The organism is Streptomyces sp. NPDC029956, assembly GCF_055574655.1.
The window spans coordinates 1-52,058 of record NZ_JBVHZJ010000063.1; the positions used below are offsets into that span (position 1 = coordinate 1).

At 71.4% G+C, this 52,058-nt stretch carries 55 protein-coding genes and 1 pseudogene; 28 read left to right on the plus strand and 28 right to left on the minus strand.

The annotated features are described in order from the left end of the window. Nucleotides 1–96: 96 nt before the first annotated feature. Both ACZ4XX_RS33900 and ACZ4XX_RS33905 read right to left on the minus strand, forming a co-directional pair. Nucleotides 97–738, minus strand: coding sequence for a TetR/AcrR family transcriptional regulator (locus tag ACZ4XX_RS33900; RefSeq protein WP_468511696.1), 642 nt, complete (start codon nucleotides 736–738; stop codon nucleotides 97–99). Further along, on the minus strand, nucleotides 735–1,535 hold the full coding sequence (locus tag ACZ4XX_RS33905) for a TetR/AcrR family transcriptional regulator (RefSeq protein WP_468511697.1): 801 nt from the start codon (nucleotides 1,533–1,535) through the stop codon (nucleotides 735–737). Before ACZ4XX_RS33905 ends, ACZ4XX_RS33900 begins: the two co-directional genes overlap by 4 nt. A gap of 126 nt (nucleotides 1,536–1,661) precedes the next feature. Here ACZ4XX_RS33905 and ACZ4XX_RS33910 point away from each other — a divergent pair, with 126 nt between their 5' ends. Together ACZ4XX_RS33910 and ACZ4XX_RS33915 are read left to right on the plus strand one after the other, a co-directional pair. Continuing rightward, complete coding sequence (locus tag ACZ4XX_RS33910; protein WP_468511698.1) at nucleotides 1,662–2,621, plus strand: ABC transporter ATP-binding protein; 960 nt, start codon at nucleotides 1,662–1,664, stop codon at nucleotides 2,619–2,621. A 64-nt stretch (nucleotides 2,622–2,685) separates the two neighbouring features. Continuing rightward, nucleotides 2,686–3,441 carry an ABC transporter permease gene (locus ACZ4XX_RS33915; protein ID WP_468511735.1) on the plus strand — a complete coding sequence of 252 codons (756 nt, stop codon included), beginning with the start codon at nucleotides 2,686–2,688 and terminating at the stop codon, nucleotides 3,439–3,441. A gap of 22 nt (nucleotides 3,442–3,463) precedes the next feature. Here the strand turns inward: ACZ4XX_RS33915 and ACZ4XX_RS33920 are convergent, their stop codons facing one another. Further along, the gene (locus tag ACZ4XX_RS33920; RefSeq protein WP_468511699.1) at nucleotides 3,464–4,708 is read right to left on the minus strand and encodes a GNAT family N-acetyltransferase; all 1,245 of its coding nucleotides are present in this window, start codon (nucleotides 4,706–4,708) and stop codon (nucleotides 3,464–3,466) included. Between the two features lie 185 nt (nucleotides 4,709–4,893). Then, nucleotides 4,894–5,514, minus strand: a complete 621-nt coding sequence (locus ACZ4XX_RS33925; RefSeq protein ID WP_468511700.1) for an RsiG family protein — start codon at nucleotides 5,512–5,514, stop codon at nucleotides 4,894–4,896. 139 nt (nucleotides 5,515–5,653) lie between these two features. On the opposite strand from ACZ4XX_RS33925, the gene dtd reads away from it, so the two are divergent. After that, complete coding sequence (gene dtd / locus ACZ4XX_RS33930) at nucleotides 5,654–6,079, plus strand: D-aminoacyl-tRNA deacylase (RefSeq protein ID WP_468511701.1); 426 nt, start codon at nucleotides 5,654–5,656, stop codon at nucleotides 6,077–6,079. A gap of 19 nt (nucleotides 6,080–6,098) precedes the next feature. Here the strand turns inward: dtd and ygfZ are convergent, their stop codons facing one another. From ygfZ to ACZ4XX_RS33960, 6 genes are all read right to left on the minus strand, one after another. Next, nucleotides 6,099–7,079: a CAF17-like 4Fe-4S cluster assembly/insertion protein YgfZ gene (gene ygfZ, locus ACZ4XX_RS33935; RefSeq protein WP_468511702.1), complete on the minus strand. Its 981-nt coding sequence runs from the start codon at nucleotides 7,077–7,079 to the stop codon at nucleotides 6,099–6,101. 9 nt (nucleotides 7,080–7,088) lie between these two features. Then, complete coding sequence (locus tag ACZ4XX_RS33940; protein WP_055600541.1) at nucleotides 7,089–7,526, minus strand: Fur family transcriptional regulator; 438 nt, start codon at nucleotides 7,524–7,526, stop codon at nucleotides 7,089–7,091. A 50-nt stretch (nucleotides 7,527–7,576) separates the two neighbouring features. Further along, on the minus strand, nucleotides 7,577–8,149 hold the full coding sequence (locus ACZ4XX_RS33945; RefSeq protein WP_055600545.1) for a heme-binding beta-barrel domain-containing protein: 573 nt from the start codon (nucleotides 8,147–8,149) through the stop codon (nucleotides 7,577–7,579). A gap of 279 nt (nucleotides 8,150–8,428) precedes the next feature. Further along, entirely contained in the window at nucleotides 8,429–9,340 is a 912-nt protein-coding gene (locus ACZ4XX_RS33950; protein WP_468511703.1) for a hypothetical protein, read from the minus strand. Further along, entirely contained in the window at nucleotides 9,337–10,203 is an 867-nt protein-coding gene (locus ACZ4XX_RS33955; protein ID WP_468511704.1) for a hypothetical protein, read from the minus strand. The genes ACZ4XX_RS33950 and ACZ4XX_RS33955 overlap by 4 nt, the downstream gene beginning before the upstream one ends. A 17-nt stretch (nucleotides 10,204–10,220) precedes the next feature. Next, nucleotides 10,221–11,084, minus strand: coding sequence for a hypothetical protein (locus ACZ4XX_RS33960; RefSeq protein WP_468511705.1), 864 nt, complete (start codon nucleotides 11,082–11,084; stop codon nucleotides 10,221–10,223). 211 nt (nucleotides 11,085–11,295) lie between these two features. Here ACZ4XX_RS33960 and ACZ4XX_RS33965 point away from each other — a divergent pair, with 211 nt between their 5' ends. After that, on the plus strand, nucleotides 11,296–11,661 hold the full coding sequence (locus ACZ4XX_RS33965) for a DsrE family protein (protein ID WP_468511706.1): 366 nt from the start codon (nucleotides 11,296–11,298) through the stop codon (nucleotides 11,659–11,661). Nucleotides 11,662–11,672: 11 nt separating this feature from the next. On the opposite strand, the gene ACZ4XX_RS33970 is transcribed toward ACZ4XX_RS33965, so the two are convergent. The 8 genes from ACZ4XX_RS33970 to ACZ4XX_RS34005 form a co-directional block, all read right to left on the minus strand. Continuing rightward, entirely contained in the window at nucleotides 11,673–11,936 is a 264-nt protein-coding gene (locus ACZ4XX_RS33970; protein WP_468511707.1) for a DUF3099 domain-containing protein, read from the minus strand. A 97-nt stretch (nucleotides 11,937–12,033) separates the two neighbouring features. Beyond that, nucleotides 12,034–12,321 (minus strand): DUF1416 domain-containing protein, encoded by a 288-nt coding sequence (locus ACZ4XX_RS33975; protein WP_015035121.1) that lies wholly within the window; start codon nucleotides 12,319–12,321, stop codon nucleotides 12,034–12,036. 53 nt (nucleotides 12,322–12,374) lie between these two features. Continuing rightward, nucleotides 12,375–13,220 carry a sulfurtransferase gene (locus ACZ4XX_RS33980; RefSeq protein ID WP_468511708.1) on the minus strand — a complete coding sequence of 282 codons (846 nt, stop codon included), beginning with the start codon at nucleotides 13,218–13,220 and terminating at the stop codon, nucleotides 12,375–12,377. 205 nt (nucleotides 13,221–13,425) lie between these two features. Continuing rightward, complete coding sequence (locus ACZ4XX_RS33985; protein ID WP_350497993.1) at nucleotides 13,426–13,506, minus strand: putative leader peptide; 81 nt, start codon at nucleotides 13,504–13,506, stop codon at nucleotides 13,426–13,428. Between the two features lie 261 nt (nucleotides 13,507–13,767). After that, nucleotides 13,768–14,454, minus strand: a complete 687-nt coding sequence (locus ACZ4XX_RS33990; RefSeq protein ID WP_468511709.1) for an LmeA family phospholipid-binding protein — start codon at nucleotides 14,452–14,454, stop codon at nucleotides 13,768–13,770. Between the two features lie 140 nt (nucleotides 14,455–14,594). Further along, nucleotides 14,595–15,854, minus strand: coding sequence for a hypothetical protein (locus tag ACZ4XX_RS33995; protein WP_468511710.1), 1,260 nt, complete (start codon nucleotides 15,852–15,854; stop codon nucleotides 14,595–14,597). Nucleotides 15,855–15,865: 11 nt separating this feature from the next. Next, on the minus strand, nucleotides 15,866–16,120 hold the full coding sequence (locus tag ACZ4XX_RS34000) for a MoaD/ThiS family protein (protein ID WP_189834445.1): 255 nt from the start codon (nucleotides 16,118–16,120) through the stop codon (nucleotides 15,866–15,868). A gap of 45 nt (nucleotides 16,121–16,165) precedes the next feature. Then, nucleotides 16,166–16,972, minus strand: a complete 807-nt coding sequence (locus tag ACZ4XX_RS34005) for an alpha/beta hydrolase (RefSeq protein ID WP_468511711.1) — start codon at nucleotides 16,970–16,972, stop codon at nucleotides 16,166–16,168. Nucleotides 16,973–17,198: 226 nt separating this feature from the next. Between ACZ4XX_RS34005 and ACZ4XX_RS34010 the strand changes: the two genes are divergently transcribed. The 5 genes from ACZ4XX_RS34010 (at nucleotide 17,199) to ACZ4XX_RS34030 (ending at nucleotide 22,555) form a co-directional block, all read left to right on the plus strand. Then, complete coding sequence (locus ACZ4XX_RS34010) at nucleotides 17,199–18,029, plus strand: response regulator transcription factor (RefSeq protein ID WP_468511712.1); 831 nt, start codon at nucleotides 17,199–17,201, stop codon at nucleotides 18,027–18,029. A gap of 24 nt (nucleotides 18,030–18,053) precedes the next feature. Further along, the gene (locus ACZ4XX_RS34015) at nucleotides 18,054–19,082 is read left to right on the plus strand and encodes a LacI family DNA-binding transcriptional regulator (protein WP_383862138.1); all 1,029 of its coding nucleotides are present in this window, start codon (nucleotides 18,054–18,056) and stop codon (nucleotides 19,080–19,082) included. A 124-nt stretch (nucleotides 19,083–19,206) separates the two neighbouring features. Further along, nucleotides 19,207–20,379, plus strand: coding sequence for a S1C family serine protease (locus ACZ4XX_RS34020; protein WP_468511713.1), 1,173 nt, complete (start codon nucleotides 19,207–19,209; stop codon nucleotides 20,377–20,379). 32 nt (nucleotides 20,380–20,411) lie between these two features. Next, nucleotides 20,412–21,140, plus strand: coding sequence for a response regulator transcription factor (locus ACZ4XX_RS34025; RefSeq protein WP_468511714.1), 729 nt, complete (start codon nucleotides 20,412–20,414; stop codon nucleotides 21,138–21,140). Continuing rightward, on the plus strand, nucleotides 21,137–22,555 hold the full coding sequence (locus ACZ4XX_RS34030) for a sensor histidine kinase (protein ID WP_468511715.1): 1,419 nt from the start codon (nucleotides 21,137–21,139) through the stop codon (nucleotides 22,553–22,555). The genes ACZ4XX_RS34025 and ACZ4XX_RS34030 overlap by 4 nt, the downstream gene beginning before the upstream one ends. On the opposite strand, the gene ACZ4XX_RS34035 is transcribed toward ACZ4XX_RS34030, so the two are convergent. Together ACZ4XX_RS34035 and ACZ4XX_RS34040 are read right to left on the minus strand one after the other, a co-directional pair. Beyond that, nucleotides 22,520–23,371 carry a phosphatidylinositol-specific phospholipase C gene (locus ACZ4XX_RS34035; protein ID WP_468511716.1) on the minus strand — a complete coding sequence of 284 codons (852 nt, stop codon included), beginning with the start codon at nucleotides 23,369–23,371 and terminating at the stop codon, nucleotides 22,520–22,522. The two genes, ACZ4XX_RS34030 and ACZ4XX_RS34035, sit on opposite strands and share 36 nt — an antisense overlap. A 205-nt stretch (nucleotides 23,372–23,576) precedes the next feature. Beyond that, the gene (locus tag ACZ4XX_RS34040) at nucleotides 23,577–25,376 is read right to left on the minus strand and encodes a bifunctional metallophosphatase/5'-nucleotidase (protein ID WP_468511717.1); all 1,800 of its coding nucleotides are present in this window, start codon (nucleotides 25,374–25,376) and stop codon (nucleotides 23,577–23,579) included. Nucleotides 25,377–25,538: 162 nt separating this feature from the next. On the opposite strand from ACZ4XX_RS34040, the gene mshD reads away from it, so the two are divergent. The 11 genes from mshD to pstB all read left to right on the plus strand — a co-directional run bounded on the left by mshD (nucleotide 25,539) and on the right by pstB (nucleotide 37,241). After that, nucleotides 25,539–26,465: a mycothiol synthase gene (mshD, locus tag ACZ4XX_RS34045; RefSeq protein WP_468511718.1), complete on the plus strand. Its 927-nt coding sequence runs from the start codon at nucleotides 25,539–25,541 to the stop codon at nucleotides 26,463–26,465. A 201-nt stretch (nucleotides 26,466–26,666) separates the two neighbouring features. Further along, a complete protein-coding gene (locus ACZ4XX_RS34050) occupies nucleotides 26,667–27,053 on the plus strand; it encodes a GntR family transcriptional regulator (RefSeq protein WP_468511736.1) in 387 nt (128 codons plus the stop codon). Next, nucleotides 27,050–27,892 carry an ABC transporter ATP-binding protein gene (locus ACZ4XX_RS34055; RefSeq protein WP_468511719.1) on the plus strand — a complete coding sequence of 281 codons (843 nt, stop codon included), beginning with the start codon at nucleotides 27,050–27,052 and terminating at the stop codon, nucleotides 27,890–27,892. The genes ACZ4XX_RS34050 and ACZ4XX_RS34055 overlap by 4 nt, the downstream gene beginning before the upstream one ends. Further along, a complete protein-coding gene (locus ACZ4XX_RS34060; protein WP_468511720.1) occupies nucleotides 27,889–28,872 on the plus strand; it encodes an ABC transporter permease in 984 nt (327 codons plus the stop codon). The genes ACZ4XX_RS34055 and ACZ4XX_RS34060 overlap by 4 nt, the downstream gene beginning before the upstream one ends. Before the next feature lie 221 nt (nucleotides 28,873–29,093). Further along, the gene (locus ACZ4XX_RS34065) at nucleotides 29,094–31,349 is read left to right on the plus strand and encodes an RNA degradosome polyphosphate kinase (protein WP_468511721.1); all 2,256 of its coding nucleotides are present in this window, start codon (nucleotides 29,094–29,096) and stop codon (nucleotides 31,347–31,349) included. After that, nucleotides 31,336–32,346: a CHAD domain-containing protein gene (locus tag ACZ4XX_RS34070; RefSeq protein ID WP_468511722.1), complete on the plus strand. Its 1,011-nt coding sequence runs from the start codon at nucleotides 31,336–31,338 to the stop codon at nucleotides 32,344–32,346. The genes ACZ4XX_RS34065 and ACZ4XX_RS34070 overlap by 14 nt, the downstream gene beginning before the upstream one ends. Continuing rightward, entirely contained in the window at nucleotides 32,343–32,765 is a 423-nt protein-coding gene (locus tag ACZ4XX_RS34075) for an NUDIX hydrolase (protein WP_468511723.1), read from the plus strand. The genes ACZ4XX_RS34070 and ACZ4XX_RS34075 overlap by 4 nt, the downstream gene beginning before the upstream one ends. Before the next feature lie 379 nt (nucleotides 32,766–33,144). Next, the gene (gene pstS, locus ACZ4XX_RS34080) at nucleotides 33,145–34,287 is read left to right on the plus strand and encodes a phosphate ABC transporter substrate-binding protein PstS (RefSeq protein WP_468511724.1); all 1,143 of its coding nucleotides are present in this window, start codon (nucleotides 33,145–33,147) and stop codon (nucleotides 34,285–34,287) included. Between the two features lie 107 nt (nucleotides 34,288–34,394). Next, a complete protein-coding gene (pstC, locus tag ACZ4XX_RS34085) occupies nucleotides 34,395–35,369 on the plus strand; it encodes a phosphate ABC transporter permease subunit PstC (protein WP_329281174.1) in 975 nt (324 codons plus the stop codon). Beyond that, entirely contained in the window at nucleotides 35,366–36,439 is a 1,074-nt protein-coding gene (gene pstA, locus ACZ4XX_RS34090; RefSeq protein ID WP_468511725.1) for a phosphate ABC transporter permease PstA, read from the plus strand. The genes pstC and pstA overlap by 4 nt, the downstream gene beginning before the upstream one ends. A gap of 25 nt (nucleotides 36,440–36,464) precedes the next feature. Further along, nucleotides 36,465–37,241: a phosphate ABC transporter ATP-binding protein PstB gene (pstB, locus tag ACZ4XX_RS34095; protein ID WP_121830846.1), complete on the plus strand. Its 777-nt coding sequence runs from the start codon at nucleotides 36,465–36,467 to the stop codon at nucleotides 37,239–37,241. 242 nt (nucleotides 37,242–37,483) lie between these two features. Here the strand turns inward: pstB and ACZ4XX_RS34100 are convergent, their stop codons facing one another. Together ACZ4XX_RS34100 and ACZ4XX_RS34105 are read right to left on the minus strand one after the other, a co-directional pair. After that, nucleotides 37,484–38,482: an inorganic phosphate transporter gene (locus ACZ4XX_RS34100; RefSeq protein WP_402083925.1), complete on the minus strand. Its 999-nt coding sequence runs from the start codon at nucleotides 38,480–38,482 to the stop codon at nucleotides 37,484–37,486. A 6-nt stretch (nucleotides 38,483–38,488) separates the two neighbouring features. Beyond that, nucleotides 38,489–39,109, minus strand: coding sequence for a DUF47 domain-containing protein (locus ACZ4XX_RS34105; RefSeq protein WP_015035093.1), 621 nt, complete (start codon nucleotides 39,107–39,109; stop codon nucleotides 38,489–38,491). A 192-nt stretch (nucleotides 39,110–39,301) separates the two neighbouring features. Here ACZ4XX_RS34105 and ACZ4XX_RS34110 point away from each other — a divergent pair, with 192 nt between their 5' ends. Continuing rightward, on the plus strand, nucleotides 39,302–39,658 hold the full coding sequence (locus ACZ4XX_RS34110; RefSeq protein ID WP_389041577.1) for a metal-sensitive transcriptional regulator: 357 nt from the start codon (nucleotides 39,302–39,304) through the stop codon (nucleotides 39,656–39,658). A gap of 70 nt (nucleotides 39,659–39,728) precedes the next feature. Here ACZ4XX_RS34110 and ACZ4XX_RS34115 read toward each other — a convergent pair whose 3' ends face one another. The 4 genes from ACZ4XX_RS34115 to ACZ4XX_RS34130 all read right to left on the minus strand — a co-directional run bounded on the left by ACZ4XX_RS34115 (nucleotide 39,729) and on the right by ACZ4XX_RS34130 (nucleotide 43,247). Then, entirely contained in the window at nucleotides 39,729–39,914 is a 186-nt protein-coding gene (locus ACZ4XX_RS34115; RefSeq protein ID WP_030323327.1) for a hypothetical protein, read from the minus strand. 127 nt (nucleotides 39,915–40,041) lie between these two features. Beyond that, entirely contained in the window at nucleotides 40,042–40,890 is an 849-nt protein-coding gene (locus ACZ4XX_RS34120; protein ID WP_468511726.1) for an SCO4651 family lipoprotein, read from the minus strand. A gap of 374 nt (nucleotides 40,891–41,264) precedes the next feature. Further along, nucleotides 41,265–41,987, minus strand: a complete 723-nt coding sequence (locus ACZ4XX_RS34125; RefSeq protein ID WP_468511727.1) for a phosphatase PAP2 family protein — start codon at nucleotides 41,985–41,987, stop codon at nucleotides 41,265–41,267. A 231-nt stretch (nucleotides 41,988–42,218) separates the two neighbouring features. Continuing rightward, a complete protein-coding gene (locus ACZ4XX_RS34130) occupies nucleotides 42,219–43,247 on the minus strand; it encodes a C40 family peptidase (protein ID WP_468511737.1) in 1,029 nt (342 codons plus the stop codon). 324 nt (nucleotides 43,248–43,571) lie between these two features. Between ACZ4XX_RS34130 and ACZ4XX_RS34135 the strand changes: the two genes are divergently transcribed. The 6 genes from ACZ4XX_RS34135 to ACZ4XX_RS34160 all read left to right on the plus strand — a co-directional run bounded on the left by ACZ4XX_RS34135 (nucleotide 43,572) and on the right by ACZ4XX_RS34160 (nucleotide 50,725). Continuing rightward, the gene (locus ACZ4XX_RS34135) at nucleotides 43,572–43,880 is read left to right on the plus strand and encodes a hypothetical protein (RefSeq protein WP_017242359.1); all 309 of its coding nucleotides are present in this window, start codon (nucleotides 43,572–43,574) and stop codon (nucleotides 43,878–43,880) included. A gap of 96 nt (nucleotides 43,881–43,976) precedes the next feature. Further along, entirely contained in the window at nucleotides 43,977–44,813 is an 837-nt protein-coding gene (locus ACZ4XX_RS34140; protein WP_468511728.1) for a DUF8175 domain-containg protein, read from the plus strand. Continuing rightward, a complete protein-coding gene (locus tag ACZ4XX_RS34145) occupies nucleotides 44,803–46,125 on the plus strand; it encodes a hypothetical protein (RefSeq protein WP_468511729.1) in 1,323 nt (440 codons plus the stop codon). The genes ACZ4XX_RS34140 and ACZ4XX_RS34145 overlap by 11 nt, the downstream gene beginning before the upstream one ends. After that, the gene (locus ACZ4XX_RS34150; protein ID WP_468511730.1) at nucleotides 46,122–47,675 is read left to right on the plus strand and encodes an SCO6880 family protein; all 1,554 of its coding nucleotides are present in this window, start codon (nucleotides 46,122–46,124) and stop codon (nucleotides 47,673–47,675) included. Before ACZ4XX_RS34145 ends, ACZ4XX_RS34150 begins: the two co-directional genes overlap by 4 nt. Nucleotides 47,676–47,695: 20 nt before the next feature. Beyond that, nucleotides 47,696–49,096: an ATP-binding protein gene (locus ACZ4XX_RS34155; protein ID WP_468511731.1), complete on the plus strand. Its 1,401-nt coding sequence runs from the start codon at nucleotides 47,696–47,698 to the stop codon at nucleotides 49,094–49,096. Next, entirely contained in the window at nucleotides 49,097–50,725 is a 1,629-nt protein-coding gene (locus ACZ4XX_RS34160) for a type VI secretion protein (RefSeq protein ID WP_468511732.1), read from the plus strand. A gap of 109 nt (nucleotides 50,726–50,834) precedes the next feature. On the opposite strand, the gene ACZ4XX_RS34165 is transcribed toward ACZ4XX_RS34160, so the two are convergent. Continuing rightward, entirely contained in the window at nucleotides 50,835–51,314 is a 480-nt protein-coding gene (locus ACZ4XX_RS34165; RefSeq protein ID WP_468511733.1) for a MarR family transcriptional regulator, read from the minus strand. Between the two features lie 97 nt (nucleotides 51,315–51,411). Here ACZ4XX_RS34165 and ACZ4XX_RS34170 point away from each other — a divergent pair, with 97 nt between their 5' ends. Beyond that, nucleotides 51,412–51,768 carry an HGxxPAAW family protein gene (locus ACZ4XX_RS34170; RefSeq protein ID WP_468511734.1) on the plus strand — a complete coding sequence of 119 codons (357 nt, stop codon included), beginning with the start codon at nucleotides 51,412–51,414 and terminating at the stop codon, nucleotides 51,766–51,768. Between the two features lie 102 nt (nucleotides 51,769–51,870). Here the strand turns inward: ACZ4XX_RS34170 and ACZ4XX_RS34175 are convergent. Next, nucleotides 51,871–52,058 (minus strand): annotated as a pseudogene (locus ACZ4XX_RS34175) (IS630 family transposase); the annotation flags it as partial.

A 52,058-nucleotide genomic window follows, 5' to 3' on the forward strand; every position in this document is an offset into this window, starting at 1 on the left:
GCAGTGGCTGCACACCTACAATCACCACCGCGGACACACCGCACTCGCAGGCAAACCACCCGCCAGCCGCGTCCACAACCTCACTGGGCAATACAACTAGTACGGAAGCCCCTCCCGCAGCGCCCCGAAGGCCAGACCCACCGCCGCCACCGCGTCCGCCTCCACCGCGTCGGCCGACTCCCCGGCAGCGATCCGGGCCGCGTTCTCCTCCGCGAGGACCCGGAGCACCGTCACGATCTGCCCGGCGGCGAGCCGTGCGAGGAGGGGGTCTCCCTCCGCACCGGCCGCCAGCGCGTCCGCGAGCGCCCCCTCCGACCGCACGCGGTACGCGTGGAGGCGGCCGACCAGAGCCGGCGTGCCGTACAGCAGCCGGAGGTACGCCAGGACCGAGGGGTGATCGCAGAGGCCGGTGACCGGGTCGCGCCGGGCGAGGCCGTCGAGCAGGTGCGCGGACAGTGCGTCGAGCGGGGCCGTACCGGCGCGGCGGCCCGCGGCCACCACCCGTGCCGACTCGTCCTCGTGATCGGCGAACCGATGAAGGACCAGGTCCTCCTTGGCCGGGAAGTACCGGAAGAGGGTCGGCTTGGAGACCTCGGCGGCGGCCGCCACCTCCGCGACCGAGACGGCGTCGAAGCCCCGCTCGAGAAAGAGCGCGACGGCCGCGTCCGACAGGGCCTGACGGGTCCGCTCCTTCTTCCGCTCACGCAGCCCGGGGGCCGCGACGCGATCGTCACTCACGAGGCACGCCCTTCCACCAGCACGGCGACCCCGTCCAGGATCCGGGTGAGGCCGAAGCGGAACTCGCTCTCGGGTTCGTCGGCGACGTCCATCACGCCCGAGTCGAGCATGCGCGCCACCTCCGGGTACTTCTCCGGGTCGGCGAGCCGCCGCAAGGTGCGGCCGTAGCGGGCGACGACGTCCTCCGGGGCCACGTCCCCACCGGCGATGACGGTGGCGAGGTCGGCCATCACCAGGGCGTCGCTCCGGACGAAGCCACCGAGGAGCAGGGTCACCGAGATCTTGCTGCCCGCGTCGAGGCCGGTGCCCTCCAGGGCGACGAGGGCCTTCTCCCACCAGGCCACCAGGTTCGGCGTCGCGGGCGGGCCCGAGACGGGGAGCCGCAGCAGCCAGAGGTTGCGGAGGTAGACCTCGCGGATCGCCCAGGCCCAGGCCTCCAGCGCCTCGCGCCAGTCGGTGCCGGGCGCGAAGAGCTCGGGCGGGGCGCCCGTGGCGGCCTCCTGCATGAGGACGTACAGCTCGCTCTTGGCGGAGACGTACCGGTAGAGGGACATCGTCGAGGCACCGAGCTCCTTGGCGACCCGGCCCATGGAGACGGCGCCGATCCCCTCGGCCGAGGCGAGCGAGACGGCCGCGTCGACGATGCGGTCCAGCGTCAGGCCGGGCTTGGGCCCCTTCGAGGGCCGCTCCCGCAGCCCCCAGGCCGCCTCGATGCTCGGCGGCAGGAAGGTCCCGCCGTCACCGGGCGCGCCACCGGCACCACCACCACGGCCATCGCCCTCGCCGTTCGTCGTCACAACCCGCCGCCTCCCGGCCACCTCGCACGCTTGACGTCCATCCTAGTAATGCGTAACCCTTACGCAGTAACGCGTATGGCATACGCAGTACGGCCGAGCAGTCCCACACGCCCAGGGAGCACAGCCATGCCATCCACCCCGCCTCCGGCCATCGAGGCCACCGGCCTCACCAAGACCTACGGATGCGTCCGCGTCCTCGACGCCCTCGACCTCCACGTCCCGCGCGGCACCGTCTTCGCCCTCCTCGGCCCCAACGGCGCCGGCAAGACCACGACCGTCCGCATCCTCGCCACCCTCACCGCCCCCGACGCCGGCCACGCGCGCGTGGCCGGGCACGACGTCGTCACCGCACGCCCCCGGGTCCGCCGCGCGATCAGCCTCACCGGACAGTTCGCCGCCGTCGACGAGAACCAGACCGGCGCCGAGAACCTCTGGACGGCGGCCCGGCTCTCCGGCCTCTCCCGCCCCGCCGCCGCCCGCCGCGCCACCGAACTCCTCGACCGTTTCGGACTCGCCGAGGCCGGCGGCCGCCTCACGAAGACGTACTCGGGCGGCATGCGCCGCCGCCTGGATCTCGCCGCCGGTCTCGTCCGCGACCCCGGCGCGACCCAGGTGATGTTCCTCGACGAACCCACCACCGGACTCGACCCGCGCAGCCGCCGGGAACTGTGGGAGGCGGTCCGCGAACTCTCCGACGCCGGCACGACGGTCTTCCTCACCACCCAGTACCTGGAGGAGGCGGACCGGCTCGCCGACCGGATCGCGGTCCTCGGCCGGGGCCGCACCCTCGCCGAGGGCACCCCCGCCGAGCTGAAGGCCCGGTACGCAGCCCACCGCCTCGACGTCGTGGCCTCCGACGAGGAGAGCTACGCACGGCTCACCGGACGGACGAGCCACACGGCGACCCGCGACCCCGAGACCCGCACCCTCGGCATCCCCACCGACGGCAGCGCCGCCCACGTGCGGGAGCTGCTGGACGCGCTCGACCCCGGGCGCCTGGACATCGCCCGCTTCGGACTGCACACGGCCACGCTCGACGACGTCTTCCTGACCCTCACCGCCGACAAGGAGCCCAGCCGTGCCTGACACGCTCACCGCCGACAGAAGCCCGGCCCTGTCCGGCAGCCCCACCGCCGACAGGAGCCCGGCCGTGTCCGGCGCCCTCACCGCCGCGAGCACCCTCGCCGGTCGCGGCATCCGCCTCAGCCGCCGCAACCTCGACGCCGTCATCACCTCGATGATGCTGCCGATCATGCTGATGCTGGTCTTCGTCTACTTCTTCGGCGGAGCCATCGACACCGGAACCCGGTACGTCACCTACGTCGTCCCCGGCGTGCTCGTGCTCTGCGCCGGGTTCGGCGCGGCGAGCACCGCCCTCTCCGTCAGCGAGGACATGCGCCTGGGGGTCGTCGACCGCTTCCGTACGCTCGACATCGGCGGGACGCCGTTCCTCGCGGGGCACGTCGCCGCCGCCGTCACCCGTAACGCGCTCTCCACCACGCTCGTCCTCGGCGCCGCCTTCGCCATCGGCTTCCGCCCGACCGCCTCACCGGGCGGCTGGCTCGCGGCGATCGGACTGCTGCTCGCCTACATCACCGCCGTGTCGTGGCTGTCGGCGGCGATCGGCCTCGTCACCAGAACGGCGGAGGCGGCCGGCGCGGTGACGTTCTTCATGATGTTCCTGCCCTATCCGAGCAGCGCGTTCGTGCCGATCGACACGATGCCGAGCTGGCTGCACGGCTTCGCCGAGCACCAGCCGGTGACTCCGCTGATCGAGTCGATGCGGGGCCTGCTGCTCGACCGGCCGGTCGGCGACTCGCCGTGGATCGCGCTGGGCTGGTGCGCGGGCCTGCTGGCCCTGGCGGTCGCCGCGTCAGGTCTCCTCTTCCGACTCCGTACCCGCTGACGGGCGGACGGGCGGACGGCGCTCAGAAGATGTCGGGCGAGAAGGGCCGCAGCGGCGTACGGAACAGCAGGTCGGCGCGGGCGGCCGCGCCGGCCGTCAGCTCCTCGACGCGCCCGAGCCGGGTGAGCCGTACCGCCGACTCGTCGCCGAAGGCGAGGACGCCCAACTCGGCGATGTCGAAGGCGAGATCGGCGGACTCGTCCGTACGGACACAGGAGACGCCCTCCGGGGAGGCGTCGAGCCGGTAGCGCCCGCCGGCGAACCCGTCGCCGTCCCGCAGGTCGAGCACCAGACCGTCCGCCACCGGGTACGTCCGGCTCTCCAGGACCCGGACGACGTCGAGGACCCGGACCCACAGCATGTCCGCGTACGTCAGCAGCTTCGCGGCGCGCGGGTCCGGCAGGAGCAGCGGCAGCGTGTCGTCGGGCGCCCGGTAGCCGGAGCGGACGGTGGTGATCCAGTCGACGGAGCAGAGGTAGTGCCAGAGAGCGCGCTCGGCGGCCGGGGTGACCGCGATCAGGTCCCGCACGGTCGCCGTGTTCATCGGCTGCTTGGCGTCGTCCCACTTGTCGTCCGCGGTGTACCCCACGAAGCCCTCGATCTCGCCGGACTCCGACCGGTACACCGCGTAGTACGGCTCCCGCCACGGATCGCTCTGCACACCGAGGCCGGTGCCGACCTCCCAGTCGCGTGGGGAGCGGTCGGTCACCCCGGCGCGGACGCCGGCGAGCCGGCGGTGAACCTCGGGGCCGGTCTTGCGGATCTCGTCGGCGTCGGTCAGATCGATCCGGCCGCCGTCCTCCGGGCGGCCCGAGCGGCGCGGGTCGAGCCCGGTCCTGCGGACGTCCACGCTCCACTCGCTGCACCAGCTGGCAGGGCCGAAGCCGTACCGCCCGTAGATCGGGTACTCGGCGGCGATCAGGGTGGCGATCGCGTCGCCCCGCTCCTTCGCGACGGCCAGGTCGGCGGCCATCATCCGGCTGAGCAGTCCGCGCCTGCGGTGCGTCGGGGAGACGGTGACCTGGGTGATCGCGTCGGCGGTGAGGCTGCCGCCGCCGACCGTGCTGACCTCCTGCCGGAAGGACCGGAAGGTGGCGACGAGCCGGTCCCCGTCGAAGGCCCCGAGCGTCCGCGCGAGGTCGACGTTCGCCAGCCGGTCGGCGACCTCCGCGTCGGTCACGACCGGCGGGCGGAGGAAGCCGGTGCGCAGGGCACGCTGCCAGTCGGGGAACTCGGACTCCGTCACCGCGCGTACGTCGACAGTCATCCTTCGACCCTACGCACGGCCCCGGCGCACCCGCACCCGAGTTTCCCGGCGCCCTCCGGGGCCCGGCCCGCCCAGCGGCCCGGCTGCCTCACGGCCCGGCGGCCCGGCGGCCCGCCTCCCCGATCTCCCCGACCTCCACAGACCTCCACGAACTCGTCGGCTCGCGTCGGCTCGCGTCGGCGGGCTCACGCCAGCAGGTCGTCGACCTGCGCCTCGCCCTCCCGGTAGCGGCGGGCGATCTCCGCGCTGCAGTCGTCGGCGGTCCGCTGGAGGTGCTGCCGGCGCCGGGAGATCTGCTGCTCGTACCCGGCGAGCCGCCCCATCCCCGCGTGCAGCTCGTCGTCAGTGCGGGCCGTGAGGTCCGACAGCTCGACCTCCGACAGCATCTCGGACGCGAGCCGCCGGTACTCCTCGCTGCGCGGCGTCGACAGCGTCACGTGCCGGGCCGACGTGCGGTGCCGCGAGGGCACGTCGGCGAGGATCTCGGAGAGCCGGTCGAGGACCGGGGCCTCCGGGTCGGTGCGTCGCGCCAGCTCGGCACGGAGGATGTCGATCCGGCCCTGGAGCATCCGGCGCACGTAGCTCAGGTCGGCCTCGTCGCTCTGCGCGTCCCGGCGCAGGGCGCGCAGCTCGGGCAGCCGAAGCGCACCGAGCTCGGGCTGGGTCCGGTCCGGCAGGGCGGGTTCGGCGGTCCTCTGTACGGGTGGGCGCGTGGCCGGGCCTCCGCCCGGTCCACCGCCCCCGGTTCCGGCACGGATCAGCGGTACGGGGCCGGACGGCGTCGGCCCGGTGCCAGGTGCACTCATGAGAATCGTCCCCTCGACCGGTGCGGAGCCGCACCGCCTGACACGCATCGTGCCACTCATGCATGTGCGCGTGCAGGCGCTCTGCACCCGTTCGGCCCCTCATCCGTCGGAGTGGTGGCCACTGGGTAGGTTGGGGCGCATGCGTGCAGTGGTGCAGAGGGTGGACGGCGCGAGTGTCGTCGTCGCAGGGGAGACCGTCGGTGAGATCACCGGCGAGGGCTTGTGCGTGCTGGTCGGGGTGACCCACGACGACACCCCGGAGAAGGCGGCCCAATTGGCCAGAAAGCTCTGGTCCGTCCGGGTACTGGACGACGAGAAGTCGTGCTCGGACGTGAACGCGCCGCTGCTCGTCATCTCCCAGTTCACGCTCTACGGGGACGCCCGCAAGGGCCGCCGGCCCACCTGGAACGCGGCCGCGCCCGGCCCGGTCGCGGAGCCCCTCGTGGACGAGGTCGTGGCCCGGCTGCGCGCACTGGGCGCGCACGTGGAGACGGGCCGGTTCGGAGCGGACATGCGCGTCTCGCTCACGAATCACGGCCCGTTCACGGTGCTGATCGACGTCTGAACCGCCGGCAGGCCCGGGACTACGGCTCGACGACGGTCTCCTGCGCGGCGGCGGTCGTCCCGGCGATCAGCGGGGCGTCCACCGGCACGTTCCGCTTCACCAGGGCCAGGGCGATCGGCCCCAGCTCGTGGTGGCGGACGGAGCTGGTCACGAAGCCGAGCTGGCGGCCCTCCTCGCCGTCGGCGGCGAGCCGGAGCGGGGTGCCGTGCCCGGGCAGCAGCACCTCGCTGCCGTCCAGGTGCAGGAAGACCAGACGGCGCGGCGGCTTCCCCAGGTTCTGCACCCGGGCGACGGTCTCCTGGCCCCGGTAGCAGCCCTTCTGCAGGTGGACGGCGCTGCCGATGAGGCCGACCTCGTGCGGGATGGTCCGGTGGTCGGTCTCGAAGCCGAGCCGGGGCCGGTGCGCCTCGACGCGCAGCGCCTCGTACGCGAGGATGCCGGCGGCCGGGCCGTGCGAGGCCGCGAAGGCCTCCAGGCCGGCGCGGGGCAGGAAGAGGTCACGGCCGTGCGGGGTCTCCCGCACGACGGCGCCCTCGGGCACCTCGGCGATGGAACCGGCCGGGAGGTGGACGACGGCGATGTCGTCCGTACGGTCGGCGACCTCGACCCGGTAGAAGAACTTCATCGACTCCAGGTACGCGACGAGCTCCTCGCGCGTCCCCGGCTCGACGTGCGCCCACACCGTCTCGCCGTCGTCGACGAGGTAGAGGGCGTGCTCGATGTGCCCGTTCGCGGAGAGGATCAGCGCCTCGGTGGCCTGTCCGGGCGCGAGGTCGGTCATGTGCTGGGTGACGAGCAGGTGCAGCCAGCTCAGCCGGTCGTCACCGGTGACGGCGACGACACCGCGGTGCGAGAGGTCGACGAAGCCGCGTCCGTCGGCGAGGGCACGCTGTTCGCGGAACAGGTCGCCGTAGTGCGCGGCGACACCTTCGTCGCGGCCTTCCGCGGCGACGGCGCCGGGCAGGGACAGCAGAGGGCTGGTCGTGGAATGTCGCTGCATGGGGCAAGCCTACGACTCGCTGTCCAGCGCCTTCCGCGTGCAGTCCGCGCACCGCCCGAAGATGGCGAAGTGCTTCATGTCCGTCTCGAAGCCGAAGGTCTCACGGAGCTTGCCGGTGAACTCGGCGGCCACCTCGACATCCGCCTCGATCACCTCGGAGCAGTCCCGGCAGACCAGGTGCAGATGGTGGTGCCGGTCGGCGAGGTGGTACGTCGGAGCCCCGTGCCCCAGATGGGCGTGGCTCACCAGGCCGAGCTCCTCCAGGAGCTCCAGGGTCCGGTAGACGGTGGAGATGTTCACCCCGGACGCGGTCCTGCGGACCTCGACGAGGATGTCGTCGGGCGTCGCGTGTTCGAGCGCGTCGACCGCCTCCAGGACGAGCTGACGCTGCGGCGTCAGCCGGTAGCCGCGCTGCCGCAGGTCGCTTTTCCAGTCGGTACTCACCACGCCCCCCAGTGTAGGAGGGCGCGGCGCTCCGCCCCAGGGTCCAGAGGGTTCTAGCGGAAGAAGGCGATGCCGTCGTCCGGCAGGTCACCCAGGTTGCGGGCCATGTCCGCGACCTCTTCCGGCGTCACGACCTTCTTCAGGTGCGCCGACATGTACGGCCGCAGCGGGACCTCGGGGGTCGCCTTCTCGCCCACCCACATGAGGTCGCTCTTGACGTAGCCGTAGAGCCGCTTGCCACCGGAGTACGGGCCCGAGGCCGCGGTGCGGGCGACGGCGTCCGTGGCCAGGTCGATCTGCGGCTTCTGGTCGGCGAGCTCGCCGTACCAGATCTCGACGATGCCCTGGTCGCGGACCATGACGACCTCGACCTTGCGGTCCTTGTCGATACGCCAGTAGCCGCTCTCGCTCTCCAGCGGACGGACCTTGTTGCCCTCGTTGTCCAGGACCCAGGAGTGGGACGTGTACTCGAGGAAGTCCCGGCCGTCGTGGCTGAACGTCACGGACTGCCCGAAGTTGCACTTCTCGGCGCCGGGGAAGTCGGAGACACCCGCGCCCTCCCACGTGCCGAGCAGGAACGCGAGGGGGACGAGGTCCGGGTTGAGGTCGGACGGGATCTCGATCATGAGCAGCTCTGGCGTTCTCTAGAAGTGGTTGGCGAGAAGGATCAACGCTGGCCCTGGTACAGCTTCTTCACGGCCAGACCGGCGAAGGCGATCACGCCGACGGCGACCAGGACCAGGAGGGTTTCGAAGAAGATGATCACGGGGTGCTCCTCGACTGAGCGGTGAAGGCGGAACGGGCCGGACCCCAGCTTAGTGGGCGGGGGCCCGGCCCACTCGGTGAGGTGGGTCTCGCAGGCTGTGACCGTCGCGAGGTCAGGTCCTGACGTCGACGGGACCTAGCTAGCCGAGCAGCTGCGACTGGAGTGCCACGGTCTGCTGGAACGGAACGGTCCGCACCCCGTCCTTCCGGGTCTGGGTGATCACCGCGAAGGTGTCACCGGCCTGGATGTAGGACCAGCGGGTCTGCTGCGGGCCGTACGGCTCCACCTCCTCGTAGGAGTAGACGGAGACGTACTGCACCTCGACGTCCTGGGTGGACGTGTCGATCTCCGCCGTCTCGACGCCGAGGGGCAGCCGGCTGCTCTGGGAGATCTCGCGCGTGACCTCGTCCTTGAAGGCCTCCGAGAACGCCACCGAGGAGAACCGCAGCAGGTGGATCCGGGTGGTCGTGCCGTCCGGCATGGTCCAGCCGCGGGCGGCGACGTGCCGGAGCGCCGACTCCTTCATGTACTCCTTCACCTCGCCCCGGTCCTGCTCCGCAAGGAGCGCGAGGTACGAGTCGAGACCGGTCCAGCCGCCCTTGAGCTTCGGGTCGACCGTCGCGCCCGCCGGGGCGGGCAGCAGGAGCTTCCGCAGGTCGGCGTGGTGGATCTCGGCGTCGTTGCCCTCCGTCCACGGGCGCGGAGCGTCCGCGGGAAGCGCCGGAAGGCTGAGCTTCGGGTAGTCCCAGCGGCCGTCGGACTCGGTCGCGAGCCCCGGTACGTCGGTGCGCTCCATGGCGGTGATCCCCATGGCCGTACCGGCGCCGACACCGCCGAGGACGAGCACGGCGGCGGTCCAGCGGACGATGCCCCAGAGCAGCGGCCGGCGGGACTTCTTCGGCTTCTCCGGAACGGGGGCGGGGGCCTGGTCCTGTGCCGGAACCGGCGCCTCGGGCCGGTCCTGCGCCGCGGGCACGTCCTGGGCCTCGGGCACGTCCTGCGCCTCGGGCACGTCCTGGGCCTCGGGCTGGGTCAGGGTCTGCTCGGTCATACGTACTCCCCCGGAGATGCGATGTGGTCGAGTTGCTGCGTCAGCAGCTTCGCCACGCGCGCCTTGTCGAACGGCTTGGCGCCCGCCGCCTTGACGGTGACGAAGACCTCGGAGTCGTACGCGAGGCAGTACATCTCCTGCAGTGCCGCGGCCCGCTCCTTCTTGTCCAGGGAGTCGTCCTCGGGCGCGACGTAGCAGACGGCGTTCCGGTGGTCCTTCACCTTGGGGCCCTCCGGGAACTCCAGAAGGTCCATGACCTTCTTGCGCAGCCGGTAGGTGTTCTTGATCTGCTTCTTGTCCTTCATCCGCACCAGCTCGACGGAGACGACGACGTCGTTGTTCAGGTCGGCGAAGGACCGGACTCCGGTGCCCTCGATGCCGAGCTTGTCGACGTCCTTCTCGAACGCGCGGCGCTTCTTCCCGGAGAGCCCCTCGCCCGCCTGCTTCATCAGGGCGACGGCCTCCGCGGCGCCGAGCTCGCCGTCGTTGCCGAACAGCTCCTCGTCGGGGCCGAACTCGTACCCCTCCGGCAGCGGCAGCAGGAGTTTGCTCAGCGGCGTTCCGGTCTTGCCGCGCGCCAGCGCGGCGGCCGGGTCCTCGTCACGCGCGCTCTTCTCGGGCGTGCCCCACAGTTGCGTCGGCGCGGTCCGGTCGGCGGAGGAGACGGTGAGCGCGGTGTAGGTGACGCCGCCGCCGATCAGGCCGAGGACGAGCACGGAGGGCAGGACGACCCCGAGGAGGACCCTCCGGACACCCCGCTTCGCCACGGGTGCGGTCCCGGGTTCGGCCACCGCGTCGCTCACCGCTTCGGCCACGGGCTCGGTCGCGGGCTCGGTCACCGCTTCGGCCACGGGTTCGGTCACGTCGTTCCGGTCCTCACTCACAGGCGCCCCAGCTGTCGCTCGGCCAGCGAACGGATGTCCTTCTCGGCGATCTTCTTGGTGTCGACGACGAAGATCTCCACCGCGATGTCACCGCGGTGGAAGTAGGCCCGGGCCTCGTGGAGGTCCAGGTAGCCGGCCTTCCTCTGGACGGGGAAGAGGTAGTAGCGGCCGTCGGACGAGCCCTTGAGGGCCTTGCCCTCGTTGCGGGCGAATTCCTCGTCCGGCATGTAGCTCTGCTGGTCGTCGACGAACTCCTGTGCGCCGAGGACGTCGTTCGAGCGGTACTGGACGAGCCGGATCTCGGTCACCCTGTGCTCGCCCGACGTCCAGACGGTGGCCGCGACCCGCCGGATGCCCAGGTCCAGCTGGTAGTCGAGCGCCTTGCCGGGCTTCGTGAAGTTCGACGCGAACTCGTACGCCGGCATCCAGCCGTCGGCGTCGGCGAACTCGGACTTCTTCGCTCCGGCGGGCTTCGGCAGCAGCAGCTTCCGCAGGTCGCCCTCCGCCTTCGCCCGGAGGTCCTCCGAGGCCGGGAGCGGCTTCGCCTTCTGTCCCTTGGGGAGCGGCTTCGGGTGGGCGAGGTCCGGCTGGTTCAGCGGCGGCAGCGCGGTCGGCTCGCGGTCGGCCTGGATGCCGTAGCCGACGGCGACGCCACCGACGAGGCCGAGGACGGCGGCGACGGCGATCAGCCCGACGGTACGGAGGGCACGGCGGCGCGGCCGTACGGCGACGGGCGGCGCGACCGGCTCCGTGACCTGCGGTGCGACGGCGGCCACGACCGGCTCTGCGACCGGCGGTGCCACCGCGGCCGCGACCGGCTCCGTGACGGGCTCTGCGACCGGCTCTGTGACCGGAGCCACATCCTTCGGCGCGTCCTGCGACGCGACCGGAGACGCGGTTTCCGCGCCCTGCTCCGAGTCCGGCGGCGGCGCCTTTTCCGGATTTCGGGCAGTTTCTTCGTTGCTCAAGAGTCCCCCCACGAGACCTGAAGCGCGGATTCCGTCATCCGCGCACCCACCAGACACGCGGGGGACACCGGGGGTTGCGGTGCTGCACATTACAGTTCGGCATATGCCGAAGAAGCTCGTGATCAAGGTGACCGCGGGGGCCGAGGCCCCCGAACGCTGTTCCCAGGCCTTCACGGTGGCCGCCGTGGCCGCCGCCAGCGGCGTCGAGGTCTCGCTCTGGCTGACCGGCGAGTCCTCGTGGTTCGCCCTCCCGGGCCGCGCCGCCGAGTTCGAGCTCCCGCACGCCGCGCCGCTCCCCGACCTGATCGACGGGATCGTGGCGTCCGGCGGCCGCATCACGGTCTGCACGCAGTGCGCGGCCCGCCGTGACATCGAGGAGAAGGATCTCCTGGAGGGCTTCCGCATCGCGGGCGCCCAGCTGTTCGTGCAGGAGGCGATGGCGGACGGGACGCAGGCACTCGTCTACTAGGCGGCCGGCGGTCAGGGCTCCCGGCGTTTCTTGCCGTCCAGCTCGTCCCACCACTCGTCCGACTTCGGGTCGCCCGAGGGGTCGTCCCACCAGCGATCCTCCGGGCCCCGACGGTTCGCGACCATCGCGGCGACCGGGGGGATGAGCATGGCGACCACGCACATGCCGATGGCCACCGGCATCGAGAAGAGGCGCACGACGGCCCAGGCGCCCACGAAGAGCAGCAGGCAGGCGCCCATCATCCAGAAGTAGACGTGCCGACGTCGTGCGTACACACCTTCAGGGTACGACCGAAGGGCCGTGCCTCAAGTCCTGGAAACGGCGTCCAACCCCCCAGGAGGCACGGCCCTTCGGCCGGTTCGGTGTCGCGGATCAGACCGCGATGGCGACCTCCGCGAGGCCACCGTGCTGCGCCACGACCTGACGGTCGGCGGTGCCGCCGGGGACCAGGGCGCGAACGGTCCAGGTGCCCTCGGCCGCGTAGAAACGGAACTGGCCGGTGGCGGAGGTCGGGACCTCGGCCGTGAACTCGCCGGTCGAGTCCAGGAGGCGGACGTAACCGGTGACGGGCTGGCCGTCCTTGGTCACGAAGCCCTGGATGGTGGTCTCACCGGGCTTGATCGTCGAGGCGTCGGGGCCGCCGGGCTGCGCTCCACACATGTCGTTCTGTCCTTACGGTCGAGGGGTCCGGAGGAGGGGAGGGTCCGGAGGAGTTACTTGTTGGCGCCGAGCTCGATCGGCACGCCGACGAGGGAGCCGTACTCGGTCCACGAACCGTCGTAGTTCTTGACGTTCGAGACCTCGAGCAGCTCGTGCAGCACGAACCACGTGAGCGCGGAGCGCTCACCGATGCGGCAGTAGGCGATGGTGTCCTTCGCCAGATCGACCTGCTCGTCCTCGTAGAGGGCCTTGAGCTCGTCGTCCGACTTGAACGTGCCGTCGTCGTTGGCGTTCTTCGACCACGGGATGTTGCGGGCGCTCGGCACGTGGCCGGGGCGCTGCGACTGCTCCTGCGGGAGGTGCGCCGGGGCGAGCAGCTTGCCGGAGAACTCGTCGGGCGAGCGGACGTCGACCAGGTTCTGGGCGCCGATCGCGGCCACGACGTCGTCGCGGAACGCGCGGATCGAGGAGTCCTGGGCCTTGGCCTTGTACTCGGTGGCCGGGCGGGCCGGGACCTCGGAGCCGTCGACCAGGTCGCGGGAGTCGAGCTCCCACTTCTTGCGGCCGCCGTCGAGGAGCTTCACGTCCTGGTGGCCGTAGAGCTTGAAGTACCAGTAGGCGTAGGAGGCGAACCAGTTGTTGTTGCCGCCGTAGAGGACGACCGTGGTGTCGTTCGCGATGCCCTTCGCCGAGAGGAGCTTCTCGAAGCCCTCCTGGTCGATGAAGTCGCGGCGGACCGGGTCCTGCAGGTCCTGGGTCCAGTCGATACGGATGGCGTTGCGGATGTGGTTCTTCTCGTAGGCCGAGGTGTCCTCGTCGACCTCGACGAGGGCGACCTGCGGGTTGTCGAGGTTGGCCTCGACCCAGTCCGCGTCGACCAGGACGTCGCTGCGAGCCATGCTGTTCTCCTCCGGGGCAGTGTGCGGCGGTGTGGTGCGGGTGTGCGATGTGGTGCGGTACGCCTCGTCGCGGGCGGCTCGTCGGGTGACGTGTCAGGGGACGTGTCGGGCAAGCGGACGTGCGTGACGGACGTGCGTACGGCTACACGGGGCGGCCCCGACCTCGGTCGGAGGGCCTGAGGAATACGGGAGTGGTGAGTCCCGCTCAGACGGAGCGACAGAGCATGGCGGCGACGCGGCACAGGTCTACTGCCCGCCGCTTCGTGAGATCCGCCTGTCGCTTCATGCCCTCGATCGTAGGGACGGACAGGCGGCCGTGTCACCGGTGTGTCGTATTTTGAGACGCGATCGTCCGAGATGCGAGACGAGATCACCGTACGAGAGGGCTCCGGGCGCCTCCGTGCCGGGGCGTCCGGTTCTGATTCTGCTGGTCGGACAGCGGTGTCTCAGCATGTGACCAACGGGTACACCCCGGGGCCGGCCGGGCAGCCGTCGAGGGCCGCCCGTGCGGCGTCCAGGGGCTGCCCTGGCGGCTTTCCGGGGGCCGTCAGCCCGCCAGGACGACGTCCTTGCCGCTCACGGTGACGGCCAGACCGTCCGGCCTCGGCTCGACCTTCTCCACCTTCATCCCGGCGATCACGCCGATGGGGCGCTCGAAGTCGGTCCGCGCGCGGACCAGGTCCTCGATGCCCGGGATGCCCTCGCCGGGCACCTCGTCGGCGCGGACCCGGATCGTGTCGCCGTTCACCACGGTCACCGTCGAGAGGACCGTACGGGTCAGCGTGCGGCCCATCACCTTCACGCCGCCGGTCACCTTCACCTTGCCGTTGCCGCCGTAGGCGACGGTGGCCTCCTGGTCGGAGGCGGCGGTGAGGTCCGCGTACGAGATGAGGGCGGTGCCGCTCGCGGAACCCGCCTTCGCGCCCGCCCAGTCGCCGGTCACGGTCACGTCCCGCAGCGCCACGGTCAGCTCGCCGACCCGGATGCGCTTGCTGCCCGCCTGCGCCCTGACGCCGGTCGCCTTCACGTCGACCTCGTCGAAGTGCTTGTCCGCGACCTGGGTCAGGAACGGGAAGCCCTTGATGTCGACCTCTATGGCGTCGCTGTCGACGGAGGCCAGCTTCACCCGGCCCGCCGCCTCGTCCTCGGCGTACGCCACGGCCAGCCGGTCGATCCCCACCAGGACCCCGCCCAGCACGACGGCCACGATCAACAGAATCCGCAGTGCTCGCATGGGCTGTACGTCCCCCCGATGGAAATGGATGTGTCCCGGCCCCCCCGACACGAAGATCGACGCGTCGGGGGGCCGGTTGGTTCCCGTGCCCGTGCCGGGCCCGGGCCGGACCCGGGATCCGCCCAGGGCCGCGCACGGGGTCAGACCAGAGCCCTGCCCAGCAGGTAGACGGCGGGCGCGGCGGCCGTCAGCGGCAGCGCGACACCGGCCGTCATGTGCACGAAGCGGGACGGATAGTCGTAGCTCGCCACCCGCAGGCCGATCAGCGCGCAGACCCCGGCCCCGAGGCCGAGCAGCGCACCGGAGGAGCCCAGGTCGGTGAGACCGCCGGCCGCGATCCCCGCGCCCGCCGAGGCCGCCAGGGCGGCGACCAGGGAGACGGGTCCGGGCAGCGGGAGCGCCCGGGCGAGGACGGCCGCGGCGACGGCGACCCCGCCGACGACGACCGCGTCCGGGTCGGCGCCCAGGTGTCCGGTGGCGACGACGGTGAGCGCCGCCGAGGCGATGGTGGCCATCAGGCCGTACATGCGCTCGTCCGGGTCGGCGTGGCTGCGCAGCTGGAGGACCAGGCAGAGCAGCACCCAGACGCCGAGCGTGCCGAAGATCGCGGCGGCCGTGTTCTCCCGCCCGGTGACGAGCAGGACCGCGTCGGCGGCGAGGCCGCCGGCGAAGGCGAGGGCGATGCCCTGGCGGGCGGGCCACATGCCGTTGAGCCGGAACCAGCCGGCGGCGGTGAGGCCCTGGAGCAGCACGAGCGGGACGAGGAGCCCGTACGTGCCGAGGGCGGCGCCACCGGCGAGCAGCAGTCCCAGGACGGCGGTCAGCGCGGCGGGCTGCATCCCCGGCGCGATGATCGGCGAGCGGCCCTCGGCGCGGGCGCGCTGGGCGTCGGTGATGCGGGTGTTGCCGGAGGTGGTCGGCGAGGACCAGCCGGGACCCGCCTCACCGGAGGGCGCGGGAACGGGCCCGGCCACGGGGGTGGCCGGGGTCGGCGCGGGGGCCGGTGCCGCCACGGGCTGCCGCTGGTGCGCCTGCTGCTGGTGTGCCTGCTGCGGCTCCGGCTCCGTGTAGTACGCGGCGGGGGCCCCGTACGACTCGTAGGAGGCCTGGCCCGACGGCGTGTACGTCTCGTACGGCTGCTGCTGGGGCTGGTGCGGCTGCTGCTGCGGGTGCTGGTAGGCCTGCTGAGCCTGGGCGGCCTGCGCCCGGTCGGCCTGGACCTGCTCGTACGTGACGGCGGGCTGGAACTGGGTGTCCCACGTCTGGCCCTCCCACGTCTGGGTGACGTCGGGGCCCGGCTGCTCCTGCTGCCCGTTCCCGGCCGCACTCCCGGCCCCGTTCCCGGTCCCGTTCGCGTACGGGTCGTACTGCTGCCCGCCGTAGTACTGGTCGTTGCTCATGCTTCTGGGGTTCACCCTCCTGCGAACGGGGGGAGCACCTCGACCGTGCCGCCCTCGGCAAGCCGTACCGTCTCATGGCTCCGGGTCCCGACGGGGTCTCCGTCGACCAGGAACGAGCACCGCCTGAGGACCTGGACGAGCTCGCCCGGGTGCTTCGCGCGGGCCGCGTCGAGGGCCTCGGCGAGATGCTCGGCGGTGTACGGCTCCTCCGCGACACCGGCGGCGGCCTTGGCCGCGGCCCAGTAGCGGATGGTTCCCGCTGCCATAGCGGCGCTCCCTTCGTTCGTGTGCGCGCCGCCCCCCATGATGGGCTATGCGCGTGTGAGCCAGTTCCCGAGCCGGGCGAGCAGCTCCTCGTCCGCCGCGTTCTCCGCGTGGCCCATCCCCCGCTCCAGCCACAGCTCCGCCTCGCCCGCCCCGGCCAGCATCCGCGGGTGGTCGAGCGGGAAGTACGCGTCCCGGTCGCCGTGCACGATCAGCAGCGGGGTCGGCGCGATCAGCGGCACCGCCTCCACGGGAGAGAGGGGTACCGGGTCCCAGGCGCGGCGGTCGATGCGGGTGCGGAACCCGTACCGCCCGACGAGGCGGCCCGCCGGCCGGGTGACCACCCAGTGGAGACGGCGCATCGGCGCCGTCCCCCGGTAGTACCAGCGGGCGGGCGCGGAGACGGCGGCCACCGCGTCGACGCGTCCGTCCGTCTCCCGGGCGAGGGCCGCGTGGCGCAGGACCACGGAGCCGCCCATGGAGAAGCCGACCGTCGCCACGCGCGCGTGGCCGAGGTCACGTGCCCAGCGGACGGCGGCGGCCAGGTCGAGGACCTCCCGGTCGCCGACGGTGGAGAGGCCCCCGGAGCCTCCGTGGCCGCGGAAGGAGAAGGTGATGACGGCCGCACCCCGCTCGGCGAACACACGTGCGGCACGGCGGACGGCGGGCCGGTCGGCCGACCCGGTGAACCCGTGGGCGACGACGACCGCCGTATCGGTGACATGTGCCGAAGCGGGTTCGTAAACCGCCTCGATCCGGACATCGTCATCCGTACGCAACATGGCTCGACGGGAGCCGGAAGTGATCAGGGAGACATCCACCATATGAAATCCGCCCTCTCCCTCTGAACTCATGTGGGCTATTCTCCTTGTCAGAGGATCCGGGCGACGTAGCCCCCGGGTCCTTTTGCGTTTTCCGACCGTTGTTACGGACGGATGAACAAAAGCTCTCAGGGCGCGAGAGCCGGCAGTGATCCGTACGAAGCAGTGCACGTCCTCGCAGGGACCGAGGAGGAACCGACGTTATGAGCGAGCGACCGAAGCACGACCGACCGACGGCAGGGACGGCAGGTGGTGCGCGATGAGCGCCTTGCTGCTCCTGACCAACGCTCTCCAGCCTTCCACCGAGGTGCTGCCCGCCCTCGGCCTGCTCCTGCACAACGTCCGGGTCGCCCCGGCCGAGGGCCCCGCCCTCGTGGACACCCCCGGCGCGGACGTGATCCTCGTCGACGGGCGGCGCGACCTCCCGCAGGTCCGGTCGCTCTGCCAGCTCCTCCGCTCCACCGGGCCCGGCTGTCCGCTGATCCTCGTCGTCACCGAGGGCGGTCTCGCGGCCGTCACCGCCGACTGGGGCATCGACGACGTCCTCCTCGACACCGCGGGACCCGCCGAGGTCGAGGCGCGGCTGCGGCTCGCGATGGGCCGCCAGCAGATCGTCGCGGACGACTCCCCCATGGAGATCCGCAACGGCGACCTGTCGGTCGACGAGGCGACGTACAGCGCCAAGCTCAAGGGCCGGGTCCTCGACCTGACCTTCAAGGAGTTCGAGCTCCTCAAGTACCTGGCCCAGCACCCGGGCCGCGTCTTCACCCGCGCGCAGCTCCTGCAGGAGGTGTGGGGGTACGACTACTTCGGCGGCACCCGGACGGTCGACGTCCACGTACGGCGGCTGCGGGCCAAGCTCGGCCCCGAGCACGAGTCGCTCATCGGCACCGTCCGCAACGTCGGCTACCGCTTCGTCACCCCCGAGAAGGTCGAGCGGGCGGCGGAGGAGGCGCGTGCCAAGGCCGACGAGGCCCGTGCGCAGGAGGAGGCGCGGGCGACCGCCCGCGTCAAGGAAGCCACGGGGGACGTCACCCCCCTGGCGGACAGGAACGTGGCAGATGCCACAGTGCGACCTGCCGGTAGGTAGGTCACCCCGCGTAGACTGCCGCGCGTGGCCAAGGTGACGCGGGATGACGTAGCTCGACTGGCAGGTACTTCGACCGCGGTCGTGAGCTACGTCATCAACAACGGACCCCGGCCGGTCGCCCCGGCCACGCGCGAGCGTGTCCTCGCCGCGATCAAGGAACTGGGCTACCGCCCCGACCGGGTCGCCCAGGCGATGGCGTCCCGGCGCACGGACCTCATAGGCATGATCGTGCCGGACGCGCGGCAGCCGTTCTTCGCGGAGATGGCGCACGCGGTCGAACAGGCCGCCGCCGAGCGCGGGAAAATGGTCCTGGTCGGCAACTCCGACTACCGCGACGAGCGCGAGGTCCACTACCTGCGGGCCTTCCTCGGCATGCGGGTCTCCGGACTGATCCTGGTCAGCCAGGGCATGAGCGAGCGGGCCGCGAGCGAGATCGAGGCCTGGGACGCGCGCGTGGTGCTGCTGCACGAGCGGCCCGAGGCCCTCGACGACGTGGCCGTCGTCACCGACGACATCGGCGGCGCCCAGCTCGCCACCCGGCACCTCCTGGAGCACGGCCACGCGTACGTGGCCTGCATGGGCGGCATCCCGAACACCCCGGCCGTCGGCGACCCCGTCGCCGACCACGAGGAGGGCTGGCGGCGGGCCATGCTGGAGGCGGGCCGCTCGATCGAGGGCCGGCTCTTCCAGGCCCCGTACAACCGCTACGACGCCTACCAGGTGGCCCTGAAGCTGCTCGCGGGCCCGGACAGGCCGCCGGCCATCTTCTGCTCCACCGACGACCAGGCCTTCGGTGTCCTGCGGGCGGCGCGCGAGCTGCGCATCGAGGTGCCGACGGAACTGGCGGTCGCGGGCTTCGACGACGTGAAGGAGGCGGCGCTCACCGACCCGCCGCTGACCACGATCTCCTCGGACCGGCCGGCGATGGCCCGTGCGGCCGTGGACCTGGTCCTGGACGACTCGCTGCGCGTGGCGGGCTCCCGCCGCGAGCGCGTGAAGCTCTTCCCGTCGGCCCTGGTCGTCCGCCGCTCCTGCGGCTGCGACGGCGGCTGAGCGGTTCGCCCCACCGAGAGCCCTCCCTCCCAGGAGGGTTCTTCATATCGGGCATACAGGCTTCTGTCGGGCTTCTCAGCCGGTCCTCAGACGGCTCTCATGAACAACTCCGAGAGTCATAGCCATGACGGACTTCCAGGAGCAGCAGCCGCACCAGCCCTACCCGCCGAGGCCGCCCTACGCCCCGCCGCAGCCACCGGTGGGCGCCGAGCAGACCGCCACCCGGCCGATCGACACCGAGCCGCCGTACGCGACGCAGGCGCACGCCACCCAGCCGATCGTCACCGAGCCCGGCACCACCGTCTGGCCGTCCGGCGGGTACGTACCGCCGTCGGGTCCGCCCGTCCCGCCCGTCGCCGCCATGGGCTCCACGGCCGCCGCACCCGCCGGGGGCCCCGGCTCCCGGCGCCGCGCCAAACGCGGGGTCGGCCTCATGGCCGCCGTGGCCATCGCGGCCGCCGCGATCGGCGGCGGTACGGCGACGCTGGTCCAGCAGGTCACCTCGGACACCCCCGTCGCCGCCTCCTCGAACGTGAACGGCACCAACGTCTCCGCGAGCAGCACGGGCACGGTCGCCGGCGTCGCCCAGGCCGTCTCCCCGTCCATCGTCGAGATCTCCGCGAGCTCCGGCTCCGGCAAGTCCACCGGCTCGGGCGTGATCATCACCTCCGCCGGTGAGATCGTCACCAACAACCACGTGATCTCCGGCGCGTCCGAGATCACCGTGCAACTCAGCGACGGCAAGTCCTACCGGGCCGAGGTCGTCGGCACCGACCCCGACAAGGACCTCGCCCTCATCAAGCTCCAGGGCGCCTCCGGCCTCAAGGCCGCCACCCTCGGCGACTCGTCCGCGGTGCGGGTCGGCGACCAGGTCGTCGCGATCGGCTCCCCCGAGGGCCTGACCGGAACCGTCACCAGCGGCATCGTCTCCGCGCTCGACCGGGACGTGACCGTCGCGAAGGACGACGGCGGCGACGGCCGGGACCAGCAGCAGGGGCAGCAGTACGACCCGCGGCAGGGCTGGCCGTTCGAGTTCGGCGGACAGCAGTTCAACGGCGACACCGGTTCGTCGAAGACCACGTACAAGGCGCTGCAGACCGACGCCTCGCTCAATCCGGGGAATTCCGGCGGCGCGTTGATCAATATGAACGGCGAGATCATCGGAATCAATTCCGCCATGTATTCGCCCAGTTCTTCGAACGGTTCGACGGCCGGCAGCGTCGGTCTCGGATTCGCCATCCCGGTCGACACCCTGAAGGCCGACCTGGACAGCCTGCGCGCGGGCGGTGACAGCTGACCGGCGACCGGGCGACATGCGACGCTGAGCCCATGACCGCCCAGCGAAACGAGCCCGAACGCATCCTCATCGTCGACGACGAGCCCGCCGTCCGGGAGGCCCTGCGCCGCAGCCTCGCCTTCGAGGGGTACGGGACGCAGGACGCCGTGGACGGACTCGACGCGCTCGCCCGGATGGAGTCGTACGCCCCCGATCTCGTCGTCCTCGACGTCCAGATGCCCCGCATGGACGGGCTCACGGCGGCCCGCAGGATCAGGGCGTCCGGCTCGACCGTGCCGATCCTGATGCTCACCGCGCGCGACACGGTCGGCGACCGGGTCACCGGGCTCGACGCGGGCGCCGACGACTACCTCGTGAAGCCGTTCGAGCTGGACGAGCTGTTCGCCCGGATCAGGGCGCTGCTGCGGCGCAGTTCGTACGCCGCCGCCACGGCCTCCGGCCCGGCCGACGCCGACGTGCTGTCCTTCGAGGACCTGCGGATGGACCTGGCCACCCGCGAGGTGACCCGGGGCGGGCGGACCGTGGAGCTGACGCGGACGGAGTTCACGCTCCTGGAGATGTTCCTGGCGCACCCGCGGCAGGTGCTGACCCGGGAGCAGATCCTCAAGGCCGTATGGGGCTTCGACTTCGAACCGAGCTCGAACTCACTGGACGTGTACGTGATGTACCTGCGACGCAAGACGGAGGCCGGCGGCGAGCCGCGCCTCGTGCACACGGTGCGGGGCGTGGGATACGCGCTGCGCGGAGGGGGCGGGGAGTGAGAAGTCCCCTCGCCTGGTTCCGGTCGCGGCCGCTGCGGTCGCGGCTCGCCCTCCTCACGGCGTTCGCCGTGGCCGTGGCCGTGGCCGCGGTGTCGCTCGCGTGCTGGTTCGTGACGCGGACGCAGCTGGAGAACGAGATGGACGCCTCCCTGCGCAGCACCCGGCTCGACCCGAACGGGGTGCAGAGTCTGCTCGCCCTCTGCCGGGGGGGCACCACACCGCCGCCGGTGGCCGGCTCGTACACGGTGCAGGTGATCTTCCCCGACGGCAGCGTGTGCACCTCCGGCAAGGCCGCGATCCCGGCCGTGGCCGGGGATCTCGCGGTGGCCCGGGGGCAGCTGGAGTTCGCCCTGCACACGGTGAAGGACGAGGCCGGACGGGAGATGCGGGTGTTCACCTACCCGCAGGAGGGCCGGATCGGCCTCGCCGTCTCCGTGGCCCGCCCCCTCGACGAGATCGACAACTCGATGTCCACCCTGCGCTGGGTGCTCCTCCTGGTCTCCGGGATCGGCGTCGTCGGCGCCGGCGCGGCCGGCCTGTGGGTGGCGCGGACCGGCCTGGAGCCGGTGAACCGGCTGACCGGGGCGGTCGAGCACGTGGCCGCGACCGAGGACCTGACCGTGCGGATCCCGGTCGAGGGCGAGGACGAGATCGCCCGGCTCTCGCGCTCGTTCAACGCGATGACGGCGGCGCTCGCGACGTCCCGCGACCGGCAGGCGCAGCTGATCGCGGACGCCGGGCACGAACTGCGGACGCCGCTGACCTCGCTGCGGACGAACGTCGAGCTCCTCGCGCGCAGCGAGGAGACCGGCCGGGCGATCCCGCCGGACGACCGGCGGGCCCTGATGGCCTCGGTGAAGGCGCAGATGACGGAGCTGGCGGCGCTGATCGGGGACCTCCAGGAGCTGGCCCGGCCGGACACCGCGCAGCAGGGGCCCCTCGAAGTGGTCCCGCTCCACACGATCCTGCGGGCGGCCCTGGACCGGGCGCGGCTGCGCGGCCCCGAGCTGAGCTTCGTGACCGATCTGGCGCCCTGGTACGTACGGGCGGAACCGGCCGGCCTGGAGCGGGCCCTGGTGAACGTCCTGGACAACGCGGTGAAGTTCTCGCCGCCCCGGGGCAGGGTCGAGGTGACCCTGATGCGCGGCGAACTGACCGTCCGCGACCAGGGTCCCGGCATCCCTCCGGACGAGCTCCCGCACGTCTTCGACCGGTTCTGGCGCTCCCCGTCGGCACGCAGCCTTCCTGGTTCGGGCCTCGGCCTCTCGATCGTGGCCCGCACGGTCCACCACGCGGGCGGCACGATCGCGCTGACCCCGGCGGAGGGCGGCGGCACGGTGGCGACGCTCCGCCTGCCGGGGGCGCCGACCCCGCCGCCGTCAGTTGTGGCGGATGAGGGACTCGACGAGGCCTGAGCGGGTGTTCGGGTAGTCCAGGACGGTGATGCCGAGGCCCTTCCAGCTGGCGGCGGTGCCGTCCAGGAAGCCGTGGACGCGGGGGTTGAGGTTGTCGGAGTTCCATCGCGGCGGCAGGGACGCGGAGGTGCTGACGAAGTTGATGTACAGCTTGCCGGGCTGCTCCACGGCCTTGCGGTAGTGGGCCTCGACCTTGGGGTACTTGGCGGTCGGCAGGGCGTTCCAGTCGTCCTGGAGCGCGATGGCTCCGCCGTCCCACCACTTGAGGCCGGGCAGGCCGCCGTTGTCGGCGATGAGGACGACCTTGCCGCGGGCCTCGCCCAGGGAGGGCACGGTGTCGCCGATGCGGAACAGCGAGCGCCAGCCCCGGTTGTCGAGGTAGTCGGTGAAGACGGCGCCGAAGGTGGCGTCGGAGTCCGACGAGTACTCCTGCTTGACCCTCATCAGGACGGTCTCGGAGGGGTGGGCGGCCAGGAAGTCGCGGCAGGCGACGAGGACGTCGCCGAACATCATGTTCTGGTACGAGACGCCGTGGTGGATGGCGAAGGAGCCGCCGGTGACCCGGCAGCGGACGTCGAGGAACCTGATTCCGGCGGCGAGCTGCTGCGCGATCGTGGTGTTCTGGCACTCGGACCAGAGGCCGCCGAAGCGGGCGCCGGAGTCGTGGGTGCCGGGGATGGTGAGCTTCTGGAGCGGGGTGGGGTCGCCGTGGCCGGCCATCCAGTCCTGGGTCGTGGCCGCCCGCGCGGAGGGGGCGCCGACCAGGAGGACGGCACCCGCTGCCGCGGCTCCCGCGAGAAAGCTTCTACGGTCCATGCGCGGATTATGACGTGTACGCGTCAGCACGCGCCAGGGTGCCGCACCGACAGGCGCCGAAGTGCCTGCGCACGCAGGCGCCGGAATGTCCGCGCACATAGACGCCGGAGTGCCGCGCCGACAGGCGCCGAGAGGCCCGCGTCGGCGGAAGACAAAGGGGGCGGCGGACCGTCGAACGGTCCACCGCCCCCTCGGACGTACGGAGTTACTTCACGACCGTGATCCGGCCCGTCGCCGGCGGAGCCAGCGGGGCGCCCGGGGTGGAGTGCGCCGCCAGGTAGCCGGTGAACATGTCCAGGTCGGACGCGCCGACCAGCTTGTTCTTGTGCTCCTTCAGGACGGCGAAGCCGTCACCGCCACCGGCCAGGAACTCGTTCATCGCGACCCGGTAGGTCTTCGACGGGTCGATCGCCTCGCCGTTCAGCCGCACCGAGGACGTCACGATCCGGTCGGCACCGGTCTTCGTCATGTCCAGGGTGTAGGTGAAGCCCTTCGAGACCTGGAGGATCTTCGGGGCGGCCTGGTTGGCACCGCTGACCTGCTGCTGGAGCGTGGTGATGAGCTGGGCGCCGGTCAGGTCGACCGCCGTCATCATGTTGGTGAACGGCTGGACGGTGTACGCCTCGCCGTAGGTCACCACACCGTCGCCCTCGGCGCCGGACGCCTTGTGGACCAGCGGCGCGCGGACACCGCCCGGGTTCATCAGGGCCAGCTGCGCGCCGCCCTTGTCGGCCGGGGTCATGCCCTCGAGCTGCGCGTCGGCGATCAGGTTGCCCAGCGGCTTCTCGAACACGTCGGCCGGGTTGTCGACGTCACCGGAGATGTAGCCGACGGGACGGCTCGCGATCGGCGCCGCCAGCGCGTTCCAGCGGGTGATCAGCCGGGTCATGTCCGCGGCCTTCGGCACGTCACGGGTGACGACGTGGTTCGCGGAGGCGACGGCCGTGCGGACGATGTCCTTGGAACGGCGGTCGTAGGTGAGCGTCGTGTCGGTGTAGAGCCTGCCGAACGAGGCCGCCGACGTGACCGTGCGCGGCTTGCCCGCCGGGTCCGGGATGGTGCACGCGTACGCCTGGTGGGTGTGGCCCGTGACCAGGGCGTCGACCTGCGGGCTGACGTTCTTCGCGATGTCCACGATCGGGCCGGAGATGCCGTCGCCGGGGCCGGGGCTGTCGCAGTTGTAGTTGTACGAGCCCGAGGCCGGCGCGCCGCCCTCGTGCAGCAGGGCGACGATCGACTTGACGCCCTTGCGCTCCAGCACCTTGGTGTACTTGTTGATCGTCTCGACCTCGTCGCCGAACTTCAGGCCCTTGATGCCCTCGGCGGAGACGATGTTGGCCGTGCCCTCCAGGGTCACGCCGATGAAGCCGATCTTGACGCCGTTGCGCTCCCAGATGAAGTAGGGGTCGAGCAGCGGCTTGCCGCTCTTCTCCTTCGTCACGTTGGCGGCGAGGTACGGGAAGTCCGCTCCGCGGAACCGCTTGCCCTCCTCGAAACAGCCGGCGGTCGGGTGACAGCCGCCGTTCTGGATCCGGGCCAGCTCCTGGGCACCCTCGTCGAACTCGTGGTTGCCCACCGAGGTGACGTCGAGATCCAGGCGGTTGAGCGCCTCGACGGTCGGCTCGTCGTGGAAGAGCCCGGAGACCAGCGGAGAGGCGCCGATCATGTCGCCGGCGGCGGCGGTGATGGAGTACCGGTTGCCCTCGCGGGCCTGGCGCAGGTGCGTGGCCAGGTACTCGACGCCACCGGCGTCGATGGTCCTGGTGGTGCCGTCCGGGTTGGTGTGGGTGACCCGCCCCGACGAGCCGGTCGGCGGCTCCAGGTTGCCGTGCAGGTCGTTGAAGGAGAGCAGCTGGACGTCGACGTACCGCCCGTGGTTGCTCCCGCCCTTGGTGCCCGAGGCGCCCGCGGGCAGCGCGGCGACGAGCGCGCCGACGGTGGCGAGCCCCGCGCCGACGGCGAGTATCCGTCCGGCTGTCCTCTTCTTCTTCGGTGTCGCTGCCATCGCTCCCCTTGTCCCCGCGCCCGTTCCGGTGCGCCTCTCGACTGCTGACGTGCCAGCGAAGCCTAGAGTCAACGCGCGTAGCGCAACAGGGGGTAGCGGGTTACGAGACAGTTGCCGTCGCCTTTCCCCGGGGCGGCCGCGGGTCACCGTAGGCTCGGGTCCATGACTTCCGACGCGGCGCCGGCCCTCGAACCCGGACGGCAGATCCACACCTACGACGAGCTCACGCCCGAGCAGATCCAGGACGTACTGGACCTGCTGGAGGCCGCGGACCGGTCCGACGGCGTACACGCCGTCTCCGAGCAGGGCAGGCTCTACCTCCGGCACGGCGGCCGCGAGGGCGTGCGGCACTTCCTCCTCACCGTCGGCCCCCACCTGTACGGCTACGCCCAGCTGGAGGAGACCGACCCCATCGAGGCCCCGGCCGCCGAACTCGTGGTCCACCCCGGCCACCGCGGCCGCGGCCACGGCCGGGCGCTCGGCACCGCCCTGCTCGCCGCCTCCGGCAAGCGGCTCCGCGTCTGGGCGCACGGCGGGAAGTCCGCCGCCCGGCACCTCGCCCAGGTCCTCGGCCTGACGCTCTTCCGTGAACTGCGCCAGCTCCGCCGCTCCCTGACCCCGCTCGACATCCCGGAGCCGGTGTTCCCCGAGGGCGTCACCGTCCGCACCTTCGTCCCCGGCCAGGACGACGCGGCCTGGCTGGCCGTCAACTCCGCGGCCTTCGCCCACCACCCCGAGCAGGGCTCGCTCGCCCAGCGGGACCTGGACGACCGGATGGCCGAGCCCTGGTTCGACCCGAAGGGCTTCTTCCTCGCCGAGAAGGACGGCCGGCTCGTCGGCTTCCACTGGACGAAGACCCACGCCGAGGAGCAGCTCGGCGAGGTGTACGTCGTCGGCATCCTGCCCGACGCCCAGGGCGGCGGCCTCGGCAAGGCGCTCACCGCGACCGGCCTCCGGCACCTGGCGGCGCAGGGGATGCCGACGGCGATGCTGTACGTGGACGCGGACAACACGGCGGCGGTGACGGTGTACGAGCGGCTGGGCTTCGTCACGCACGAGGTGGACCTGATGTACCGCACGGAGTCGTGAGCACGGAGCCGTGAGCGGGACGTCGTCGGCGTGGCGCCGTAGGCAGGACGCCGTCGGCGTGGCGCCGTAGGCAGGACGCCGTGAACAGGGCGTCATCGGCGTGGAGTTGTCACACCTGTGACTCAGGGGGCGGTTGACACCGCCCCCTTCTTTCCACCACCCTTTCACTACTTGATTAGTGAAAGGGTGGTGGAAGCGATCGTGGTCGAGTACCGCATCGACCGGCGCAGTGGCGTCGCCACCTACCTCCAGATCGTCCAGCAGACGAAACAGGCCCTCCGGATGGGCCTCCTGGAGCCCGGCGACCGACTGCCCACCGCACGCGAGGTCGTCGAAGCGACGGCCATCAATCCCAACACGGTCCTCAAGGCCTACCGCGAGCTCGAACGCGAAGGCCTCGTCGAGGCCCGCCGCGGCCTCGGCACCTTCGTCCGCGCCACGCTCGGCACCGGCCCGGCCGACTCGCCCCTGCGCGGCGAACTCTCCGACTGGGCCCGCCGCGCCCGCACCGCCGGCCTGGACCGCGAGGACGTGTCCGCGCTCTTCACATCCGTACTGAAGGAACACTTCGAGGGGGACGACGCATGACGAGAGACGGCATCGCGCTGGAGGCCGATCTCCTGGGCAAGAAATACGGGGGAAGAACCCGCGGCTGGGCCCTGCGGGAGTGCGACTTCGCCCTCCCCACCGGCCGCGTCTGCGCCCTCGTCGGCCCCAACGGCGCCGGAAAATCCACCCTCCTGGCCCTCGCGGCCGGACTCCTCCGCCCCACCGAGGGAACCCTCCACGCCCCGGCCCGCGAACACCTCGCCTACGTCGCCCAGGACAAGCCGCTCCACCCCCGGCTCACCGTCGCCGACACCCTGCGGATGGGCCGCGAACTCAACCCCGGCCGCTGGGACGACGCCGCCGCCCGGCGCGTCCTGGCCGACACGCTCGACCCCGAGACCGTCGTACGGACCCTCTCCGGCGGCCAGCGCACCCGCGTCGCCCTCGCACTCGCCCTCGGCAAGCGACCCGAACTGCTCCTCCTCGACGAGCCGATGGCCGACCTCGACCCCCTCGCCCGGCACCAGCTGATGGGCCTGCTCATGGCCGACGCCGCCGAACGCGGCACCACCGTCGTCATGTCCTCCCACATCCTCACCGAGCTGGAGGGCGCCTGCGACCACCTCCTGCTGCTCCACGGCGGCCGGATCCGCCTCGACGGACCCGTCGACGAGCTCATCGCCGCCCACACCCTGATCACCGGCCCGGTCGCCGACCTCGCCCCGCACACGGTCGTCGAGTCCCGCACGACGGGCCGTCAACTCACCGCCCTGATACGCCGCGAAGGGCCGGTCGAAGGCCCCTGGGAGACCCGGGACCCCTCCCTCGAGGACCTCCTCCTCGCCCACCTCCGCACCACCGAAGGAGCCCCGGCATGAGCACCCTCGCCCTGAAGGGCCCCTACTGGGTGACGGTCCGCCAGTACCGCCGCACGCTGTGGCTGGTGGGGGCGGCGGTGGCCCTGTCCCTCACCGTGATCGGCGGCCTGCGGATCTGGGACGCCCAGACCCCCGACCGCTACTTCGAGGGCGGCCAGAGATACGCCCCCGACGGCAACCGCGGCTACGACGCCCTGCGGATCGCTCTCGAATACGGCGGCATGTACCTGCTCGTCCTGCCGCTGCTCGTCGGCGCCTTCGTCGCCGGCCCGCTCGTCGCCCGCGAATTCGAGTCGGGGACGTACCGGCTCTCCCTCACCCAGTCGGTGAGCCCGGCGGCCTGGCTCCGCTCCAAGCTCCTCACCACGTCCGCCGTCGCCCTCACCGCGACCCTCGCCCTCATGGGCGTCTACCAGCTCGGCTGGGGCCGCGTCTCCGGCAGCTTCAACTTCCACTGGGCCGACAGCGAACCGTACGCGGCAGGCGGCCTCGTGCTTCCCGCGTACGTCCTCGCGGCCGTCGCCGTCGGCGGGCTCATCGGCCTGCTGATCCGGCGCACCCTCGTCGCCATGGCGGCCACGGGCCTGGTCATGGGCGTGGCCCTGCTGGTCCTCGGCGCGTTCCGCTGGTCCTTCCTCCCGGTGGACACGGTCACCGGCCCCGCGGGCCCGACGCTCTGGACACCGGGGGACGGCCTGATGATGGACGCGGGGCTGCTCACGGCCTCCGGTGCCCGCTTCGACCAGTCGGTCTGCTGGGACGAGGTGAACAGGGTCCCCGGCCTGGACAGCATGCAGGACGGTGGAATGAAGCTGTTCGAGCGCTGCCTCGCCCAGCGCGGCGTCACCAGCCAGTACGTCGACTACCACCCCGAGTCACACTTCTGGCCCACCCAGCTCATCGAGGGCGGCATCCTCCTCGCCCTCGCCGCCCTGGCGGCCGTCGCCGCCTTCCGCGTCCTGCGCGCCCGGCACCCGTAACACTCCCTGAGAAACCGGGGGCGGGGCCCGCACACGGCCCCGCCCCCGATTCCCGGACGACATGTCGTCGTTACCGGCCATTCAGACGCGCTTGCGACGCTCACGCAATGAAGCGCTCCGTGACCCCGCCCGGCAGGGCGGCCCTCCCCAAAGGGAGACTTCCCTCCCCCACGGCCCGCTCCGACGCGCCCAACCACCCTTTCGCGCGGAAGAATGGGGCCATGAGCCAGCAGCCCGCCGAGGTCCCGGTCCAGTCCTCCGCCACGCCGTCCGTCCCGTCGTCCGCTCCCGCGCCCGCCGACGCGATAGCCGCACGCCGCGCGACGGTGGTGAACGGCGCCGTCGTCACCGATCTCGACGCCGACCTGGACTCCGACCCGGACACCTACGAGGACGACGGCAAGCTCGCCGACGAACTGCCGCAGGGGCGATTCCTCGACCGGGAGCGCAGCTGGCTCGCCTTCAACGAGCGCGTGCTCGAACTGGCCGAGGACCCCACCACCCCGCTCCTCGAACGGGCGAACTTCCTCGCGATCTTCGCGTCGAACCTCGACGAGTTCTTCATGGTCCGGGTCGCCGGCCTCAAGCGCCGCATCGCCACCGGCGTCGCCACCCGTTCGGCCTCCGGCCTCCAGCCCCGCGAGGTCCTGGACCTGATCTGGACGCGCTCGCGCGAACTCATGGCCCGGCACGCCGCCTGCTTCCAGCAGGACGTGGCCCCGGCCCTGGCCGACGAGGGCATCCACCTGATCCGCTGGCCCGAGCTCACGGAGAAGGAGCAGGCGCGCCTCTTCACCCTGTTCCGGCAGCAGATCTTCCCGGTCCTCACCCCGCTGGCCGTGGACCCGGCGCACCCCTTCCCGTACATCTCGGGACTCTCCCTCAACCTCGCCGTGGTCGTACGCAATCCGGTCAGCGGCCACCGGCACTTCGCGCGCGTCAAGGTGCCGCCGCTGCTGTCCCGCTTCCTGGAGGCCTCCCCGCAGCGCTACGTCCCCCTCGAGGACGTCATCGCGGCACACCTGGAGGAGCTCTTCCCCGGCATGGAGGTGCTCGCGCACCACATGTTCCGGGTGACCAGGAACGAGGACCTGGAGGTCGAGGAGGACGACGCCGAGAACCTGCTCCAGGCCCTGGAGAAGGAGCTCATGCGGCGCCGCTTCGGCCCGCCGGTACGCCTGGAGGTCGAGGAGTCCATCGACCCCTACGTCCTCGACCTGCTCGTCCGTGAGCTGAAGGTCTCCGACGCCGAGGTCTACCCGCTGCCCGGCCCGCTCGACCTCACCGGCCTCTTCGGCATCGCCGGACAGGACCGGCCGGAGCTCAAGTTCCCCAAGTTCGTGGCCGGCACCCACCGCGACCTCGCCGAGGTCGAGTCGGCGTCCGCACCGGACATCTTCGCGGCACTGCGCGAACGGGACGTCCTGCTCCACCACCCGTACGACTCCTTCTCGACGTCCGTCCAGGCCTTCCTGGAACAGGCCGCCGCCGACCCGGACGTCCTCGCGATCAAGCAGACGCTGTACCGGACCTCCGGCGACTCGCCGATAGTCGACGCCCTCATCGACGCCGCCGAGTCCGGCAAGCAGGTCCTCGTCCTCGTCGAGATCAAGGCCCGCTTCGACGAGCAGGCCAACATCAAGTGGGCGCGCAAGCTGGAAGAGGCCGGCTGCCACGTCGTGTACGGCCTCGTCGGCCTGAAGACCCACTGCAAGCTGTCGCTCGTCGTACGGCAGGAGGGCGAGCTGCTGCGCCGCTACTCCCACGTCGGCACCGGCAACTACCACCCCAAGACGGCCCGCCTCTACGAGGACCTGGGCCTGCTGACCGCCGACCCCCAGGTCGGCGCGGACCTCTCGGACCTGTTCAACCGGCTCTCCGGCTACTCCCGCCGCGAGACGTACCGGCGCCTGCTCACGGCCCCGAAGTCGCTGCGCGACGGGCTCGTCTCCCGGATCACCAAGGAGATCGCCCACCACCGCGCCGGCCGGCCCGCGTACGTCCGGATCAAGGTCAACTCGATGGTCGACGAGGCCGTCATCGACGCCTGCTACCAGGCCTCGCGGGCGGGCGTCCCGGTCGACATCTGGGTCCGCGGCATCTGCGCCGTACGCCCCGGGGTCACCGGCCTCTCGGACAACATCCGGGTCCGTTCCGTCCTCGGCCGCTTCCTGGAGCACTCCCGGATCTTCGCCTTCGGCAACGGCGGCGAACCCGAGGTGTGGTTCGGCAGCGCCGACATGATGCACCGCAACCTGGACCGCCGGATCGAGGCCCTCGTGCGGGTCTCGGACCCGGCGCACCGGGCAGCGCTCACCCGGCTCCTGGAGACCGGGATGTCCGACACCACCTCCTCCTGGCACCTCGGCCCCGACGGGAACTGGACGCGGCACGCGACCGACCCCGACGGCCGACCGCTCCGGCACGTCCAGGAGATGCTCATCGACGCGCGGAGGCGCCGGCGTGCACAACCCTGACCAGTCGCAGGACGTCTCGGCGGGCGAGGTCCTGGCCCCCTACCTGCACGCCCGGGCCGCGGACTTCCTCCGCGGCCTCCGGCTCCACCGCGAGAGCGGCTCGGACACGGCCGGATCGGAGGAGGCGGCCCGCACCCTGCGCGGCTCCGCCCGCCGCATCGGCGGGACGCTCCACACGTTCCGGCCGCTGCTCGACACGGCCTGGGCGGACCAGCTGCGCACCGAGCTCGCCTGGCTCTCGGGCACCCTCGCCCTCGAGCACGCCTGCACCTCGCGGCTGGTCCGCCTGGTGGACGCGCTGTCCCGCCTGTCGAACGGCACGGGCGGTCCGGGCGGGCTGAGCGGCAGCGGCCCCGTCCCCGCCGCCCGCGGCAGCGAGGCGGCCGGCCTCACCGTCGGCGCCGCCCGGGCGGGCGCCCTCCTGGAACGCCAGCTGACCCTGGCCCGGACGCGCGCCCACTCGGCGTCGCTCCAGGCACTGGGCTCGGCCCGCTTCCACGCGGTCGCCGACGCCGTCGCGCTCCTCGCCTCCGAGGTCCCCCTCGGCCCCGTGGGCGGCGCCCCGGCCGTCGAGGTCCTGGACGGCCCCGCCGAGGTCGCCGAGCGGCGCCTCCTGGACTCGGTGGCCGCCCTGCCGCTGACCCGCGCGGCCCACCCGTACAACGCGGACGCCCTCGCACTCGCCGCCGGGGAGAGCCAGGACGCCCCCTGGCACCAGACGCGGCTCCTGCTCCGGCTGCACCGGTACGCCACCGAGGCCCTGCACACCGGGGGCGAACCCGACGCCGTCCTGTTCGAGGCCGCCCGGGCCCTCGACCGCCACCGCGACGCCGCCGAGGCCGCGTCGGCGGCCGCCGCAGCCGCCCGCACACCCCGGATCGCCCCGGCGACCGCGTACGCCCTGGGCGTCCTCCACGCCGACCAGCGCCACGAGGTCGAGGCCTCCCGCTTCGCCTTCCAACGCGCCTGGCGGAGAACGACGGCACCCGTCCCATGACCGCCCCCACCCCCGAGCCCCCGATCCTCGCCGCCGGCTGCGTCCTCTGGCGCCCGGCGCGTTCCGGCCACGGCATCGAGATCGCCCTCGTCCACAGACCGAAGTACGACGACTGGTCCCATCCGAAGGGGAAGCGGAAGCGCGGGGAGTCGGCGGAGGACTGCGCGCTGCGCGAGGTCCTGGAGGAGACGGGCCGGCCCTGCGCGCTCGGCCCCCGCCTGCCGACGGTCCACTACACGGTGGACGGGCGCCCGAAGGAGGTCGCGTACTGGTCGGCGCGCGCCCTGGACGGCACCTTCACGCCGAGCCGCGAGGTCGACCGGCTGCTCTGGCTGCCCCCGGCCGCGGCCCGCGCCCGCCTCACCCAGCCCAGGGACCGCGAACTCCTGGACGCCGCGGTCACCACGACAACCGGCTGACCTCAGCCGACCGTCGACGGCGAGCGCCCGTGGGGTGCTCGCCGTCGACGGCGATGCCCCCGGGGAAAGGACGTGCGTCCGTGAAGCGCCCGGGCAGCGTCCGTGAAGCGGCCCGGGCAGTGCACCGCCTTCGGCTCCCGGCAGCGCCCCCCGGAGGCCACCCTCCGCGGCCGCCCGCCCGAGGGCCCCGCACCCGGCCTTACGGCACGGTTCACTTTCCGTTCACTCTGTTCCGTCGACGGCTTCACCTGTTCTGCCTAATTTCGGCCTTACACGGTGCACAGCGCTCCACGATGCACCGCCCACCGACACACGCCGCCGTAGAACGTTCAGGACACTCGGTCCGCGACAAGGCGGCTTCTGGAAGGAACACCCGAAAGTGAAGCTTTCGCGCAAGAACGGGCTTCGCGCCTCCGCGATCGGTGCCCTCGTCGTCTCCGGTGCGCTCGTCCTCTCGGCGTGTGGCTCGGACAACAACACGGAGACGCCGGCCAAGGAAGGCGGCACCACGACCTCCGCCGCCGCCTCGAACATCGCGTGCGAGGGTGCCAAGGGCCAGCTCCTCGCGGCCGGCTCCAGCGCGCAGAAGAACGCGATGGACCTCTGGGTCAAGAACTTCCAGGCCGCGTGCTCCGGTGTCGAGATCAACTACCAGGCCATCGGCTCCGGCGGCGGCATCACCAAGTTCAACCAGGGCCAGGTCGCCTTCGCGGGCTCCGACTCCGCCCTGAAGGACGAAGAGGTCACCGAGTCCCAGAAGATCTGCAAGGGCGGCAAGGGCGTCAACCTGCCCATGGTCGGCGGCCCCATCGCCATCGGCTACAAGCTGGAGGGCGTGGACAACCTGGTCCTCGACGCCTCCACCATCGCCAAGATCTTCGACAACAAGATCACCAAGTGGAACGACCCGGCGATCGCCAAGCTGAACCCGGGCGCCAAGCTCCCCGACAGCTCGATCCAGGCCTTCCACCGCTCGGACGAGTCGGGCACCACCCAGAACCTGGGCAAGTACCTCTCCACCGCGGCCGCCGCCGACTGGAAGCACGACCCGAAGTCGAAGTCGTGGCCCGCCCAGGGCGGCCAGGCCGCCAACGGCTCCTCCGGTGTCGCCACCGCGGTGAAGGACGCCGAGGGCTCCATCGGCTACTTCGAGCTCTCGTACGCCACCGCGAACAAGATCTCCACCGTCAGCATCAACACCGGCGCCGCCGCCCCGGTCGCCGCCTCCTCGGAGAACGCGTCCAAGGCCATCGCCGCCGCCAAGGTCAAGGGCACGGGCAGCGACGTCGCCCTCTCCCTCGACTACGCGACGAAGGCCGAGGGTGCCTACCCGATCGTCCTCGTCACCTACGAGATCGCCTGCGACAAGGGCAACAAGGCGGAGACCCTGCCGACCCTGAAGGCCTTCCTCAACTACACCGTCAGCGAGGAGGGCCAGAAGGTCCTCGCCGAAGCCGGCTACGCGCCGCTCCCGGCCGAGATCGCCGCGAAGGTCCGCGCGATCGTCCCCACCCTGTCCTGACCCCCGGCCGGTTCCGGCCCCCACCCAGAGGGGGCCGGAACCGGCATCCGGTGCACCGCCGCCAGGAGCCCGTACGTCCGTAGGGGCCCCGCAGACCGGAGAAGCAGATGGCTACCACCACACCAGACATAAACAGGAGCCGGAGCGCCAAGAGCGCGTCCCGCCCCGGGGACCGCATCTTCAGCGGTCTGTCCCGAGGCTCCGGCATCACCCTGCTCGTGATCATGGCCGCGATCGCCGGCTTCCTCACCTACCGCGCCGTCCTCGCGATCTCGAAGGACAGCACGAACTTCTTCACCACCTTCGAGTGGAACCCCGCCGGCGACCCGCCGGTCTTCGGCATCGCCGTCCTCGCCTTCGGCACGGTCGTCTCGTCGATCATCGCCATGGCCATCGCCGTGCCCGTCGCGATCGGCATCGCGCTCTTCATCTCGCACTACGCCCCGCGCAAGCTGGCCAAGCCGCTCGCGTACGTCGTCGACCTGCTCGCCGCCGTGCCCAGCATCATCTACGGCCTCTGGGGCGCGATCTTCCTCGTCCCGTACCTCGACGGCCTCAACAAGTGGCTCAACGAGTACTTCGGCTGGACGTACATCTTCGACAAGGCCAACGACGGCCCCGCCCGCAACCTCTTCACCGTGGGCATCCTGCTGGCGATCATGATCCTTCCGATCATCACCAACGTCACCCGTGAGGTCTTCCTCCAGGCCCCGAAGATGCACGAGGAAGCCGCGCTCGCCCTCGGCGCCACGCGCTGGGAGGTCATCCGCATGTCGGTGCTGCCCTTCGGCCGCTCCGGCATCATCTCCGCCTCCATGCTGGGCCTCGGCCGCGCACTCGGCGAGACCATGGCCGTCGCCGTGGTCCTCTCCCCCAGCTTCCTCATCTCGGGCCACCTTCTGGACCCGGGCGGCGGCACGTTCGCGCAGAACATCGCCGCCAAGTTCAACGAGGCCAACGAGTTCGGCCGGGACGCCCTGATCGCGTCCGGTCTCGTCCTCTTCGCCATCACCCTGCTGGTCAACGGCGCCGCCCGCTGGATCATCGGCCGCCGCAAGGAGTACTCGGGGGCCGCGGCATGAGCCACGCCATACAGGATCGTCCGGTCGCGACGGTCAAGCGCGCCGGTTCGCTCTCCAGCGCCCGCCTCCCCCGCTGGAGCCCGATCGCCATCGCCGCCGGCTCCATCGCCGCGGGCGTCGGCATCGGCCTCGGCGCCGGCTGGCACAGCAAGGTCCAGTGGGGCATGCTCGCCGCGCTGCTCTTCGTCGTCATCACGTACGTGCTGACGACCAAGGTCGAGGGCAGCCGCCAGGCCAAGGACCGCGTCGCCACCAGCCTCGTCTGGGTCTGCTTCGTCCTCGCCGTCATCCCGCTGCTCTCCCTCGCCTGGGTCACGATCAGCAAGGGCATGGAAGTACTCGACATGTACTTCCTGACCCACTCGATGAACGGCGTCCTCGACGCCGAGGCCGGCGGCGGTGTCTACCACGCGCTGCTCGGCACCATCGAGCAGGTCGCCATCGCGACCGTGATCGCCGCCCCGATCGGCCTCCTCACCGCCGTCTACCTCGTCGAGTACGGCGGCGGCAGGCTCGCCCAGGCCGTCACCTTCTTCGTCGACGTCATGACGGGCATCCCGTCGATCGTCGCCGGCCTCTTCATCCTCGCCACCTGGAACCTGATGCTGGGCTTCGGCCCCTCCGGTTTCGCCGGCGCGATGGCCCTCGCCATCCTGATGATGCCGGTCGTGGTCCGCTCCACCGAGGAGATGCTCAAGCTCGTCCCGAACGAGCTCCGCGAGGCCTCCCTCGCCCTCGGCATCCCCAAGTGGCGCACCATCCTGAAGGTGGTCCTCCCCACCGCGATCGGCGGCATCACCACGGGCGTCATGCTCGCGGTCGCCCGTATCACCGGTGAGACGGCCCCGGTCCTGCTCCTCGTGTTCGGTACGAAGCTCATCAACCCGAACCCCTTCGAAGGCGCTCAGTCCTCCCTGCCGCTCTACGTGTACGAGCAGTACGCGGTCGGCACCGACGCAGCCGTGTCCCGCGCATGGGCCGCAGCGCTCGTCCTGATCGCCTTCGTCATGATCCTCAACCTGGTGGCCCGCGGCATCGCCCGCTGGAAGGCCCCCAAGACCGGCCGCTGACCGCGGCACATTGGAAGTGATTCACATGGCCAAGCGCATCGACGTCAGCGGCCTCTCCGCCTACTACGGCGCCCACAAGGCGATCGACGACATCTCCATGACCGTCGAGCCCCGCTCCGTGACGGCCTTCATCGGCCCGTCCGGCTGCGGCAAGTCCACCTTCCTGCGCACCCTGAACCGGATGCACGAGGTCACCCCCGGCGGCCGCGTCGAGGGCAAGGTGATGCTGGACGACGAGAACCTGTACGGCACGAACGTCGACCCGGTCGCCGTGCGCCGTACGGTCGGCATGGTCTTCCAGCGCCCGAACCCCTTCCCCACCATGTCGATCTTCGACAACGTGGCGGCGGGCCTGCGCCTCAACGGCAAGTACAAGAAGTCGCAGCTCAACGACATCGTCGAGAAGTCCCTCAAGGGCGCCAACCTCTGGAACGAGGTCAAGGACCGCCTCAACAAGCCGGGCTCCGGCCTCTCCGGCGGTCAGCAGCAGCGTCTGTGCATCGCCCGCGCCATCGCGGTCGAGCCCGACGTCCTGCTGATGGACGAGCCCTGCTCGGCCCTCGACCCGATCTCGACGCTGGCGATCGAGGACCTGATCGGCGAGCTGAAGGAGCGCTTCACGATCGTCATCGTGACGCACAACATGCAGCAGGCCGCCCGCGTCTCGGACCGCACGGCCTTCTTCAACCTGGCGGCCGTCGGCCAGCCCGGCAAGCTGATCGAGCTCGACGACACCGAGCGCATCTTCTCGAACCCGAGCGTCCAGGCGACCGAGGACTACATCTCGGGCCGCTTCGGCTGAGCCTCGGACAGAGACTCGTCTGCGGTGCTGCATGGCGGTGCCACCGTACGACGAAGGGCCCGGCTCCCCCACAGGGGAGCCGGGCCCGACCCTTTCAAGCCATGCACCGGCCTCAGCCGAAGAACAGCTGCACCACGGAGAAGCTCGCCGCGGCGACCAGCGCCGCCGCCGGCATCGTGATACCGCGCCCCCCGGGGGGGCGCGACCCCCGGACCCCCAGCAGACAGCGGGGGGATCGCCCGTCAGCCGAAGAGCAGCTGCACCACGTAGAAGCTCGCCGCAGCGACCAGCGCCGCCGCCGGCATCGTGATGAACCAGCCGAGAATGATGTTCTTGGCGACGCCCCACCGGACCGCGTTGACCCGCTTCGTCGCGCCCACGCCCATGATCGCGGAGGTGATGACGTGGGTCGTCGAGATCGGCGCGTGGAAGAGGAACGCCGACCCGAACATGATCGACGCGCCCGTGGTCTCCGCCGCGAAACCCTGCGGCGGGTCGAGCTCGATGATCTTCCGGCCGAGCGTCCGCATGATGCGCCAGCCACCCGCGTACGTACCCAGCGAGAGCATCACGGCGCACGCGATCTTCACCCACACCGGGATGTCGTCGCCGGAGTCCTGCACATCGGCGATGACGAGGGCCATCACCACGATGCCCATCGTCTTCTGCGCGTCCTGCAGACCGTGGCCGAGCGCCATGCCGGCCGCCGACACCGTCTGCGCGATACGGAAGCCGCGCTTGGCCTTGTGCGGGTTGGCCTTGCGGAACATCCACATGATCGCGCACATCACCAGGTAACCGGCCACGAGACCGACCACCGGCGAGATGAACATCGGGATGACGACCTTGTCGAGGACGCCGCCCCAGATGACCTCCGTACCGCCGGCCAGCGCCGCACCCACCATGCCGCCGAACAGGGCGTGCGAGGAGGAGGACGGCAGACCGAAGTACCAGGTCACCAGGTTCCAGATGATCGCGCCGACCAGCGCGGCGAAGAGGATTCCCATCCCCTTGTCGCCGTGCGGCGTCTCGATCAGGCCCTCGCTGACCGTCTTGGCGACCCCGCTGCCCATGAAGGCACCGGCGAGGTTCATGACGGCGGCCATGGCCAGGGCCGCGCGAGGGGTCAGCGCACGCGTCGACACCGAGGTGGCGATGGCGTTGGCCGAGTCGTGAAAGCCGTTCGTATAGGTGAAGCCGAGCGCGACACCGATGGTCACGATCAGAGCAAAGGTGTCCACGAAGCCTCAGGACTCCTTGACCGCGATGGTCTCCACCGTGTTGGCCACGTGCTCGAACGCGTCGGCCGCCTCTTCCAGCACGTCGACGATCTGCTTGAGCTTCAGCACCTCGATGGCGTCGTACTTGCCGTTGAAGAGCGTCGCGAGCAGCTTGCGGTGGATCTGGTCCGCCTGGTTCTCCAGCCGGTTGACCTCGATCCAGTACTCGGTCAGGTTGGCCATCGTCCGCAGGTTCGGCATCGCCTCGGCGGTCAGCTCCGCCGCCCGCGCCAGCACCTCGATCTGCTGCTCGACGCCCTTGGGGAGCTCCTCGACGTTGTAGAGGACGACCAGGTCGACGGCCTCCTCCATGAAGTCCATGATGTCGTCGAGGGAGGACGCGAGGTTGTAGATGTCCTCGCGGTCGAACGGAGTGATGAACGAGGAGTTCAGCTGGTGGAAGATGGCATGGGTCGCGTCGTCGCCGGCGTGCTCCGCTGCCCGCATCCGCTCCGCGATCTCGGCCCGGGCGGAAGGCTCCGCTCCGAGCAGTTCCATCAGGAGTTTCGAGCCCGTGACGATGTTGTCCGCGGACGCGGCGAACATGTCGTAGAAGCTCGTCTCCCTGGGGGTCAGACGAAATCGCACGTGAGGTCCTCGGGGTGCTGGGTTTCGGTCAGGCTGATGCTAGGCGCATCATCCGGCCACGGCTAACCGGCGTCTCTCAGTGTCGCCCATCAGGCACAGTGAACAGCACGGGCCCCCGCCCGGATCGGCGGGGATCGGTACCATATACCCACGAGGGGTATACACCCCCTTATTGGACAACGGGAGGACGCCATGACGACCACCGAGGCGGACCAGGTCACCCCCGAGGCCGTCGAGGCCGTCGGGCCGGCCGACCACGAGCACGGCGTGCACGGTTACCACAAGCAGAAGGACGAGCACCTCAAGCGACTCCGCCGGATCGAGGGCCAGATCCGCGGTCTCCAGCGGATGGTCGACGAGGACGTCTACTGCATCGACATACTCACGCAGGTCTCCGCCTCGACGAAGGCGCTCCAGTCGTTCGCCCTCCAGCTCCTCGAGGAGCACCTGCGGCACTGCGTCGCGGAGGCGGCGACCAAGGGCGGCGAGGGCATCGACGCCAAGGTCGAGGAGGCCACGAAGGCCATCGCCCGCATGATGCGGACCTGAGGCCTCCCTCCCGCTCCTCCCCCCGCTGCACCCGCTCCTCCCGTATGCGGTGGTGAGCCGGGCCGTCCCGTCAGAGGTCCTCCACGGCCCGCTCCACCGCCACCCTCAGCACCTCGTCGATCCGGTCGGCGCTGAGCCGCTCCCCGTCCGCGGCGGACGCCGCGATGATCAGCTCGCCGCACAGTTCGATCTCGGCGAGGGCGACGCAGTCCGGGTCTGCGGTCACGGTTGCTGTACCGGGCGGGGCCACGCGCATCCACCTCTTCCTGCCGGCGTCGGTCTCCCAGCGGTCTCCCAGCGTAGGGACGGCGACACGCACCGCGCATGACACGTCCGGACCATTTGCCGATGGTCCACGCCGACACCGGGCCAGGTCAGGCCGATCAGGCCTTGATCTTCCCGGCGTAGATGTCCCGGCGGTCCGGCAGCGTCACCCGGACCGGGACCCCGAAGCCGTACAGCAGGGTCGTCGACGCGACCGCGACCGTGCGGCCCTGGTTGCTGAAGCTGAACTGGTGGCGCACCTTCCGCAGCCGCCCCTCCCCGTCGAGGTACGCGTCGAAGGGCACGGTGTCCGTGGCGAACCCTTTCGCCGCCGCGGCGAGCGCCCCCCGGAGCTGCGGCGAGGCGACCCGGGCGGCGTGCGCGATGTCCGCGACCCCCCGGTAGTGGCTGACTTTCACCCCTGCCAGATCGACCTCCCCGACGTACGTGACCTTCCGGGCGCCCCGCAGCAGCTCCGCCGCGGCGGCCGGATCGGTGGCCCCGCCCGTGACGAGGTTGCCGTCGTCGAGGGTGGTGGTGTCGACCCGCACCCACTTGTCGGCGGGCACCCCGGCCCCCCGGTTCTTCATGTAGAGGGCGCCGGGGGTGAGGAGCTCGGTGATCGGCCGGTGCTCGCTGGTCCCGGCCGGGTCCTTGGGCAGCACCACCTGGAGCCGGCCGGTACGGCGCCGGAAGTCGTAGCCGCCCTCGCCCCGGATGGTGACCCGCGTCCCGCCCGAGGCCATCTCCATGGAGGTGCTCGCCTTGGCGGTGCCGGCCTTCGTCAGTGCGTCGGGGGCGTTCCGTACGGCGAGGGCGGGGTCGGTCTTCGGCCGGGCGTCGTCGGGGGCGGCGCAGCCCGTGACCGCTCCCGCGGTCCCGACGAGGGAGCCGACCAGGACGGCGGTGACGGCGAACGCCCCGCTCCCGCGGATGCCCGGACGACCGTATCTCAGCTGCACCACCATCGCCTGCCAACCCCCAACGCCTCACCGCTGTTTGCCCGGGACACGCCCTTCCCCGGGCCCGCGGGCCCTGGGGACGCCCGATCCGCATAACGACGGTCGGGGCGTGCCGTCACGCGCAGTACGGTGGTGAGGTGCACGCGCAGCCCTCCCCCCACACCACCACGATGTCGGAGCGCGGCTCGTTCGCGCTCGCTCGCTGCAGCTGCGGCTGGACGGGACCTGCCCGCAGATCCCGGGACCGGGCCCGCACGGACGCGGCGGACCACCTCCGCGCCACGGGGACCACGGAGGGCTAGGACCTGCCGTCACGTTCGAGACCCGGGCGGCGAGGCCGCGCGGGCGGGAACGTCCGTCCGCCGGACGCCGGACGGACCCTAGGCGGCGAGGTCGTTGTGGCCGGGGCCGGAGGCCGGGCCCCCGATGCGCGGTTCGGGGATGCCGATCGCCTCCGGGTGCCGCGTCGGCTCGGCCCGGCGGGAGCGGACCAGCCCCGCGCAGCGGCCCGAGCGGGCGACGGCGGAGATCACCGGGGTGAGCAGCGCGAGGGCGAGCGGGGCGAGGAGCAGCGCCACCGCCGTACCGAGGGCGAAGCCGCCGATCACGTCGGTCGGGTAGTGGACCCCCATGTAGACCCGTGCGAAGCCCTCGGCGAGGGCGAGGCCGATCGCGGCCAGCCCGAACCTGCGGTGGGCGACGAAGACACCGACACCGAGGGCCATCGCCAGCGTGGCGTGATCGCTGACGAAGGAGAAGTCGGTCTTCCCCGCGACGAGGACCTCGAGCCCCTGATGGTCCCTGAAGGGCCTGGGGCGCTCGACGAAGCCGCGGATGGGGATGTTCACCAGGAGGGCGACGCCGGCGGCCAGCGGGGCCCAGACGAGCCCGGCGACGGCCGAGACGGAGTCGGCCAGGGTGCCGCGGCGGCGGACGCTCCACCAGCACCACAGCATGACGAGGGCCATCGCGAGCATGATCCCGTACTCGCCGACGAACTCCATGACGCGGTCGAACCACGGCGGGGCGGCCTTGGCCAGCCCGTTGATGTCGTAGAGCAGGCTGACATCGGGGTTCGAACCGTCCGATGCGAGTCCAGCCATCTGCTGAGGCCCCTTGCTCTCGTGTCTGTGTTTTCCAACCCCCGTGGTCAGAGCGGTCGGACCAAGGAACGAACCGCCTGAGGCGCACGTTCCGATCTCTCCGATGGATCATGATGACGTTATCGAAGAGTGACGGCTCACCGCAGCTCAGGGCCTGTGCATGACGGAGAGTTCCGGCCATGTCCGGTACGACCGGCGGGCGCGTACCTGCCGACGGTCCGTCTGCACCGCTCAGGCCTGCGGGAGATGGGTGGGCAGCGCCGCCGCGCCCTCCGCGGTGACCCGGGTCGCACCGAAGTAGTCCGGGGTGTCGATCCGGTCGAAACGGATCACCGCCCCGGTGCGCGGTGCGTCGATCATGTACCCGCCGCCGACGTAGATGCCGACGTGCCGAATGGCCCGCGAGTTGGTCAGGTCGTCGGAGAAGAAGACCAGGTCCCCGGGGAGCAGCTCCTCGCGCGAGGGGTGCGGTCCGGCGTTGTACTGGTCGTTGGCCACGCGCGGCAGCCGGATGCCGACGCTCTCGTACGCGGCCTGGGTGAGCCCCGAGCAGTCGAACCGGCCGTTCTGCGCGGCCGTGCCCGTACCGCCCCAGAGGTACGGGGTGCCGAGCTTCCCCTGTGCGTAGTGGATCGCACTGGCCGCCTGCCGGGAGGGATCGACACGGCCGACGGGCTGGGCGAAGCTCTTCTCCAGGGACTTGATGATGCGTACGTAGTTCCGGGTCTCGCTGATCGGCGGCACCCCGCCGTGCTTGATCACCCGGTACGCGCCCGCGTTGTACGCGGCCAGCATGTTGCTCGCCGGGTCCCCGGGCACGTTCTTCACATAGCCGGCGAGCTCGCAGTCGTACGAGGCGGCCGAGGGGATCGCGTCCTTGGGGTCCCAGATGTCCCGGTCGCCGTCCCCGTCGCCGTCCACCCCGTGACCGGCCCACGTGCCGGGGATGAACTGGGCGATGCCCCGCGCGTCGGCCGAGGAGACGGCCCGCGGGTTCCAGCCGCTCTCCTGGTAGAGCTGTGCGGCGAGCAGGGCCGGGTTGATGGCGGGGCAGAGGTTGCCCCATTTCTGCACGAGCCCCTGATAGAGCGCCGGGACGGCGCCCTTGGCGAGCCCCACGGAGCCGTTCGCGCGGCCGTCCGCGCCGCCGGCGAGACCCGCCGCCGCCGAGTACGTACCGACGACGAGCAGTGCGACGAAGCTCAGACAGACCCCGAAGGCCCCACCGGCCACCAGCCACGCCTTGCCGGCCCTACGCACCGTCAACCACCCCTCGGCTCATGGCAGTACGCCCCGGGGAACGAGTCTAGGCGGTGGGCCGCCGACACCGCCCCAAGAGTGCAACAACGACAATCATTGCCCGGAGTCACTCTCCGTGATACACAGAGTGACCATACGCGTCTTTGCATAGAAACCGGCCAGACCACCGCAGGTCAAGACGGTCAAGTCGGTCAGATGTGCGGGGATCGGGTAAAGAGAGCCGTCAAGCCGTCACACGCGAGCGGTTTCATCAGCGAAGATAGGGCGATGACCCATGCCGTCCGGCAGGGGCGACTAACTACCCATACAGGGGCGGTGAGTTACATGTACCTGGCGGCAGAAAAAGGCGACATCACCACCATCATCGGTGGAATCGCCCCGAACTGGGGCCCCTTCGGCAGCCTGGGCGCCGAGGCCAAGATCATGATCGAGGTGGTGATGGCCGTGGCCATCCTGCTCTGCCTCGGCATCGCCATCTGGGGAGCGGCCAAGCAGCGCATCGGCGCGACCGCCCTCCGCGACACCTTCAGCGCGGAACAGGGCAAGGGCCTCATCGTGGCCGGTCTGACCGGCGTCTTCATCATCGGATCCCTGGGGACGCTGTTCACCATCGTGTACGGGATGGCGGTCTGACCCCCCGTCGGACACCAACCCCCTGAGAATGCGTTCCCCAGATGTCCAGCACGACGTACTGCCCGTACCGCGAACCAGTGAGGGGGCGTTCCCGGCATGAGTCCCGGTGACGAGCACGACAGCTTCGGCGGCGTGGGCGGCTCGGGCCAGACCCGGACCCGCCTGCCCGAAGGCAACAGCGGCGACGTGTACGGCGGCGCCCGCCGCCCCGTCCGCAGCTCCCGCTCCCTCATCACGGTCGTCGGCGTGGTGGTCCTCCTCGTCGCCGCCATCGCCTTCGCCAACCGCGGCGGCGGCGACCCCGCGGACGCGGCGGGCCCCTCCTCCGACACCCCCGCCAAGACGGCCCCCACGGCGGCGACGGGCGTCCGCCCGGTCACCGGCAAGAACGGCCAGATCCCCACGGGCTACAGCCAGGACGAGCAGGGGGCGCAGAGCGCGGCGACGAACTACGCGGTGGCGCTCGGTTCTGTCGGGATGTTCCAGGACGGCCCCCGCGAGGACCTCATCCGCGCCACCCACGATCCGGCCGTCGCGGACGATCTGCTGAACCGTCTGGACATCTCCTACTCGGCCGAGTTCCTCACCGGCATCGGACTCGACGCGAACGGCGCCGCGCCCACCGGCCTCACCTTCGTGTCCCGCACCGTCCCGGTCGGCGCCAAGGTCCGCGACTACACGGACACCTCCGCGACGGTCGATGTCTGGTGCACCGGTCTCGTCGGTCTGGCCGGGACGGGCTCGACCAAGCCCGTCACGTCCACCTGGTTCACGCTCACCCAGAAACTCACCTGGGTCGACGGCGACTGGCGGATCGCGTCGTCCACCCAGAGCGAGGGCCCGACCCCGGTCAACGGCGACAACCGTGCCTCGGTCGCCGACGACATCGCCGAGGCCGTCGAGGGATACGGAGGCTTCACCTATGCCCGCTAGCCGCAGCCTGGCGGGCCGCGTGTCGGCCACGCTCACCGCCGCCTTCCTCGCCGCGCCCTTCCTGTCCCTCTCGACCGCTCAGGCCGCGCCCACCCCGACGCCGACCGCGCCCACGCCGTCCCCGAGCCCCTCGGACACCCGCTGCGATCTCATCGTGGGCCAGGCGAGAGAACTGTGCGAGCAGGGTCAGACCGGAGGCGGCGGCGCACCCGTCACCGACCCCACCTCCGCCGTCGACCCCCTCAGCTCCCTCGCCCGCGGCTTCTCCGACGCCGCCATCGCCACCATCGACTACCTCTCCAAGGCCGTCAAAGAAACCGCCGACGTCGACTTCACCAACACGGAGTTCCTCGGCCGGTACGCGATCGTCTTCGCCGCCTCCACCGTCCTCACCCTCCTCCTCTGGCTCCTCGCCGTCGCCAAGCGCGCCATCCGGGGCGTCCCCCTCACCACCGCGCTCTCCGAGGCCATCGGATTCCTCTGGCTGACGGTCCTCGCCTCCGCCTTCACCCCCCTGATCCTCTACACCGTCGTCAACGCCACGGACGCCGTCACCGAGGTCATCGCCTCCGGCACCGGCAAGCAGACCGACGTGTTCTTCGGCAGCTTCAAGGAGGCCCTCCAGAAGGGCGACAGCATCGGTGGCGGCCCCATCATGCTGATCATCGTGTCGCTGGTGACCGTCATCGCCGCGGGCGTGCTCTACCTGGAGCTCTTCCTCCGCGCCGTCATGCTGTACGTCGGCGCACTCCTCGGCGTCGTCGTCTACTCGGGCCTCGTCGACAAGAACATGTGGGGCCACGTCCGCCGCTGGGCGGGCATCATGATCGCGATCATCCTGGTCAAGCCGGTCATCGTCATCGTCCTCGGCCTGGCCGGCGCGCTCTCCTCCGGCACCGGACCCGACTCGTTCTCCGCCGTCGTCTCCGGTCTCGCGATCATCCTGCTCGCGATCTTCGCCTCTGCGATGATCTACCGCTTCGTCCCCGGCTTCGGCGACGAGATCGCCGCCTCCCGCAACAACCGCCTCCACCGCGCGGGCGAGAACGCGGCCGCCGCGGTCATCTCCTCCCCCGCCTCCCTCGTCTCCCAGGGCATCAAGACCCACAGCTCCCGCGGCGACGGAGGCGGCGGCCAGGGCTCCCAGCCCGCCCGCCCCGCCAATCCGATGTCCGGCGGCATGGCCGCCCACAGCAGCCGTGGCGGAAGCGGTGGCGGCGGCGCGACTCCTCCGCCCCCGCCCCGCAGCAGCAGTCCCACCGCGGGAACCCCGCACAGCAGCCGCAAGAACTCTGGAGGTGCAGGGCGTTGACGACCCAGTCCCAGCCGGTCGCGCCCCGCCGTACGTATCTCGTGGGCCGGGCCCGGCCGAACGCGATCGTCGGCAAGAACCGCGAGACCGGCGAGATCGCCCTGATCATCGTCGGCGCCTTCCTCGGCATGATGAGCGGACTCCTCGTCCCCCTCCTCCCCCTGCGGATCGCGCTCCTCGCCGGCCTCCCGATGCTCGCGATCGCCGCCGTGTACCTCCCGTACAAGCACCGCACGTTCTACAAGTGGTTCGAGATCAACCGCAGCTACAAGCGGATGCTCAAGCGGGGCACGGCCTACCGCTCCGTCGTCTCCGAGGCCGGCACCCGCCTCGACGGCCGCGAGGTCGAGATCGGCCCGCCGCCCGGCATCGGCCGCATCGGCTGGCTCGCCGCCCCCTTCGGCCCGGACGAGATCGCCGTCCTCCTGCACGCCGACCGCCGCACCGTCACCGCCGCCATCGAGATCGAGGGCCCCGGCGTCGGCCTGCGCGACAGCGAGGACCAGGAGGCGCTGGTCGACCGCTTCGGCACCCTCCTCAAGCACGTCGCCAACGGCGACGGCTTCGTGACCCGCCTCCAGATGCTGGCCCGTACCCTCCCCGCCGACCCGGACGCCCACGCCAAGGACGTCGGCCAGCGCGGCGACCCCCACGCGCCCGCGTGGCTCATGGAGTCGTACGAGCAGCTCCAGTCGATGGTCTCCACCTCCAGCGAGCAGCACCGCGCCTATCTCGTCGCCTGCATGCACTACACGCGCGAACTCGCCGCCGAGGCCAACGCCATGGCCCGCGCCGCCAAGCACGCCTCCGGCGCCCGCAAGCTCGACCGCGACGCCGGCCTCGCCGTCGTCATGGCCCGCGAGCTCACCGACATCTGCGCCCGCCTCGCCGAGGCCGACATCCGCGTCCGCCAGCCCCTCGGCCAGTCCCGGCTCGCCTCCCTCGTGCACTCCATGTACGACCCGGACCACCCCATCGACCACATCCAGGCCATGACGAAACGAAACGCTTGGCCCGCGGAACTGGACGCGATGGAGCCGACGTACCTCCAGGCGAAGACCCGCGAGTCCTCGACCCGCGCCCCCTGGTGCCACGCCACGGCCTGGGTGAAGGAGTGGCCGATGACCCCGGTCGGAGTCAACTTCCTCGCCCCGCTGCTCGTCCACACCCCGGACGTGATCCGCACGGTCGCCGTGACGATGGATCTGGAGCCCACCGAGGTCGCCATCGAGCGGATGCTCACCGAGAAGACCAACGACGAGGCCGACGCCAGCCGCGCCGCCAAGATGAACCGCACGGTCGACCCGCGCGACATCGCCGCGCACGGCCGGCTCGACCAGCGGGGTGAAGATCTCGCCAGTGGCGCGGCCGGAGTGAACCTGGTCGGGTACATCACGGTGTCGTCGCGTTCGCCCGAGGCCCTGGCCCGGGACAAGCGCACGATCAGGGCCTCCGCCGGCAAGTCGTATCTGAAGCTGGAGTGGTGCGACCGCGAGCACCACCGGGCCTTTGTGAACACCCTGCCGTTCGCGACCGGCATCCGCCGCTAGGGCCGAAGGGGCACAGACCCATGCGAGATCCGCTGTCCGTCCTCACCGACGCCTTCACCTCCTTCGTCTTCGGGAAGGTGGAGACGACCCGGCTGCCCGTCCGTACCTCCACGGGCCAGGCCCAGGCCGTCTATCTGCCGACCGCCGCCCCCGGGCTCGGCGACTCCGGCGTCATCATCGGCCGCGAGGTCTACAGCGGCAAGGGCTACATCTACGACCCCTTCCAGCTGTACGGGCAGCAGCTCCCCGCCCCCCACTGGCTGGTCCTCGGCGAGTCCGGCAACGGCAAGTCGGCGCTGGAGAAGACGTACGTGCTCCGCCAGCTCCGCTTCCGCGACCGGCAGGTCGTCGTCCTCGACGCCCAGGGCGAGGACGGCGTCGGCGAATGGAACCTCATCGCGCAGGAGCTGGGGATAACCCCCATCCGCCTGGACCCCATGGTCGCCAACGACTCCGGGATCCGCCTCAACCCGCTCGACCCGTCGATCACCACGACCGGGCAGCTCGCCCTGCTCCGGACGATCATCGAGGTGGCGATGGGTCACGGCCTCGACGAGCGGTCCGGCTTCGCCCTCAAGGTCGCCCACGCCCACGTCGTCGAGCACACCGCCCACCGCCAGCCGATCCTCACCGACATCGTGGAGCGGCTCCGCCATCCCGAGGCGGAATCCGCCGAGGCGATGAACGTCGACATAGACGATGTACGGGCCTGGGGCCTGGACGTCGCCCTCGTCCTGGACCGGCTGGTCGACGGTGACCTCCGGGGCATGTTCGACGGCCCGACGACCGTCGGCATCGACCTCGACGCGCCCCTGATCGTCTTCGACCTGTCCCACATCGACCGCAACTCCATCGCCATGCCGATCCTCATGGCGATCGTCGGCGTCTGGCTGGAGCACACCTGGATCCGCCCCGACCGGAAGAAGCGCATCTTCCTCGTCGAGGAGGCCTGGCACATCATCAACAGTCCCTTCGTGGCACAGCTGTTCCAGCGGCTGCTCAAGTTCGGCCGTCGCCTCGGCCTGTCCTTCGTCGCCGTCGTCCACCACCTCTCCGACGTCGTCGACGGAGCGGCGGCGAAGGAGGCCGCGGCGATCCTCAAGATGGCCTCCACCCGGACCATCTACGCCCAGAAGGCCGACGAGGCACGCAACACGGGCCGGGTCCTCGGCCTGCCGCGCTGGGCGGTCGAGATCATCCCGACCCTCACTCCCGGCATCGCGGTCTGGGACGTCAACGGCAACGTGCAGGTGGTCAAACACCTCATCACCGAACGAGAACGCCCGCTGGTCTACACGGACCGCGCCATGACGGAAGCCTCGGCCCCGTCGGGAGACCCGGACCTCGAATGGGAGACGGAGCAGCGGGCGATCCTCATCGAGCAGCAGATGAACGGCACTTCGCAGTCGACGGTGGCGTAGATGGAGACGGCACGGAAGGGCGGGGGAGGGGTCTCCGACGGGCTGCTGCTCAGCCTGTTCGGCCTCCTTCTGTGCCTCACGGTCCTGGTGTGGACGGCGACCGGCCTGGCCGGTCTGTTCTCCCACGGTGCCTGGCCGCAGGGCGTCGCCTACACGGGCACGCCCGCGGCCCTGCGTTCCCTGGCCACGGCCCCGACGGACCTCGCGGCCGCCTGGCCGGCCACCCCGCCGGGCCAGCTGTCGGGGTACGGCCTGTTCTGGGGTCTGCTGATCGGCGAGGCGATGATCCTCCTCGTCCTCGCGGTCTTCGCCCTGGGCACCCTGGCCCGCTGGCGGGCGGTGCGCGCGAGCAGGAAGGCGGGGGTGTACGGAGGGGGTGAGGAGCCGGTACGGGCGACCCGCGAGCGGGCGCGCGAGAGGCCCCCTTACGGGAAGTACCCGTACGAGAAGACCGCGTACGACGAGCCGGCCCACGAGAGGCCGCGTGAGGAACCCGTACGCGAGGAGCACGTACGCGAGGCTCCCCCGGCTGTCCCGGCGCCCCCGGCCCCCCGCCGTCCGGCGGCGACGCACGCGCCGGAGCCGCCCACGGCCCCGATCCCGACCACACCGCCGGCACCGGCCGCCGCCCCCGTCCCGGCACCGGCCCCCGTCCCGACCGCGGCACCGGCCCCGGTGGCGGCTCACGGTCCCGGCCCCACGGGCCCCGGCCGTACGTTCTACGGCCCGCCCGACGCCCGCCGCCCCGCAGCCGTCCAGGCCGTCCGGGACGCCGAGGGCGCGGTCCTGGTCGTCACCTCCGACCCCGGCCTCTGGTCCGCGACCAAGGACGCGCGCGGCAAGCTCGGCCCGGTCCTCGTCCACGACCCCGGCCACCTGTGCGACACCCCCGCGCGACTCCACTGGTCGCCGTCCGAGCGCTGCGAGGACCCGGCCGTGGCCGCCGAGCGGGCGGTCGCCCTGCTGGCTCCGGTACGTCCGCACTCCCGGCTGGACGCGGCCACCGCGGACACTGCGGAAACGCTCCTGCGCTGCTGGCTGCACGCGGCCGCCGTGGACGGACGACCGTTCCGCCAGGTCCACCGCTGGGCCCAGGGCACGGGCGCCCACGAGCCGGTACGGATCCTCCGGAGCCACCCGAAGGCGGCCTCCGGCCACGCGGGACTGCTCGAATCGGCGCTCACCGCACACCCGGAAAGCCGCCGCACGGCACAGGAACTGACGGCCCGTGCGCTGGCTTCGCTCTCCTCGGTCCACATCCGGGAGGCCTGCACCCCGAATCGAACGGATTCGCTGGCGCTGGCATCTTTCCTCCCCGAAGGGGGCACCCTCTACGTGGTGGGGGAGCCGATCGAGGATCCCCGCACCCACCCCGGCGCGATGCCGCTCCTGACGGCGCTCGCCGCAAGCGTGGTCGAGCACGGCCGCCGCATGGCCGCACGGTCATCCGACGGTCGGCTCGACCCACCAATGACCCTCGTCCTGGACGACGTCGCCGCCGTGGCCCCGCTCCCCCAGCTCCCGGAGCTCCTCGCCGGCGGTCACACCCAGGGCCTCCCGACCCTGGCCCTGATGCGCTCGCCGGAACAGGCCCGCACCAGATGGCCGGAGACCTCCCTGCGTCGCTGAGGACTCCTGAGCCACTGAGGCCCCCTGAGGACCCCCGACCCACAGAGAGCCCCTGAGCCGCCGAGGGCCCCGGAGCGGCCGAGTGCCCCTGCCCCGGCCCCCTCCCGGGTCAGAGGGCGCGGCCGCGCAGGGAGTGCAGATGGGCGCGGGCGGCCTCGGCGGCATGGGTGAACCAGTCGGCGATGACCGCGGTCTCCTCCGGGGTGTACCGGGCGAAGACGTCCTCCAGGCGGGCGTAGAACGGCTGGTACAGCGCGACGACCCGGGCGGCCGCGTCCGGGTCCGCGACCACGCGCACCCGCCGCCGGTCGGCCGGGTCGGGGGCCCGGCGGGCGTACCCGGCCTTCTCCAGACGGTTGAGCACGCCGGTCACGGCCCCCGTGGTGAGGTTGGCCCGCTCCGCAAGGTCCCCGGCCGACAGCGGATCCTCGCCGGCGCCGAGCACGTGCCCGAGGCAGGTCAGGTCGGTCACGTTGATGCCGAGGGCCTGGGCGACCTCCTGCTGGCCGATGAGGCCCAGGGCCACGTACGCGTCCATCCGATGGATCGCCTCGCCGACGGTGGCCGGGGGACGGCTCTTGCCCTCCACGCAGAGACTCCTTAGCATCTAAGTTACTTAGCTCGCGAGATAAACCGTCTCACCGATGCCTTCATCCTGCCTGCCCCGACACCCCACAGGAGCATCCATGAGCGCCCACGGCGACGTCGACCTCGGCCACACCCTGGCCGGATGGACCGGAACCGCCCTCGCCGGTCTGGGCACCACCGTCGCCGGAGCCGGAATCTGCCTCGACCGCACCTGGGCCCTGTGGCTCGGCGCGGCACTGGCCGTTCTCGCCGCCGCCACGACCTGGACCCTCCATCTGACGGGCTGGGGCAAGCCCTCCGGCCCCCGCCCCTCCGACCAGTGGGACTGGCGGGTCCGCGACACCGGCGCCCGCCACGGCCACCCCGACTGCCTCGGCTGCCGCCTCGCGGGCCGGCGCATCACGGTCACCGCCCGGACCCGCCCGCACCCCGAACCGGCCCCCGGCCACCCCTGATTCCGGCGCTGCCCCCGGGTGCACGGCCAGGTCCCGACTCACCTTCCCGTCGTCGCCCGAAGAGCAGGCGGGAGTGTGACGAGAGCAGTTCGACGACAGGACCTAGTGACCTGGTTCGGAGATCCTGTCGCAGTAGCGGCAGATGCGGTCGAGGATCTGGTCGGCGGTCTTGGTCCATTTGAAGGGCCGGGCCTGGTCGTTCCAGACCTTGATCCACTCTTCGAGCGCGGTCTTGAGGTCGTCGAGTGAGCAGAACACTCCCCGTTCCAGGCACCTGCGTTCCAACTCGG

Coding starts and splice junctions, on each gene's coding strand:
- ACZ4XX_RS34120 (WP_468511726.1), bottom strand. CDS start 40,890: ATGGTGGTGCAGCTGAGATACGGTCGTCCGGGCATCCGCGGGAGCGGG.
- ACZ4XX_RS33920 (WP_468511699.1), bottom strand. CDS start 4,708: ATGACTGTCGACGTACGCGCGGTGACGGAGTCCGAGTTCCCCGACTGG.
- ACZ4XX_RS34000 (WP_189834445.1), bottom strand. CDS start 16,120: ATGGCAGCGGGAACCATCCGCTACTGGGCCGCGGCCAAGGCCGCCGCC.
- ACZ4XX_RS33925 (WP_468511700.1), bottom strand. CDS start 5,514: ATGAGTGCACCTGGCACCGGGCCGACGCCGTCCGGCCCCGTACCGCTG.
- ACZ4XX_RS33985 (WP_350497993.1), bottom strand. CDS start 13,506: ATGAAGCGACAGGCGGATCTCACGAAGCGGCGGGCAGTAGACCTGTGC.
- ACZ4XX_RS34020 (WP_468511713.1), top strand. CDS start 19,207: ATGACGGACTTCCAGGAGCAGCAGCCGCACCAGCCCTACCCGCCGAGG.
- ACZ4XX_RS34135 (WP_017242359.1), top strand. CDS start 43,572: ATGTACCTGGCGGCAGAAAAAGGCGACATCACCACCATCATCGGTGGA.
- ACZ4XX_RS34145 (WP_468511729.1), top strand. CDS start 44,803: ATGCCCGCTAGCCGCAGCCTGGCGGGCCGCGTGTCGGCCACGCTCACC.
- ACZ4XX_RS33980 (WP_468511708.1), bottom strand. CDS start 13,220: ATGGCTCGCAGCGACGTCCTGGTCGACGCGGACTGGGTCGAGGCCAAC.
- ACZ4XX_RS33945 (WP_055600545.1), bottom strand. CDS start 8,149: ATGATCGAGATCCCGTCCGACCTCAACCCGGACCTCGTCCCCCTCGCG.
- dtd (WP_468511701.1), top strand. CDS start 5,654: ATGCGTGCAGTGGTGCAGAGGGTGGACGGCGCGAGTGTCGTCGTCGCA.
- ACZ4XX_RS34115 (WP_030323327.1), bottom strand. CDS start 39,914: ATGCGCGTGGCCCCGCCCGGTACAGCAACCGTGACCGCAGACCCGGAC.
- ACZ4XX_RS34065 (WP_468511721.1), top strand. CDS start 29,094: ATGAGCCAGCAGCCCGCCGAGGTCCCGGTCCAGTCCTCCGCCACGCCG.
- ACZ4XX_RS33975 (WP_015035121.1), bottom strand. CDS start 12,321: ATGTGTGGAGCGCAGCCCGGCGGCCCCGACGCCTCGACGATCAAGCCC.
- ACZ4XX_RS34170 (WP_468511734.1), top strand. CDS start 51,412: ATGAGCGCCCACGGCGACGTCGACCTCGGCCACACCCTGGCCGGATGG.
- ACZ4XX_RS34155 (WP_468511731.1), top strand. CDS start 47,696: ATGCGAGATCCGCTGTCCGTCCTCACCGACGCCTTCACCTCCTTCGTC.
- ACZ4XX_RS34010 (WP_468511712.1), top strand. CDS start 17,199: ATGAGCGCCTTGCTGCTCCTGACCAACGCTCTCCAGCCTTCCACCGAG.
- ACZ4XX_RS34060 (WP_468511720.1), top strand. CDS start 27,889: ATGAGCACCCTCGCCCTGAAGGGCCCCTACTGGGTGACGGTCCGCCAG.
- ACZ4XX_RS34025 (WP_468511714.1), top strand. CDS start 20,412: ATGACCGCCCAGCGAAACGAGCCCGAACGCATCCTCATCGTCGACGAC.
- ACZ4XX_RS33965 (WP_468511706.1), top strand. CDS start 11,296: ATGCCGAAGAAGCTCGTGATCAAGGTGACCGCGGGGGCCGAGGCCCCC.
- ACZ4XX_RS33950 (WP_468511703.1), bottom strand. CDS start 9,340: ATGACCGAGCAGACCCTGACCCAGCCCGAGGCCCAGGACGTGCCCGAG.
- ygfZ (WP_468511702.1), bottom strand. CDS start 7,079: ATGCAGCGACATTCCACGACCAGCCCTCTGCTGTCCCTGCCCGGCGCC.
- ACZ4XX_RS33910 (WP_468511698.1), top strand. CDS start 1,662: ATGCCATCCACCCCGCCTCCGGCCATCGAGGCCACCGGCCTCACCAAG.
- ACZ4XX_RS34125 (WP_468511727.1), bottom strand. CDS start 41,987: ATGGCTGGACTCGCATCGGACGGTTCGAACCCCGATGTCAGCCTGCTC.
- pstC (WP_329281174.1), top strand. CDS start 34,395: ATGGCTACCACCACACCAGACATAAACAGGAGCCGGAGCGCCAAGAGC.
- pstB (WP_121830846.1), top strand. CDS start 36,465: ATGGCCAAGCGCATCGACGTCAGCGGCCTCTCCGCCTACTACGGCGCC.
- mshD (WP_468511718.1), top strand. CDS start 25,539: ATGACTTCCGACGCGGCGCCGGCCCTCGAACCCGGACGGCAGATCCAC.
- ACZ4XX_RS34040 (WP_468511717.1), bottom strand. CDS start 25,376: ATGGCAGCGACACCGAAGAAGAAGAGGACAGCCGGACGGATACTCGCC.
- ACZ4XX_RS34160 (WP_468511732.1), top strand. CDS start 49,097: ATGGAGACGGCACGGAAGGGCGGGGGAGGGGTCTCCGACGGGCTGCTG.
- ACZ4XX_RS33995 (WP_468511710.1), bottom strand. CDS start 15,854: ATGAGCAACGACCAGTACTACGGCGGGCAGCAGTACGACCCGTACGCG.
- ACZ4XX_RS34005 (WP_468511711.1), bottom strand. CDS start 16,972: ATGAGTTCAGAGGGAGAGGGCGGATTTCATATGGTGGATGTCTCCCTG.
- ACZ4XX_RS34035 (WP_468511716.1), bottom strand. CDS start 23,371: ATGGACCGTAGAAGCTTTCTCGCGGGAGCCGCGGCAGCGGGTGCCGTC.
- ACZ4XX_RS34055 (WP_468511719.1), top strand. CDS start 27,050: ATGACGAGAGACGGCATCGCGCTGGAGGCCGATCTCCTGGGCAAGAAA.
- pstA (WP_468511725.1), top strand. CDS start 35,366: ATGAGCCACGCCATACAGGATCGTCCGGTCGCGACGGTCAAGCGCGCC.
- ACZ4XX_RS34110 (WP_389041577.1), top strand. CDS start 39,302: ATGACGACCACCGAGGCGGACCAGGTCACCCCCGAGGCCGTCGAGGCC.
- ACZ4XX_RS34140 (WP_468511728.1), top strand. CDS start 43,977: ATGAGTCCCGGTGACGAGCACGACAGCTTCGGCGGCGTGGGCGGCTCG.
- ACZ4XX_RS33990 (WP_468511709.1), bottom strand. CDS start 14,454: ATGCGAGCACTGCGGATTCTGTTGATCGTGGCCGTCGTGCTGGGCGGG.
- ACZ4XX_RS34075 (WP_468511723.1), top strand. CDS start 32,343: ATGACCGCCCCCACCCCCGAGCCCCCGATCCTCGCCGCCGGCTGCGTC.